The sequence below is a fragment of the Brevibacillus aydinogluensis genome, from assembly GCF_961514395.1.
Classification (GTDB): Bacteria; Bacillota; Bacilli; order Brevibacillales; family Brevibacillaceae; genus Brevibacillus; species Brevibacillus aydinogluensis.
In genome coordinates, this window is sequence record NZ_OY569118.1 from 1,871,391 (window position 1) to 1,929,061 (window position 57,671).

51 protein-coding genes and 1 pseudogene (2 of these 52 cut by a window edge) are annotated in these 57,671 nt (G+C 56.8%); 48 read left to right on the plus strand and 4 right to left on the minus strand.

Annotation, left to right across the window (positions count from 1 at the left end; all coding sequences use genetic code 11):
- The 28 genes and pseudogenes from Q7F15_RS09160 to Q7F15_RS09300 form a co-directional block, all read left to right on the plus strand.
- Window positions 1-394 carry the end of a ClpP family protease gene (locus tag Q7F15_RS09160; protein ID WP_171564696.1) on the plus strand. Its footprint begins 404 nt before the window's first position, so only the last 394 of its 798 coding nucleotides appear in the window; its start codon lies beyond the left edge, outside the window; the stop codon is at window positions 392-394.
- Window positions 391-621 (plus strand): YlzJ-like family protein, encoded by a 231-nt coding sequence (locus tag Q7F15_RS09165; RefSeq protein ID WP_171564697.1) that lies wholly within the window; start codon window positions 391-393, stop codon window positions 619-621. The genes Q7F15_RS09160 and Q7F15_RS09165 overlap by 4 nt, the downstream gene beginning before the upstream one ends.
- Before the next feature lie 81 nt (window positions 622-702).
- Window positions 703-3,108, plus strand: coding sequence for an FtsK/SpoIIIE family DNA translocase (locus Q7F15_RS09170; protein WP_305792672.1), 2,406 nt, complete (start codon window positions 703-705; stop codon window positions 3,106-3,108).
- A gap of 230 nt (window positions 3,109-3,338) precedes the next feature.
- Complete coding sequence (locus Q7F15_RS09175) at window positions 3,339-4,064, plus strand: GntR family transcriptional regulator (RefSeq protein ID WP_171564699.1); 726 nt, start codon at window positions 3,339-3,341, stop codon at window positions 4,062-4,064.
- A gap of 60 nt (window positions 4,065-4,124) precedes the next feature.
- Window positions 4,125-5,171, plus strand: coding sequence for a BMP family lipoprotein (locus Q7F15_RS09180; protein WP_171564700.1), 1,047 nt, complete (start codon window positions 4,125-4,127; stop codon window positions 5,169-5,171).
- A gap of 119 nt (window positions 5,172-5,290) precedes the next feature.
- Window positions 5,291-6,805, plus strand: coding sequence for an ABC transporter ATP-binding protein (locus Q7F15_RS09185; protein WP_304415529.1), 1,515 nt, complete (start codon window positions 5,291-5,293; stop codon window positions 6,803-6,805).
- A complete protein-coding gene (locus Q7F15_RS09190; RefSeq protein WP_171564701.1) occupies window positions 6,798-7,868 on the plus strand; it encodes an ABC transporter permease in 1,071 nt (356 codons plus the stop codon). Before Q7F15_RS09185 ends, Q7F15_RS09190 begins: the two co-directional genes overlap by 8 nt.
- Window positions 7,868-8,827: an ABC transporter permease gene (locus tag Q7F15_RS09195; protein WP_171564702.1), complete on the plus strand. Its 960-nt coding sequence runs from the start codon at window positions 7,868-7,870 to the stop codon at window positions 8,825-8,827. The genes Q7F15_RS09190 and Q7F15_RS09195 overlap by 1 nt, the downstream gene beginning before the upstream one ends.
- A gap of 242 nt (window positions 8,828-9,069) precedes the next feature.
- Entirely contained in the window at window positions 9,070-9,225 is a 156-nt protein-coding gene (locus Q7F15_RS09200) for a hypothetical protein (RefSeq protein WP_171564703.1), read from the plus strand.
- Between the two features lie 189 nt (window positions 9,226-9,414).
- A pseudogene (gene yfmF / locus Q7F15_RS09210) lies at window positions 9,415-10,709 on the plus strand (EF-P 5-aminopentanol modification-associated protein YfmF).
- 1 nt (window position 10,710) lies between these two features.
- On the plus strand, window positions 10,711-12,003 hold the full coding sequence (yfmH, locus tag Q7F15_RS09215) for an EF-P 5-aminopentanol modification-associated protein YfmH (RefSeq protein ID WP_212132445.1): 1,293 nt from the start codon (window positions 10,711-10,713) through the stop codon (window positions 12,001-12,003).
- 9 nt (window positions 12,004-12,012) lie between these two features.
- A complete protein-coding gene (gene ymfI / locus Q7F15_RS09220; RefSeq protein ID WP_171564706.1) occupies window positions 12,013-12,747 on the plus strand; it encodes an elongation factor P 5-aminopentanone reductase in 735 nt (244 codons plus the stop codon).
- Window positions 12,748-12,838: 91 nt separating this feature from the next.
- Window positions 12,839-13,102, plus strand: a complete 264-nt coding sequence (locus Q7F15_RS09225; protein ID WP_171564707.1) for a DUF3243 domain-containing protein — start codon at window positions 12,839-12,841, stop codon at window positions 13,100-13,102.
- A 122-nt stretch (window positions 13,103-13,224) separates the two neighbouring features.
- The gene (locus Q7F15_RS09230) at window positions 13,225-14,004 is read left to right on the plus strand and encodes a YmfK family protein (RefSeq protein ID WP_171564708.1); all 780 of its coding nucleotides are present in this window, start codon (window positions 13,225-13,227) and stop codon (window positions 14,002-14,004) included.
- Window positions 14,005-14,016: 12 nt separating this feature from the next.
- Window positions 14,017-14,922, plus strand: a complete 906-nt coding sequence (locus Q7F15_RS09235) for a helix-turn-helix domain-containing protein (RefSeq protein WP_212132444.1) — start codon at window positions 14,017-14,019, stop codon at window positions 14,920-14,922.
- Between the two features lie 379 nt (window positions 14,923-15,301).
- Window positions 15,302-16,648, plus strand: a complete 1,347-nt coding sequence (gene rimO, locus Q7F15_RS09240) for a 30S ribosomal protein S12 methylthiotransferase RimO (RefSeq protein WP_171564710.1) — start codon at window positions 15,302-15,304, stop codon at window positions 16,646-16,648.
- The gene (gene pgsA / locus Q7F15_RS09245; protein ID WP_171564711.1) at window positions 16,649-17,224 is read left to right on the plus strand and encodes a CDP-diacylglycerol--glycerol-3-phosphate 3-phosphatidyltransferase; all 576 of its coding nucleotides are present in this window, start codon (window positions 16,649-16,651) and stop codon (window positions 17,222-17,224) included.
- A gap of 137 nt (window positions 17,225-17,361) precedes the next feature.
- The gene (locus Q7F15_RS09250; RefSeq protein ID WP_212132443.1) at window positions 17,362-18,603 is read left to right on the plus strand and encodes a competence/damage-inducible protein A; all 1,242 of its coding nucleotides are present in this window, start codon (window positions 17,362-17,364) and stop codon (window positions 18,601-18,603) included.
- A 6-nt stretch (window positions 18,604-18,609) separates the two neighbouring features.
- Window positions 18,610-20,196, plus strand: coding sequence for a DEAD/DEAH box helicase (locus tag Q7F15_RS09255; protein WP_304415453.1), 1,587 nt, complete (start codon window positions 18,610-18,612; stop codon window positions 20,194-20,196).
- 164 nt (window positions 20,197-20,360) lie between these two features.
- Complete coding sequence (gene recA, locus Q7F15_RS09260) at window positions 20,361-21,419, plus strand: recombinase RecA (protein WP_171564713.1); 1,059 nt, start codon at window positions 20,361-20,363, stop codon at window positions 21,417-21,419.
- Window positions 21,420-21,521: 102 nt separating this feature from the next.
- Window positions 21,522-22,163 carry a regulatory protein RecX gene (locus Q7F15_RS09265; protein WP_304415454.1) on the plus strand — a complete coding sequence of 214 codons (642 nt, stop codon included), beginning with the start codon at window positions 21,522-21,524 and terminating at the stop codon, window positions 22,161-22,163.
- A 288-nt stretch (window positions 22,164-22,451) separates the two neighbouring features.
- Window positions 22,452-23,990: a ribonuclease Y gene (rny, locus tag Q7F15_RS09270; protein WP_171564752.1), complete on the plus strand. Its 1,539-nt coding sequence runs from the start codon at window positions 22,452-22,454 to the stop codon at window positions 23,988-23,990.
- A gap of 587 nt (window positions 23,991-24,577) precedes the next feature.
- Window positions 24,578-25,837, plus strand: coding sequence for a group II intron reverse transcriptase/maturase (gene ltrA / locus Q7F15_RS09275; RefSeq protein ID WP_212133750.1), 1,260 nt, complete (start codon window positions 24,578-24,580; stop codon window positions 25,835-25,837).
- Window positions 25,838-26,047: 210 nt separating this feature from the next.
- Window positions 26,048-26,842 carry a TIGR00282 family metallophosphoesterase gene (locus Q7F15_RS09280; protein WP_171564715.1) on the plus strand — a complete coding sequence of 265 codons (795 nt, stop codon included), beginning with the start codon at window positions 26,048-26,050 and terminating at the stop codon, window positions 26,840-26,842.
- Window positions 26,843-26,959: 117 nt separating this feature from the next.
- Window positions 26,960-27,220: a stage V sporulation protein SpoVS gene (gene spoVS, locus Q7F15_RS09285; protein ID WP_003385776.1), complete on the plus strand. Its 261-nt coding sequence runs from the start codon at window positions 26,960-26,962 to the stop codon at window positions 27,218-27,220.
- A 153-nt stretch (window positions 27,221-27,373) separates the two neighbouring features.
- Window positions 27,374-28,315, plus strand: a complete 942-nt coding sequence (locus Q7F15_RS09290) for a dipeptidase (protein ID WP_304415455.1) — start codon at window positions 27,374-27,376, stop codon at window positions 28,313-28,315.
- Between the two features lie 194 nt (window positions 28,316-28,509).
- The gene (locus tag Q7F15_RS09295) at window positions 28,510-30,288 is read left to right on the plus strand and encodes a 2-oxoacid:acceptor oxidoreductase subunit alpha (protein ID WP_171564717.1); all 1,779 of its coding nucleotides are present in this window, start codon (window positions 28,510-28,512) and stop codon (window positions 30,286-30,288) included.
- Window positions 30,260-31,126, plus strand: coding sequence for a 2-oxoacid:ferredoxin oxidoreductase subunit beta (locus Q7F15_RS09300; RefSeq protein WP_171564718.1), 867 nt, complete (start codon window positions 30,260-30,262; stop codon window positions 31,124-31,126). The genes Q7F15_RS09295 and Q7F15_RS09300 overlap by 29 nt, the downstream gene beginning before the upstream one ends.
- Before the next feature lie 85 nt (window positions 31,127-31,211).
- On the opposite strand, the gene Q7F15_RS09305 is transcribed toward Q7F15_RS09300, so the two are convergent.
- On the minus strand, window positions 31,212-32,249 hold the full coding sequence (locus Q7F15_RS09305; RefSeq protein WP_212132542.1) for a YkvI family membrane protein: 1,038 nt from the start codon (window positions 32,247-32,249) through the stop codon (window positions 31,212-31,214).
- A gap of 52 nt (window positions 32,250-32,301) precedes the next feature.
- Here Q7F15_RS09305 and Q7F15_RS09310 point away from each other — a divergent pair, with 52 nt between their 5' ends.
- From Q7F15_RS09310 to ltrA (Q7F15_RS09325), 4 genes are all read left to right on the plus strand, one after another.
- The gene (locus Q7F15_RS09310) at window positions 32,302-33,051 is read left to right on the plus strand and encodes an MBL fold metallo-hydrolase (RefSeq protein ID WP_212132541.1); all 750 of its coding nucleotides are present in this window, start codon (window positions 32,302-32,304) and stop codon (window positions 33,049-33,051) included.
- 25 nt (window positions 33,052-33,076) lie between these two features.
- Complete coding sequence (gene mnmM / locus Q7F15_RS09315) at window positions 33,077-33,640, plus strand: tRNA 5-(aminomethyl)-2-thiouridylate-methyltransferase MnmM (protein ID WP_304415530.1); 564 nt, start codon at window positions 33,077-33,079, stop codon at window positions 33,638-33,640.
- 205 nt (window positions 33,641-33,845) lie between these two features.
- Window positions 33,846-34,925 carry a YheC/YheD family endospore coat-associated protein gene (locus Q7F15_RS09320; protein WP_304415456.1) on the plus strand — a complete coding sequence of 360 codons (1,080 nt, stop codon included), beginning with the start codon at window positions 33,846-33,848 and terminating at the stop codon, window positions 34,923-34,925.
- Window positions 34,926-35,528: 603 nt separating this feature from the next.
- The gene (ltrA, locus tag Q7F15_RS09325; protein ID WP_212133750.1) at window positions 35,529-36,788 is read left to right on the plus strand and encodes a group II intron reverse transcriptase/maturase; all 1,260 of its coding nucleotides are present in this window, start codon (window positions 35,529-35,531) and stop codon (window positions 36,786-36,788) included.
- Window positions 36,789-36,890: 102 nt separating this feature from the next.
- On the opposite strand, the gene cbpB is transcribed toward ltrA (Q7F15_RS09325), so the two are convergent.
- Window positions 36,891-37,361, minus strand: coding sequence for a cyclic-di-AMP-binding protein CbpB (gene cbpB, locus Q7F15_RS09330; protein WP_171564722.1), 471 nt, complete (start codon window positions 37,359-37,361; stop codon window positions 36,891-36,893).
- Between the two features lie 286 nt (window positions 37,362-37,647).
- On the opposite strand from cbpB, the gene Q7F15_RS09335 reads away from it, so the two are divergent.
- On the plus strand, window positions 37,648-38,334 hold the full coding sequence (locus Q7F15_RS09335; RefSeq protein WP_304415457.1) for a hypothetical protein: 687 nt from the start codon (window positions 37,648-37,650) through the stop codon (window positions 38,332-38,334).
- A gap of 62 nt (window positions 38,335-38,396) precedes the next feature.
- On the opposite strand, the gene Q7F15_RS09340 is transcribed toward Q7F15_RS09335, so the two are convergent.
- Window positions 38,397-39,239 (minus strand): lipoate--protein ligase family protein, encoded by an 843-nt coding sequence (locus tag Q7F15_RS09340; protein WP_212132538.1) that lies wholly within the window; start codon window positions 39,237-39,239, stop codon window positions 38,397-38,399.
- A gap of 144 nt (window positions 39,240-39,383) precedes the next feature.
- Window positions 39,384-40,607 (minus strand): S-layer homology domain-containing protein, encoded by a 1,224-nt coding sequence (locus Q7F15_RS09345; RefSeq protein WP_304415458.1) that lies wholly within the window; start codon window positions 40,605-40,607, stop codon window positions 39,384-39,386.
- A gap of 232 nt (window positions 40,608-40,839) precedes the next feature.
- Here Q7F15_RS09345 and miaB point away from each other — a divergent pair, with 232 nt between their 5' ends.
- The 15 genes from miaB to glnA all read left to right on the plus strand — a co-directional run.
- Window positions 40,840-42,351: a tRNA (N6-isopentenyl adenosine(37)-C2)-methylthiotransferase MiaB gene (gene miaB, locus Q7F15_RS09350; protein ID WP_304415459.1), complete on the plus strand. Its 1,512-nt coding sequence runs from the start codon at window positions 40,840-40,842 to the stop codon at window positions 42,349-42,351.
- Between the two features lie 7 nt (window positions 42,352-42,358).
- Entirely contained in the window at window positions 42,359-42,796 is a 438-nt protein-coding gene (locus Q7F15_RS09355) for a YlbF/YmcA family competence regulator (RefSeq protein WP_171564727.1), read from the plus strand.
- A gap of 123 nt (window positions 42,797-42,919) precedes the next feature.
- Complete coding sequence (gene cotE / locus Q7F15_RS09360; protein WP_171564728.1) at window positions 42,920-43,480, plus strand: outer spore coat protein CotE; 561 nt, start codon at window positions 42,920-42,922, stop codon at window positions 43,478-43,480.
- A gap of 122 nt (window positions 43,481-43,602) precedes the next feature.
- A complete protein-coding gene (locus Q7F15_RS09365) occupies window positions 43,603-44,895 on the plus strand; it encodes a putative amidoligase domain-containing protein (protein WP_304415460.1) in 1,293 nt (430 codons plus the stop codon).
- 116 nt (window positions 44,896-45,011) lie between these two features.
- Window positions 45,012-47,591, plus strand: coding sequence for a DNA mismatch repair protein MutS (mutS, locus tag Q7F15_RS09370; protein ID WP_171564729.1), 2,580 nt, complete (start codon window positions 45,012-45,014; stop codon window positions 47,589-47,591).
- A 24-nt stretch (window positions 47,592-47,615) separates the two neighbouring features.
- On the plus strand, window positions 47,616-49,745 hold the full coding sequence (mutL, locus tag Q7F15_RS09375) for a DNA mismatch repair endonuclease MutL (protein ID WP_304415461.1): 2,130 nt from the start codon (window positions 47,616-47,618) through the stop codon (window positions 49,743-49,745).
- On the plus strand, window positions 49,746-50,531 hold the full coding sequence (locus Q7F15_RS09380; protein WP_171564731.1) for a class I SAM-dependent methyltransferase: 786 nt from the start codon (window positions 49,746-49,748) through the stop codon (window positions 50,529-50,531).
- Window positions 50,528-51,487 carry a tRNA (adenosine(37)-N6)-dimethylallyltransferase MiaA gene (gene miaA, locus Q7F15_RS09385; protein WP_171564732.1) on the plus strand — a complete coding sequence of 320 codons (960 nt, stop codon included), beginning with the start codon at window positions 50,528-50,530 and terminating at the stop codon, window positions 51,485-51,487. The genes Q7F15_RS09380 and miaA overlap by 4 nt, the downstream gene beginning before the upstream one ends.
- 29 nt (window positions 51,488-51,516) lie before the next feature.
- A complete protein-coding gene (hfq, locus tag Q7F15_RS09390) occupies window positions 51,517-51,759 on the plus strand; it encodes an RNA chaperone Hfq (RefSeq protein WP_171564733.1) in 243 nt (80 codons plus the stop codon).
- Window positions 51,760-51,912: 153 nt separating this feature from the next.
- On the plus strand, window positions 51,913-52,701 hold the full coding sequence (locus Q7F15_RS09395) for a DUF4184 family protein (RefSeq protein WP_304415462.1): 789 nt from the start codon (window positions 51,913-51,915) through the stop codon (window positions 52,699-52,701).
- A 69-nt stretch (window positions 52,702-52,770) separates the two neighbouring features.
- Complete coding sequence (locus tag Q7F15_RS09400) at window positions 52,771-53,727, plus strand: AAA family ATPase (RefSeq protein ID WP_304415463.1); 957 nt, start codon at window positions 52,771-52,773, stop codon at window positions 53,725-53,727.
- 47 nt (window positions 53,728-53,774) lie between these two features.
- Window positions 53,775-55,067 (plus strand): GTPase HflX, encoded by a 1,293-nt coding sequence (hflX, locus tag Q7F15_RS09405; RefSeq protein WP_304415464.1) that lies wholly within the window; start codon window positions 53,775-53,777, stop codon window positions 55,065-55,067.
- 8 nt (window positions 55,068-55,075) lie between these two features.
- Window positions 55,076-56,353, plus strand: a complete 1,278-nt coding sequence (locus Q7F15_RS09410) for a methionine gamma-lyase family protein (RefSeq protein ID WP_304415465.1) — start codon at window positions 55,076-55,078, stop codon at window positions 56,351-56,353.
- A 188-nt stretch (window positions 56,354-56,541) separates the two neighbouring features.
- The gene (locus Q7F15_RS09415) at window positions 56,542-56,952 is read left to right on the plus strand and encodes a MerR family transcriptional regulator (protein ID WP_230076989.1); all 411 of its coding nucleotides are present in this window, start codon (window positions 56,542-56,544) and stop codon (window positions 56,950-56,952) included.
- Window positions 56,953-56,987: 35 nt separating this feature from the next.
- A protein-coding gene (gene glnA, locus Q7F15_RS09420; protein WP_304415466.1) for a type I glutamate--ammonia ligase crosses the window boundary here: on the plus strand, window positions 56,988-57,671 show its 5' portion. 651 nt of this gene lie beyond the right edge of the window; only the first 684 of its 1,335 coding nucleotides appear in the window; the start codon lies at window positions 56,988-56,990; its stop codon lies beyond the right edge, outside the window.

A 57,671-nucleotide genomic window follows, 5' to 3' on the forward strand; every position in this document is an offset into this window, starting at 1 on the left:
CGTCACCCTGGTGCTGGGCGGCGGACACAGCATCGGCGTGCCGATTGCGGTTGCGGGCGATTACTCGTTTATCGCCGAAACGGCCACGATGACGATTCACCCCATCCGCCTGACCGGATTGGTAATCGGCGTGCCGCAGACGTTTGAATACCTGGATAAGATGCAGGACCGGGTGGTCAGTTTTATCGCCCGCCACTCCAAGATTACCGAAGAGAAGTTTCGCGAGCTGATGCTGCGCACCGGCGAACTGACGCGCGACATCGGAACCAACGTGATCGGGGCCGATGCCGTCAAGTACGGGCTGATCGACGAAGTGGGCGGATTGGGCCCAGCGCTGAAAAAACTGAATGAGCTGATTGAAAAGGTGCGCAACGGAGAGAAGGTGCTGCAGTGATATTTTACTCGGTCGTTCCGATGGAAATGGTGTTTGCCAACATGGAGCAGGTGGAAAAGCGTCAACTGCGCGAACTGCCGCTGGGCGAGGCCACCATGGTGGTGGAACCGACAGGACCCTACGAGGGACGGATCGTGCGGCTGATCAGCCCCAATCCCCAGGATTACCTCAATCCGCGGCTGGCGCCTGGTGAGACGGTTCGCTTTCTCCCCGATTGGCGCGCATAAGAAGTCCTGTATTTCTATGAATTTCCTGTGTTATACTAGACATGAACGAACAGCAGCCGAACAGCAGACGGCTGCCTTTTTATGCATGACAAAGGAGGCGTGCCATTGAGTAGAAAAGAGAGAAGACAGTCACAAGCGGCATGGGCCTCGGTCGTTAAAGTGGAACTGTTGGGCCTGGTGGTGATTGTGCTCAGCCTGATCGGCTTGTTGGAGAGCGGCACGCTGGGGAAACATGTGCTTGCCTTTTTGTTTCGGTTTGTGGCAGGCTCGTGGGACTTTGTCATCCCGCTGCTAATGATCGGAATGGCCATCCACATGATGTTTACCCGCAAACCGCCGCGGCTCACCTACCGGGTGCTGGGCATTTTGTTTATCTTCCTGGCGATTTTGACGTGGGACCATCTGATGCTGTACAAGCAGGTCACGGCAGACGGCAAATTCGCGGAACAAAGCATCGTCCGCGTCACGTGGGACCGGCTGTGGCTGGACCACAGCCAGAAGGTGTCCACTACCGGTGTTGGCGGCGGCATGGTTGGAGCGCTCTTCTTCGGCCTGTGCAACAGCCTGGTGGGATTGGCCGGAACCGGCCTGATCATCGCCCTGCTGTTTCTGGCCGGCACCATGTTTTTGTTTAACCTTTCGTACGTGGACATCGTAATTTTCATGCGCAACAAAACGTTGCAGCTATACGAAAAATTGAAGGACTCGGTGAAAGATTCCGTACAGCTGTTGCAGGAAGAAAGCGAGAAGCGCAGGCAGGAGAAGGAAAAGCGGAAGGCCCGCGCAGAGCAAAGCGCCAATGAGGAAGGGACCGCTGACCGGCAGGACGGAGCAGCCTCCCCTGCATCGGAGGCTGCCGAGTCACCTGGGACGGCGGGAGCGTCAGTGGACGAGGAGGAAGCACTGCCTGTCGCCCCGTTGATTCGGGACTTTACCGAGCGGGTGGCAAGCGAACACGAACAGGAATCCCCCGAATCTGCGGCCGCGCCCGTCCGACCGCCGGCAGAGAGGGAGATTACCTTTTCGCTGGAAGGCGACGAAGAGATTTTTGGCACACTGGAGAACACAGAAGAGCAGTCGGCTGTCCCCTATGTGCTTCCCAGCTTGCAGATGCTGGCCCGGCCCAAAGGTTATACGCCGGGCAAGGATGTGGACCATACATCCAACGCGGCCAAGCTGGTGCAGACGCTGAAAAGCTTCGGCGTCAGCGCGATCGTGTCGGAAGTGCACCGGGGGCCGGCCGTCACCCGCTATGAAGTGCAGCCCGCGACCGGCGTGAAAGTCAGTCGGATCGTCAGCTTGACAGATGATTTGGCGCTGGCGCTGGCGGCCAAGGATATTCGCATCGAGGCGCCGATTCCAGGAAAGTCGGCGATCGGCATCGAGGTGCCCAATGCCGAAGTGGCGGTCGTGTCGCTTCGCGAAGTACTGGAATCGCCGCAATACCAGGAGGCGCCCGGAAAGCTGACGGTGGCGCTCGGCCGGGACATCTCGGGCGAGCCGATCGTGGCCGACCTGGCCAAAATGCCTCACCTGCTGGTGGCTGGCGCGACCGGCAGCGGCAAATCAGTTTGCATCAACGGATTGATCATGAGCATCCTGTTCCGGGCGAAGCCGGATGAAGTGAAGCTGATGATGGTCGATCCGAAAATGGTCGAGCTGAATGTGTACAACGGGATTCCCCATCTGCTCGCGCCGGTGGTGACCGACCCCCGCCGAGCGTCCGTTGCATTGAAAAAAGTGGTCGCGGAGATGGAGCGGCGCTACAACCTGTTTGCCAAAACGGGGAGCCGCAACATCGAGATGTACAACCAGCAGGTGGAAGGAAGCCCGTTGCCGTACATCGTGGTCATCGTCGACGAGTTGGCTGACCTGATGATGGTGGCGCCAGGTGAAGTGGAAGACGCCATCTGCCGCCTGGCCCAGATGGCTCGCGCAGCCGGCATTCACCTGATTATCGCCACGCAGCGTCCGTCTGTGGACGTGATCACCGGCGTGATCAAGGCGAACATCCCGTCGCGGATTGCCTTTGGTGTTTCGTCCATGGCCGACTCCCGCACCATTCTGGACATGGGCGGGGCGGAAAAACTGCTCGGCCGCGGGGACATGCTCTACCTGCCGATGGGGGCTTCCAAGCCGATTCGCGTGCAGGGGGCGTTCGTCTCCGACAAGGAAGTGGAGGACGTCGTCCGCTTTGTCAAGGAACAGCAGGAAGTCCGTTATCAGGAAGAGATGATTCCGGACGAAGTGGCGGACGAGCAGCAGGCCGTCGTCGACGACGAATTGTACGATCAGGCGGTGCAGATTGTCGCCGAGGCGCAGACCGCATCCGCCTCCCTGCTGCAGCGCAGGCTCCGCATCGGGTACACGCGGGCAGCCCGGCTGATCGACATGATGGAAGCACAAGGGGTTGTCGGCCCGTATGAGGGCAGCAAACCCCGCGAAGTGCGCATACCGCGTCCGGCACAGGAGAGCAACATCTCCTGAGCCGGGCGTTTTTTATCGGCCGAATGGGGCAGTCTATGAGCGACTGCTCATCAGACGACTGAAAACGCAAAAAATGGTATAACGACTTCTGAAAATTTGGCTTGCATGATATCTGCCCCTACGGTACAATTTTTACGGGATTCTAGGAAATTGTTGTTATCGTTGCATGTGAATCAGAGGTCTGACGTCCTACCTGTTGGATGGCTGAAGGGAAACAGGAGTGAGTATGGATGAGCATCAAGGGGAATTTCCGGTCGCTGAGCCTCTTGGTCATGGACAAGATCAAGAGTGATATTGATTCCGGCGTGTTTAAACCTGGCGAACGTCTCCCTTCCGAAGCCGAGCTGTCAAAACAGTTGGGTGTGAGTCGGGCGACGTTGCGGGAAGCGCTTCGCCTTCTCGAAGAAGAGAAAATTGTCATCCGTCGTCACGGGGTCGGTACGTTTATTAATTCCCGCCCTGTTTTTACAGGCGGAATTGGGGAACTCTTTAGTGTGACGGATGCAATTGAGCGGCAGGGGTACAAAGCGGGAACAATCCTGATTGGCACCGCGTTCGGTGAGCCTTGCGAGGACGAGCGCAAACACCTGTCCCTCAATCCAGGTGAAGGCGTGCTCATGGTAGAGCGCATTCGCACGGCGGACGGCGACCCGGTCGTCTACTGCTTTGACCGCATTCCAGCTCGCCTGGTCCCTGAAGGGTACACGGCAGAGGGCGAGTCCATCTTCAACTGGCTGGAGAGCAAGACGGGACTGCGCATTGCATACGCAGTGGCTCATATCGAACCGCTGGGCTACTCTGAAAAGGTTTCCAATCTGCTGCAGTGCGACAAAAACGCGACGCTGCTCCTGCTGAAACAGATTCACTACGACGAGAGTGAACGGCCCGTGCTATACTCCCACAATTACTTCCGGGCGGACAAGATTCACTTTCACGTCGTACGCAGACGGTTGTAACAAGCGGGGGAAACCTCGCACAACAATTTCATTCCATCTCATATTAGGGGGTATTTCGGCATGAAAAAGGTACTTTCCGTCTTCTCCGTGGCAGCCCTCAGCCTGTCGCTTGTACTGGCTGGCTGCGGCGGAAAAACAGAAGGACAGCAAGGAGCGGCCGACCAAGGGGGAACGGCTGCGCCGAACGCGAGAATCGGCATGGTGACCGACGTGGGCGGTGTGAACGACAACTCCTTCAACCAAAGCGCGTGGGAAGGTCTGCAAAAACTGCAAAAAGACCTCAACCTCCCGCAAGAAAACGTCAGCTACCTCCAGTCCACCAGTGACGCCGACTACATCCCGAACCTGACCCAGTTCGTCAAGGACCAATGGAATCTGACCTGGGGCATCGGCTTCCTGATGGGCGACCACGTGAAAAAAGTGGCGTCCGAAAACCCGGATGCCAAACTGGCGATCATCGACGCCGAAGTGGATGCGCCAAACGTGGAATCCGTTCTGTTCAAAGAGCATGAAGGGTCCTTCCTGGTTGGCGTAGTCGCTGCGAAAATGAGCAAAACGAAAAAAGTCGGCTTTGTCGGCGGTATGGAAATCCCGGTTATCAAACGCTTTGAAGCTGGCTTCGAAGCAGGTGTGAAAGCTGTTGATCCGAGCATTCAAGTCGTGAAGGTATACACCGCTGCGTTCGACAAACCGGACCAAGGCAAATCCACCGCGTCGCAAATGTACGACCAGGGCGTTGACATCATCTTCCACGCGTCCGGCGCCACCGGCGACGGCGTATTCAACGAAGCCAAGGCCCGCAAGGCAAAAGGTCAACAGGTTTGGGTAATCGGTGTAGACAAGGACCAGTCCCTGACCTTCGGCGACGACATCACCCTCACTTCCATGGTGAAGCGCGTGGACGAAGCCGTGTACCGCGTCTCCAAAGACGTCATCGACGGCAACTTCAAAGGCGGCATCGTATGGCTCGGTCTGAAAGAAAACGGTGTAGGACTGGCCGACACCTCCAGCAAGAACGTGCCGGAAGACGTGCTGAAAGAGGTTGAAGAGTACAAGCAAAAAATTGTAAACGGCGAGATCAAGGTTCCTGAAACACCTCAACAGTAACCCACAGCAGGCTGCATGCGGACAAGGCTAGTTCGAGCAACTAGCCTTGTTCTTTACCTTCACTAAGACCCACAAAAACGGGGGGAACATGGTTGAACTCGGTACAGACAGTTGTTGAAATGCGCGGGATTACCAAGCGTTTTCCCGGCATCGTGGCGAACGACAACATCAACCTGGTCGTGAAAAAAGGCGAAATCCACGCCCTCCTGGGGGAGAACGGCGCGGGGAAGTCTACATTAATGAACATCTTGTTTGGTTTGTATCAACCGGATGAGGGGGAAATCCTCATCAATGGGAAACCGGTAAACATCACGAGTCCCAACGTCGCGAACGATCTGGGCATCGGCATGGTGCACCAACATTTCATGCTTGTCGAAACATTTACGGTCACGGAAAACATCGTGTTAGGAAACGAACCGAAAAACGGGTTGAAGATAGATATTCGTCGCGCGGAAAAGGAAGTGGAAGAACTTTCCCGCAAATACGGGCTGAAAGTGGATCCTACTGCCAAAATTGCCGATATTTCCGTAGGCATGCAGCAGCGGGTAGAGATTTTGAAAACGCTTTACCGAGGCGCGGACATCCTCATTTTTGACGAGCCGACCGCCGTCCTGACACCGCAGGAGATTCAGGAACTGATCGAGATCATGCACAATCTGGTAAAAGAGGGCAAGACGATCATCCTGATCACGCACAAGCTGAAAGAGATCATGGCTGTCTGCGACGCGGTCACGATCATACGCCGGGGCAAGGTGATCGATTCGGTCGCCGTCAAGGATACCAACCCGGACGAATTGGCTGCAAAAATGGTGGGGCGCGAAGTTACGTTCAAAGTGGACAAAAAGCCGCCGCAGCCAAAAGAGGTCATCCTCTCGGTCGAAAATGTCACCGCCATGGGCAACCGCGGTGTCAACGCGCTGAACGGCATCTCGTTTGAAGTGCGTGCAGGGGAAATCCTCGGCATCGCCGGTGTGGACGGCAACGGTCAAAGCGAACTGATTGAAGTGCTGACAGGATTGCGCAAGGCTTCCGGCGGACGGGTCCTCTTGAAGGGACAGGAGATTACCAACCGGCTGCCGCGTGAAATCTCGGAAGCAGGGTTGTCCCACATTCCGGAGGATCGCCACAAGCGCGGGCTTGTGCTCGACTTTACCATGAGCGAAAACATGGTGCTGGAGACGTACTTCCACCCGCGGTTCAACAAAAACGGCTTCCTGGACTACGCAGCAATTGACAAGCATGCATCCAAACTGATCGAGGAGTTCGACGTCCGCACGCCGAGCATCCACACCAAGGCCAGAGCGCTTTCCGGCGGTAACCAGCAGAAGGCGATCATCGCCCGTGAAGTGGACAAGGACCCGGATCTGTTGATTGCGGCACAGCCGACGCGCGGGTTGGACGTAGGGGCGATCGAGTTTATTCACAAACGGCTCGTGGAGCAGCGCGACAAGGGCAAAGCCGTGCTGTTGATCTCGCTCGAGCTGGACGAGGTCATCAACGTCTCTGACCGGATTGCGGTCATCTACGAGGGACAGATCGTCGGCATTGTTGACGCCAAGTCGACTACCGAACAAGAACTGGGCCTGATGATGTCCGGCGGAAAACGGATGCAAGGAGGAGGAAGCGATGAATAGAGTGATTGCTGTTTTTACCAAGGAATCGTTCCTCGTCCCGGCAGCAGCTATCATTCTTGGATTATTGACTGGAGCCGTCGCCATGCTCGCGGGAGGATTCAACCCGATCAAGGCGTACGTGTCCCTTGTGGATAAGGTATTCGGCAATGCGTACAACTTCGGTGAGACGATTCGCCAGATCACCCCGCTGATTTTTACGGGCTTGTCCGTGGCGTTTGCGTTTCGCACCGGGCTGTTTAACATCGGGGCGGAGGGGCAGTTCATCATCGGGATGATCGCCTCTACGGCTGTAGGCGTTTCCCTGGATCTCCCGGCGTACATTCACGCGCCGCTCGCGGTGCTGGCCGGGGCGCTGGCAGGGGGGTTGTGGGGAGCGATCGCCGGCTATCTGAAAGCTGCCCGGGGTGTAAACGAGGTCATTACGACCATCATGCTGAACTGGATTGCCCTCTACTTTGCCAACTACATCCTGACCACTTTTTATGTGCCAGAGGGACAGCAGCGTTCCGAGCTGATCAAGGATTCTGCCTCCATTACGATCGGCTGGCTGTCGCAGATGTTTGACAGTGCCCGGCTGCACTGGGGGACGCTGTTGGCCTTGCTTGCCGCCGTCTTTTTCTACGTCGTCCTGTGGAAGACCAAGACCGGGTTCGAACTGCGCGCAGTCGGTCTGAACCCGCACGCTTCCGAGTACGCCGGCATGAATGTCAACCGCAACGTGGTCAACGCCATGTTTATCGGGGGGATGTTCGCCGGTATCGGCGGCGCGTGCGAAATTCTGGGCGTGCATCACTACCAGTCTGTCATGGCAGGCATGCCGGGGTACGGCTTTGACGGTATTGCCGTTGCGCTGATCGGCGGCAACAGCCCGTTGGGTGTCGTGCTGGCTGCGATTCTGTTCGGCATCCTGACGTTCGGCGCGGCCGGCATGAAGTTTGGCGCCGGTGTTCCGGTCGAACTGATTCGCGTCGTGATCGCCTCCGTCATCTTCTTCGTGGCTGCTCACGGCATCGTAAAAGTATTCCTGAAGCCCATACTGAAGAAAAAGGAGGGTGGAAACTGATGGATTGGGGCATGATTCTCAGCAACCTGATTCACGATACCATCGTGTTTTCCACTGCCTTGATTTTTGCCGCGCTGGGCGGCATGTACTCGGAGCGTTCCGGTGTCGTCAACATCGCACTGGAAGGGATGATGATCATCGGGGCGTTTACCGGTGCCGTGATCACCTTCTTTGCGCAGGACGCGTTTGGCAGCGGCGCGCCGTGGATAGGTTTTGCCGCTGCGATTGTGGCCGGTGCGATTTTTGCCCTGCCGCACGCGGTCGCCTCAATCACGTTCAAGGCCGACCAGGTGGTCAGCGGCGTTGCGTTGAACTTCCTGGCCGCCGGGTTGTCCGTCTACCTGACCAAGATCATCTTCAACGGTGCGGGTCAGACTACGACGCTCGCCCATGTGTTCAGCAAATGGCAGATTCCGCTCTTGGCCGACATCCCGTATGTGGGACACGCACTGTTCGAAGGGTACCCGACCAGCTTTATCGCCTTCGCACTGGTGGCACTTTCCTGGTACGTGCTGTTTAAAACGCCGTTCGGTCTGCGGCTGCGGGCGGTCGGTGAGCATCCGCGCGCCGCTGACACTGTGGGCATCAATGTCAAGCGCATGCGCTACACGGCGGTCATGATCAGCGGCGCCCTGGCAGCGATGGGCGGTGCGACGATCGCCCTGACCACGACCAGCAACTTCTCCCACAACACGGTGTCCGGCCAAGGATTTATCGCGCTGGCAGCGTTGATTTTCGGGAAATGGCATCCAGCTGGTGCGATGGGCGCGGCGCTGTTCTTCGGGGTTGCGCAGGCGATCAAATCGCTGGTGCAGATTTTCGGACTGACGCAATACGTACCGACCGGATTCATCTACATGTTCCCGTACATTTTGACCATCCTGGTCCTGGCAGGCGTCGTCGGCCGTTCGAACGCACCTGCTGCACTGGGCAAGCCGTACGAGACTGGCTCCCGCTAAGCATACACAAGCATGCGTCTGGAATCTGGGACTCTTCCTGCACGAGTCGTGTTCTCGTCGAACGATGCAGGAGGAGAAGAGCGATCCGCAGCTCGCTGCAAATGGTGGTCGTTCAAATTGCCCGGACTTCCGGGCGCTTTTTTTATGAAAACAAACCACCAGCAGGTGCGTTGCGCGTAATCCGGCGGGAAATCGGGGCACACTAGACGAGTACAGCACTTTTTCATAAAGGAGGACGTCTAATGTGGACCTGCCCCTACTGCGGCGGCACGCACGGTCTGCCGTTTCATGACAGCCAACTGGATGGGATCCTATGCATGGAACCAGACTGCGGCCGGTTTGTCGACAGAAATTGGGACCCTGACGACCTCAGCGAGTGGGATGACACCGATTTGTAACGACACAAGAAAAAATCCATTCGGTAGTGGTAGGTATCGTCCGGGGTGCATACAGTAACAGCAGAGATCATTTCCACGATGAAAAGGCGGCGACGGTACGGTCCCGCCTTTTCTCGTCTGTTTTGCTGAACGGCCTGCCAATTGGTTACAATAGAAACGATCAAGCCGACCGAGAAGGGAGATTGGAATATGAGCGAGCAGCGGAATGAGATAGCGTTTCACACCTCCTCAGTCAACGGTATTCGCGTACATATCCTGCCGACTGCCAAATTCAAGACGACGACCATCGTGACGATGATTGAACAGGAACTCTCCGAAGCGCACGTGACCAAGACGGCGCTGCTGGCCATGCTAATGAAGCGGGCAACCGCCCGTTTTCCTGAGACCAAGCAGCTTCGTGAACATCTGGACTTTCTTTACGGGGCCACGTTCGACGTGGACGTGGTGAAAAAGGGGAGCGACAAATCCTCCAAATCTACATGGAAGTGCCCAACGAGAAGTACCTGTCAACTGAAACGTCCCTTTTGGACCAGGCGATTCACTTCGTCGGCGACGTGCTGACCCGTCCCTATCTGGAAGGGGAAGCGTTTGCCGAAAAGTACGTCGCTCAGGAAAAAGAGTCACTGCGCAAGCGGATCGAGAGCCTGATTGACGACAAGATGAAGTACGCCAACCAGCGGGTGACGGCGGAGATGTGCAAAGGGGAGCCGTTCGCCCTGCTTGTTCAGGGGCGTACCGAGGACCTGCCGTCCATTACGGGGGCGGAGCTGTACCGCTATTTCCGTGAGATCACGTCGTGCAATCCGATCGACATCTTCGTGGTCGGGGATGTGCAGCAGGCGGAGGTGGAGCGGGCAATCGGCACTCATGTGACGCTGAAGCGGGCCGATGTGAAAGCGTTCCCGCCGACTGACGTCACCAAGCAAGTAACCCAGGAGCGGGAAGTGATCGAGCGGCTCGATGTCACCCAGGCGAAGCTGAACATCGGCTGCCGGACGCAGATTTCCTTTAAGGACGACGATTACCCGGCGCTTTTGGTCTACAACGGCGTGCTGGGCGGCTTTCCCCATTCCAAACTGTTTGTCAATGTCCGCGAAAAGGCGAGCCTGGCTTACTACGCCGTCTCCCGGCTGGAGAGCCACAAAGGCATCCTGATGATGATGTCCGGCATCGACGTAAACAATTACCGGCGGGCGGTCGACATCATCAAGGAACAGTTGGAGTTGATGCGACAGGGAAGCATCACCGCCGGAGAACTGGAGCAGACGAAAGCGACGCTGACCAACCAGTTCCGTGAACTGCTGGACAGCGCCCGGATGATGATCGACTTTGCCTACAATGGCGTGCTCAGCGGGCGGAAACGGCAGTTGACGGAACTGCTGAACGAGATCAACAGCGTGACAGTGGACGATATCAAGCGCGTGGCAGAACGCGTCGCTATTGATACCATCTATCTGTTGCGGGACAAAAAGGGGGACGTGTAACATGCAGACCACCGTGTTTGAACAGGTGAACGAGACCGTCTATCACGAGACACTGCCGAACGGCCTGCAGGTATACCTGGTGCCCAAGCAGGGATTCAGCAAGACATACGCCGTCTTTACCACGCGGTACGGCTCAATCGACAGCCATTTTCGCACCCGCAACGGGGAGGAAGTGCACGTGCCGGACGGGATCGCTCATTTTCTGGAACATAAAATGTTTGAGAAGCAGGACTGGGATGTCATGCACGAGTTCAGCAAGAACGGCGCCTCCTGCAACGCGTTCACCAGCTTCAACCGCACGGCGTACCTGTTTTCCTGCACTGACAAGCTGGAGGCCAACCTTAACCTGCTGCTGGATTACGTGCAGGAGCCGTACTTTTCCGATGCCAGCGTGGAAAAGGAAAAAGGCATCATCGGGCAGGAAATCACCATGTACGACGACAACCCGGACTGGAAAGTGTACATGAATCTGCTGAAAGCCATGTACCAGCGGTATCCGATCAACATCGAGATCGCCGGCACGATTGACTCCATCTCCAAGATCACCAAGGAGATGCTGTACCAGTGCTACGAAACGTTTTACCACCCGGCCAACATGCTGCTGTTGGTGGTGGGATCGTTTGCGCCAGAAGCAGTGATGGAGTTGATCCGGAACAATCAGGCCGCCAAGCAGTTCCCGCCGGCGCCGAAGATTGAACGCATCTTTCCCGAAGAGCCGGCGGAGGTGGCCAAACAGCGCATCGAACATCATCTGCCCGTGGGGATTCCCAAATGCATGATCGGCTTTAAGGAAAAACAATGCGGGTTGTCTCAAGAGGCCTTGTTAAAACGGGAGCTAGCCACTAAACTGTTGTTGGACATCGCATTTGGCACCAGTTCCGCGCTCTACCAGAAATGGTACGACAGCGGGCTGATCACGGAGAATTTCGACGTCGACTACAGCGGTGAACAGGACTACGGCTACTCCATTATCGGCGCCGATACCCCAGATCCCGACCGCCTGGCCGAGGAAGTCAAGCTGGGGATCGAGACGTTGAAGCAGTCGGGCATCGCGGAGGACGATTTTGAACGCGCCAAGCGGAAAAAAATCGGCCAGTTTTTGCGCTCGCTGAATTCCGTGGAGTTTATCGCCAACCAGTTCACCAGCTACAAATTCAACGGCAACGATCTTTTCTCCGTGGTGCCGATGCTGGAGTCGATCACCCGCGAAGACGTGGAAGAACGCATGAGGGAGCACTTCCTGCCGGAACAAATGTCTGTCTCGATCGTTCGTTCCGCTTCGCCGCAGGAGTAGTGAACACAGATGAATCAACAGACGCCGTGGGCGTTGGTGACAGGGGCGTCCGGCGAGATCGGCCGCGCCATCAGCCTGGCGTTGGCCGCGTCGGGCGTCCCGCTGTACCTTCATTACCATCAATCCTACGACAAACTGGAGCCGGTGCTGAGCGAATGCCGGGCGCTAGGCGTCCCTGCGTATGCCCTGCAGGCCGACTTGCGCGATGTGAAGCAAATCACCGCCATGTTTCAGGCCATGCCCGTCGCTCCGCTGCTGCTCGTCAACAACGCGTCAGCGGATCACGTCGGCCTTTTTACCGATGTGTCGCCGGAAACGTTTGACGAACTGGTGGCGCTCAACGTCCGCTCCGCCTATTTTGTGACACAGGCGGCGTTGGGCGCGATGCTCTTGGAGCGGTACGGCCGGATCGTCAACATCTCCTCCGTCTGGGGCCTGACGGGCGGCTCCTGCGAAGTGCTTTACTCGCTCACCAAAGGGGCTGTCAACGCCTTTACCAAAGCGCTGGCCAAAGAGCTTGCCCCCAACGGGATCACCGTAAACGCAGTGGCACCGGGAGCGATCCAAGGCGGCATGATGGAGCGGTTTTCTCCCGAAGAACGGGAGATGATCGCGGCCGAGATCCCTGCCGGCCGACTTGGCACGCCGGCGGAGGTGGCTGCGGTCGTTCGCTTTTTGCTGACGGCAGAGGCGAGCTACCTGACCGGTCAGATCATCAGCCCCAACGGTGGCTGGTACGCCTGAGCCGGCATGCATAATTCCCTCTTGATGAAGGCATTCTACCAATATACGGGCACAAACCTAGTCCGTAACGACAGTAAGGAGGGAATAGTACATGTCGGTTCTCGACAATTTCCGCGACTGGAAGCAATTTCTCGGCGAGCGAGTAGAGCAGGCCAAACAGGCAGGCATGGAATCTGACACGATTGAAAATGTGGCGTACCAGATTGGCCATTACCTGGCTGATCAGGTGGATCCGAAAAACGATCAGGAACGCCTGCTGAAACAGCTGTGGGACGCCGGCGACGAACAGCAGCAGCGCGCGCTCGCTTCCATGATGGTCAAGCTGGTGGAGAACGACGCCAATCAAAACAGGTAACTTGCTTGAAAATCCCCTTTTTACGGGGATTTTTCTTTTCTGTCTGAATACTGATTGTCGATTGTATGGAACGTGATATACTACATACGAAGAGAAAATTGGCTGTCGGAGAGGGATAGGGAATGGAAGCGAAAAAAGAATGGTACATGGAATACGAAATCTCCAAAAACCGGCCCGGTCTGCTGGGGGATGTCGCCTCCATCCTGGGTATGCTCAACATCAACATCGTGACGATCAACGGTGTCGACAATATGCGACGCGGCATGCTGCTATTGACGGATGATGACGAAAAAATAGAGGTGCTGCGCAACGTTGTGCAAAAAATGGACAAAATAACCATAACGAGGCTGCGTCCGCCGACGATGCTGGACAGACTGGCTGTTCGCCACGGTCGTTACATCGAGCGCGATAGCGAGGATAAAAAAACTTTCCGCTTTGTGCGCGACGAGCTGGGGCTGCTGGTCGACTTCATGGCGGAGATTTTGAAGCGGGAGGGCCACCAGCTGATCGGCATTCGCGGCATGCCGCGCGTCGGCAAAACCGAGTCGATGATCGCGGCCAGCGTCTCGGCCAACAAGCGCTGGACGTTCATCTCTTCGACGCTGCTGCGGCAGACCGTGCGCAGTTCCCTTGCCGTTGATGAGATGTCGACTGATCATGTATATTTAATAGATGGAATTGTGTCGACGCTGCGCTCTACGGAGAAACATCACGCACTGCTGAGGGAAATCATGAACTTCCCGGCGGCCAAGATCATTGAACACCCCGATATTTTTGTCCGCGAGTCGGAGTATGAACTGTCAGATTTTCACTACATCATCGAGCTGCGTCAGCATCCGGACGAAGAGATTACATACGAGTTGATCAACAACCGCGGCTTCGACCATTTCGACATGAATTAAGGAGGGTAAGCTGTGTCTGAGCTAGGTCAAGTACTACAAAGGGCCCGCGAAGAAAAAGGGATCACGCTCGACGACATTCAACGGATCACCAAGATCCAACGGCGATATTTGGAAGCCATAGAAAGGGGCCATTTTCACGTACTCCCTGGCCACTTTTACGCACGGGCTTTCGTCAAGAGCTACGCGGAAGCCGTCGGTCTTGATCCGAACCACATCATGAGTCACTTCCAGGCAGACCTGCCTGCCCAACCTCCGCAGGAACAAGTGGAACGGCTGCGCCGTCGCCGGGTGGTGGCCGCCAACAACCCGCTGCAGGCCGGAAGATGGTTGACCAAGACGCTGCTGGTGCTGTTTATTGCGCTGATCATCGGGGTGATCTACATCGCTGTCGTCAACAGCGGAATGAACATCCAGCCGGCGCTGCCGGGGGGGAACCTGTCGCCGGGCGCGGAAATCGTGAAACCGGGCCAGGGCGGAAACGCGACGCCAACTCCTTCACCGCAGAGTCAAACGCCTATCCCTCCGTCCACCGATACGGAACCAGACCCCGGCTCGACCGCGGTCAACCCGGAAGTTCCGAGCAGCGAGCAGCAGGCGACGATCACATTCGAGTCGCAGCAGGGGGCCCTGTACAATTACACGCTGAGCGGCGGCGACAAGATCACGGTCAAACTGAAAGTTGTCGACGACAAATGCTGGTACGGGGTGTCCGAGGCGAAGGGCAAGAAGTACGTCAAAGAGGGCACGTTGAAGAAAGACGAGGAAGTCGTCGTCGAACTGGGCAAGACGGCATACATCCGTCTGGGCAAGCCGATGGCTGTAGAGTTGACGGTCAACGGCGCGCATGTAGACACATCCAACATGAAATACATGCCGTCCAACGTCGTCGTTACGATGGCACAATCCCCTACGCAATAGGCAAGCGTCATGCTTGCCAAAGCGTGTAGACAAAGTCCGAGGCGCATGGAGATCGGGCCCGCTCGCTCGCTTGACGCCCAGCACAGAAGCGGATGAAGTCCGCTCCAAAACGAGACGCGGGCAGGGGACAAACATCTGGGTGTTTCGATGAAGTGAGACTTGTGTCCCCTGTGTATCCCCGCGTCTTTCGTTTTTCCGCTGAGCAGGTCGTCAAAGGAGCTCGCTTGGCCCATCCCGCCATGCGATGCACATTGTCTTCAGCCTGAGGCAAGCATCTCGCTTGCCTTTCGTACTTTCTTCACTTTTGACACTCTGTTGGGGCTTATATTATACTGAATAGGTGTAATCTGGGCAGGTGTGACCAATTGGAGGAAAACAAATGACAGAGAAGGTAGGCTCACGTGAAAAAGTAGCGATCGTTACGCTGGGCTGTGAAAAGAATCTTGTCGATTCGGACATGATGGCCCATCTGATAGATGAAAAAGGGTACGAATTGGTTGATAACCCCGAAGAAGCAACGGTCGTCATCGTCAATACCTGCGGATTCATCGACGCCGCCAAGGAAGAATCGGTCAACAAGATTCTTGACATGGCGGAGCTGAAGGAATCCGGCAAGTTGAAATCGCTTGTCGTGGCAGGCTGTCTCACGCAACGGTACAAAGAGGAAATTCTACAGGAGATCCCGGAAGTGGACGGCATTGTCGGAACAGGCGATTTTATGTCGATTACGGACATTATTGCTGAATCGCTCGCGGGCAAGCGGCCCGTCTATGTCGGCAATCCCGTTTTCACGTACGAGGAAGTGGTCAAACGGAAAGTGAAGGCGGGCACTTATTCCTCCTACATCAAGATTGCGGAAGGCTGCGACAACGCCTGTACGTTCTGCAGCATTCCGCTGATGCGCGGAGGATTTCGCAGCCGGACCATCGAATCGATCGTGGAGGAGGCAAAGCATCTCGCCGAACAGGGGATTGTGGAGATCAGCCTGATCGCGCAGGATTCCACCAACTACGGCACGGACATTTACGACGGCAAGCACATGCTGCCCGAATTGCTGAACCGATTGGCCGAAGTGGATGGGATTCAGTGGATCAGACTGCACTATGCGTACCCCGGCTTCTTTACCGACGAGCTGATCGAGGTGTTTGCAACCAACCCCAAAGTGTGCAAATACATCGATATGCCGCTGCAGCACTCCGAGGATCATATCCTGAAAAAGATGCGCCGCCCCGGCCGCCAGCGGGATGTTCGCGAACTGGTGGCGAAGATTCGCGCCCGCGTACCGGACGTCGCCCTGCGCACGTCCCTGATCGTCGGCTTCCCCGGTGAGACGGAAGAGGACTTCCAGCGGCTGTGTGAATTTGTGAAGGAAGTGAAGTTTGACCGGCTGGGCGTCTTCACCTATTCAAATGAAGACGATACGCCGGCAAGCCGACTGCCGGACCACGTCGATGAGGAGACCAAGGAAAAACGGGCCAACATCCTGATGGAGATTCAGCGGGAAGTGGCTGCCGAGCAAAACGGCCGCTTTGTCGGAAAGGTACTGGATGTGCTCATTGAGCGGTACGAAGGGCACAATGACATTTACGTCGGCCGCACCCAGTACGATGCTCCAGAGATTGACGGCGAGGTGTTCGTCACGGGATACAAGGGCGAACTGGGCAAAATCGTAAAGGTGAAGATTACGCACTCCTACGAATACGACTTGGCCGGGGAGGTAGTCTAGGTGAATCTCGCCAACCGCATCACCCTCGCCAGGATCTTCCTGGTGCCGGTAGTCATGTTTTTTCTGCTGGTGCGATACAACATCGGGACGTTTACCATCGGCACCGTGTCGATGACGTACAACGAACTGATTGCGGCATTGGTGTTCATCCTGGCAGCCAGTACGGACGGACTGGACGGCTATATCGCCCGCAAGCGCAAAATCGTGACCAACTTGGGGAAATTCCTTGATCCGTTGGCTGACAAGCTGCTGATTTCCGCTGCGTTGATTTCGCTGGTGGAAATGCATCGGTTGGAAGCGTGGATTGCCATCGTCATCATCAGCCGTGAGTTTGCCGTGACCGGTCTAAGACTGGTCGCAGCGGCGGAAGGACAGGTAATTGCCGCCAGCGCATTGGGCAAACTAAAAACATGGGTGCAGATCGTGGCCATTACGGCGGTGATGGTAAACAATTTTCCGTTTGAGATTTTCGGCATTCCCTTTGATGAAGCAGCGATATGGGCAATGGTGGTGATTACCCTGTACTCCGGGTATGACTACTTTGTCAAAAATCGCAATGTCATCCAATACTCGTGAAAAACGGGTATTGGTCTTCTTTTCTTCCGCGTCAGACAGGAAACGTCCGAGGCGGCCTGACGATGCGTAAGGAAAGGCTTCGCCGGATGGGCTTTGCCGGCAGCGTTACTTTATTCCAAAGAGAGTGGATGAGGGGCATGAGAGCGGAGATAATCGCGGTTGGAACGGAACTGTTGCTTGGGCAGATCGCCAATACGAACGCCCAGTATCTCTCCCAAAAGCTCGCCGAGATTGGTATCGGCGTCTATTTCCACACAGTGGTGGGGGATAACGCCGAACGGCTGGCTAGCGTGATTCGTCAGGCCGCGGCCCGGTCCGAGCTGATCGTGTTCACCGGCGGACTGGGACCGACCCAGGATGACTTGACCAAGGAGACGGTGGCGGAGCACCTGGGCGTCGGGTTGACCATTGATCAGACGGCGATGGCGCGGATCGAGGCGTTTTTCCGCCAGCGTGGCATTACGATGACGGAAAACAACCGCAAGCAGGCACTGGTGCTGGCGGGCAGCCACGTCTTCCCGAACGATCACGGCATGGCACCGGGCATGGCAGCGCAGCGCGACGGACGCACGTTTGTACTGCTGCCGGGGCCGCCCAGTGAACTGTATCCGATGGTAGAGAAATACGTGATGCCGTATCTGATCGGCTTAAAGCCGGAACAGCAAGTGTTTCATTCGCGCGTGCTGCGCTTCTACGGCATCGGCGAATCGGCGCTGGAAGAACGGTTGATCGACCTGATTGAACAGCAGGACAACCCGACCATAGCCCCGTATGCCAAAGAGTTTGAAGTGACGCTGCGGATTACGGCCAGGGCGGCGAACGTAGACGATGCGGAGCGGCTGATTCAACCTGTAGAGCGGGAAATACGTGAGCGGTTGGGCGAGTACATCTACGCGACAGGAGAAACGTCACTGCACGAGGTGCTGGTGGACGAACTGAATCGCAGGGGGGCGACGATCGCCTGTGCGGAAAGTTGTACCGGGGGAACGGTCGCATCCCTCATTACGTCCGTACCCGGCAGCTCTGCCGTCATGCGCGGAGGCGTGGTGTGCTATACCAACGAGGCGAAGCGGCAGATGCTCAACGTGCCGGAAGAAGTCCTGGCAGAGGCAGGGGCCATCAGCGAGCAGACGGCCCGGTTGCTCGCCGAAAATATCAGGGCGACGCTCGGCGCGGACGTCGGCATCTCCGTGACGGGGGTGGCCGGCCCAGACCCTGCGGAAGGCAAACCGGTGGGACTGGTCTACGTTGGCGTTGCCGTGGAAGGACTGCCCACGCTGGTCAAGGAGCTTCGCCTGGCCGGGCGGCGCCAGGCCATCGTCGGCCGGGCAGCGAAATTTGCGTTGTTTTACGCGTTGCAACGACTAAAAGAAAGGTGACAACACATGACGATTTTTTCTGATTTTCCTTTACATAAATCCATTCTGCAAGCCATTTACGACATGGGCTTTGAAGAGCCCAGCCCGATCCAGGCTGCCTGCATCCCGAAAGTACTGGAGGGCGGCGACCTGATCGGTCAGGCGCAAACAGGTACGGGTAAAACCGCCGCGTTCGGGATTCCGCTGATTGAAAAAGTGACGCCGGGCAACCGCGTGCAGGCGATTGTGCTCACGCCCACCCGCGAACTGGCCATCCAAGTGGCAGGCGAGCTTTTGCGCATCTCCAAATACAAAAAGGTGCGGACACTGCCGATCTACGGCGGACAGTCCATCGGCCACCAAATCCGTGCGCTCCGCCAGGGTGTCCAGGTCGTGGTGGGGACCCCCGGCCGCGTGCTTGACCACCTGCGCCGCAAAACGCTGAAGCTGGATCACGTACACACACTGGTCCTGGACGAAGCGGATGAAATGCTGGACATGGGATTCATCGACGACATTGAAACCATTATCAACCACCTCCCGGAAGACCGTCAGACCCTGCTGTTCTCCGCGACCATGCCGCCGGAAATCAAACGCCTGGCGACCCGCTACATGAAACAGCCGCAGACGATCGCCGTCAGCCGCGAAGAAGTGACCGCTCCACTGATCGAGCAGGTGTACTACAAGGTATTTGAACGGAACAAGGTGGAAACCCTCTGCCGCATTCTGGACAGCGAAGACGTCGAGCTGGGAATCATCTTCTGCCGCACTAAGCGGGGCGTGGACGAGCTGACCGAAGTGCTGCAGGCGCGCGGCTACCTGGCCGACGGTCTGCACGGCGACCTGTCCCAGGCTCAGCGCGACAAGGTGATGAATGCGTTCCGCGAGGGTTCCATCGAACTGTTGATCGCGACCGACGTGGCGGCGCGCGGCATTGACGTCGGCAACGTCTCCCACGTCATCAACTACGACATTCCGCAGGATTCGGAAAGCTACGTGCACCGGATCGGCCGTACGGGCCGCGCCGGCCGCAAAGGCATTGCCATGACGCTGGTGACGCCGCGCGAGATGCGCCAGATGATGTTCATCCAGAAACAGACCAAAGCCCAACTGATCTGCCGCAACGTGCCGTCCCTGGAGGAAGTGGCGGAACGCAAGCAGGAACAGCTGCGGGAACAACTGGTCAACCTGCTGGAGAGCGATGGAGTGGCCGACATGTACCTGAAGGTGGCCAACTCGCTCATCGCTCAGTACCCGGCTGAAAAAATCGCCGCTGCAGCGCTGCACCTCGCGTTCCATACCGAGATCGGCGAGACGGACGATACCGACGCCTACAACTTCGGGGAGACGGGTGCCGCCAAGGGAATGGTGCGTTTCTTCCTCAACGTGGGCCGCAATGTCAACGTACGCCCGCAGGATTTGGTGCGGGAGATTTCCGAGTCCGTCGGAATCCCCGGAAAGGCGGTTGGCCGCATCGACATCTTCGAGAACTTCACCTTCGTGGAAGTTCCCGAAGACGTGGCCCCGTTCGTCTACGAATCGCTGCGTCAAACGCGCATCAACGGCAGACGGATCAATCTGGAGCCGGCAAAACCGCGCGCCAAGCGTTCCTGATACCGACAGCACGCAGACACAGGCCGTCACGTTCCGTTTTCGGGACGGACGGCCTCTTTTTGCGATGCGAATATTTGTTCGCAAAAAATACTTGGCAAACGCTTCTGTCTCGATGTATGATGAAGACAAGCAAATCAGTTACGAGTTGAAAGGGAGTGTACCATTTGTCAGATCGTCGCGCTGCTTTGGAAAACGCATTGCGTCAAATAGAAAAACAGTTCGGGAAAGGGTCCATCATGAAGCTGGGGGACATGGCCAACGTTCAGGTTTCCACGGTCTCCAGCGGTGCGCTTGCCCTCGACATCGCCCTGGGTGTGGGCGGATTCCCGCGTGGACGGATCATCGAAATTTACGGACCGGAATCCTCCGGTAAAACGACGGTTGCCCTTCACGCCATCGCCGAAGTGCAGCGCCAGGGCGGACAAGCTGCGTTTATCGACGCAGAGCACGCACTGGACCCGGTCTACGCGGCAAAATTGGGAGTAAACATTGACGAACTGCTGCTCTCCCAGCCTGACACAGGGGAGCAGGCGCTGGAAATCGCCGAGGCGCTGGTGCGTTCCGGTGCCGTTGACATCATCGTCGTAGACTCGGTAGCCGCGCTCGTGCCAAAAGCAGAGATTGAAGGCGAAATGGGAGACTCCCACGTGGGGCTGCAGGCCCGCCTCATGTCGCAGGCGCTGCGCAAGCTGTCCGGTGCCATCAACAAATCGAAAACCATCGCCATCTTCATCAACCAGCTCCGGGAGAAAGTGGGCGTCATGTTCGGCAATCCGGAGACGACTCCGGGTGGGCGCGCGCTCAAGTTCTACGCGAGCATTCGCTTGGACGTGCGCAAGGCGGAAGCGATCAAGGTGGGCAACGACGTGGTCGGCAGCAAGACCAAGATCAAGGTCGTGAAAAACAAGGTGGCGCCGCCGTTCAAAACTGCCGAAGTGGACATCATGTACGGTGAAGGCATCTCCAAAGAGGGCAGCATTCTCGACATCGGCGCGGAGATTGATGTGGTTCAAAAGAGCGGAGCATGGTACTCCTTCAACGATGAGCGTCTGGGTCAAGGACGGGAGAACGCCAAGCTCTTCCTCAAGGAAAATCCGGAAGTGGCGGCGCAAATCGAAGCCAAAGTACGTGAGTATTACAGCCTCAATCCTAGCTCCATTCCGAGCATGGAGCCGATCAACGATCCGGAGCAGGATGAGGAACCGGTATTTGATTTCGACTAATCGCATGACAGCCTGTCGGCCTGACAGGCTGTTTCATGTTCAAACCGCCCGGTGTGAGGAGCTGCGAGCCGGGCGTGTTTGCCGTAAAGGGGGAGAGGCGCGATGAAAAGCGGCCGGATTACCGCCGTTCACCGCGACGCGAAAAACCAGCATCGCTATCACATTCAGATCGGCGATGACATTGTCTTTTCCGTTCATGAAGACATCCTCGTCAAGTATCAACTGTTAAAGGGAACAGAGCTGGACGAGGCGTTTTGCCGGGAAGTGCTTGAGGCGGAAGAAAAGCACAAGGCCTACCTGTTGGCACTCCGCTATCTGGGCATCCGCCCGCGGACGAAAAAACAAGTCGCTTCCTATCTCCAGGAAAAAGGGTATGAAGGGGACGTGGCGGATGAAATCTGCCGCCGCATGGAAGAGCAGGGCTATCTGGACGATGAGCGGTTTGCCCGGCAGTGGGTCGACGAGCGGATGCGGCTCAAGCCGCGCAGCTCGTACATGATGCGGATGGAACTGCAGCAGCGGGGGATTGACAGCGACACGGCGGAGGCGGCCGTGCGCGCCGTTTCCTACGAGGATGAGCTGGAAGCGGCCCGCAGGCTGGTGGAAAAAAAGCGGCGGCACCGGCAAGGGCCGCCGGAACCGGACGAAGAGCGAAAGCTGCTGGCCATGCTGGCGCGCAAGGGGTTCGCCGGCTCAATCGTGCAGAGGATTCGCCGCGAATTGCGCGAGGACGTGGAGTCGTAGGCAGGAGCGGCACACTTGCAGTTCTTGACATTTCTTGTTCACAAATAATAAAATAGATGTGTATTTACTTGGTGCATCATACTATTTCGCTGATTTGATCGCTCGTTGCCAGTGTCACAACTGAACACCCGTACATACCAGTGCGGATTCAGCGGACCGAGTAAAATCGGTCTTGTTTTTTAACTAATACCAGAGCGAAACAACAGCGACACGCCATGAAAACGAATGTGTGGAAAGCGGGGAGATGTCTTACCACAAGGAGGTGAAACAAAAGAGCCTATGGCCATTATGGATCCGATTGTACTGATCGTGCTATTCGCCGTGCTGATTGTCGGTTATGGTGCCGGCTACTTCACGCGCAAATCCATTGCGGAGGCGAAGATCTCCAGCGCCGAGGAAGCGGCGCGGCAGATCGTCGAAGAAGCCAAACGGGACGCTGAAGCCGTCAAAAAGGAAAAGGTGCTGGAAGCCAAGGACGAGGTATTCAAACTGCGCTCCGAGGCCGAAAACGAGCTGCGCGAACGCCGCAACGAAATACAGCGCCAGGAACGCCGCATCCTTCAGAAGGAAGAGGCGTTGGACCGCAAGATGGAACAGCTGGAGCGCAAGGAGAGCGAACTGTCCGAGCGGGACAGAACCATCGCGGAACTGCAAAGCAAGGTAGAGCACTTATATAAAGAACAAGTGGCCGAGCTGGAACGCATCTCCGGACTGACTCAGGAAGAAGCCAAGAACATTATCCTGACCGATGTGGAGAACACCGTTCGCCATGAAATGGCGGTCATGATCAAGGAGATTGAGACACAAGCCAAGGAAGAGGCGGACAAGCGGGCACGCGAGATCATCACCACCGCCATCCAGCGGTGTGCGGCAGACCATGTAGCGGAGACCACCGTTTCCGTGGTAACGCTGCCGAACGATGAGATGAAGGGCCGCATTATCGGACGCGAAGGCCGCAACATCCGCGCGCTGGAAACGCTGACCGGCATTGACTTGATTATCGATGACACGCCGGAAGCGGTCATTCTGTCCGGCTTCGATCCGATTCGTCGGGAGATCGCCAAAACTGCTCTGGACAAGCTTGTTGCCGACGGACGCATCCACCCTGCCCGCATCGAGGAGATGGTGGAAAAAGCGCGTCGGGAAGTGGATGAGCGCATCCGCGAATACGGCGAGCAGGCGACATTTGAAACCGGTGTTCATGGCCTGCATCCGGATTTGATCAAGATTCTCGGCCGTCTGCGCTACCGGACCAGCTACGGGCAAAACGTGCTGAAGCACTCGATGGAAGTGGCCCACCTGGCCGGACTGATGGCAGCCGAACTGCGCGAAGATGTCAAACTGGCAAAACGGGCCGGTCTGCTTCACGACATCGGCAAGGCCATCGACCATGAAGTGGAAGGTTCCCACGTGGAGATCGGCGTGGAACTGGCGAAGAAATACAACGAGCATCCCGTTGTCATCAACAGCATCGCGTCCCATCACGGGGATACCGAGCCGACATCCGTCATTGCGATGCTGGTGGGAGCGGCTGACGCACTTTCCGCCGCCCGGCCGGGAGCTCGCCGCGAAACGCTGGAGACGTACATCAAGCGGCTGGAAAAGCTGGAGGAGATCTCCGAGTCGTTCGACGGCGTGGAAAAATCGTACGCAATTCAGGCCGGCCGCGAAATCCGCGTAATGGTGCAGCCTGAGAAGATTGACGATGCGGAAGCGGCGCGCCTGGCACGCGACATTACCAAACGAATCGAAAATGAACTTGACTACCCGGGTCACATCAAGGTGACCGTCATCCGCGAAACACGGGCAGTCGAGTATGCAAAGTAAAGTGGCTTTGGGCCACTTTACTTTTTTGGTGCGCCCGGCATGGGCGGTAGCTATAGGGTGAAAGTCCCGAACGGGGGTTGGCTGTACCAACCGTTAGCTTAAGGCAAGGGTGTCCGCCGTGAGGCGGAATCTGAAGGAAGCCGGCGGCAAAGTCCTGACCTGAGGTACACGAACCCAATTTGAGGCTGTTGTACTCGGGCGAGCCTGCCGAACAAGGTGAAGCCCCATACAGCCAAGGAGTGCAGCAGTAAATTGGGCAGGTACATGGGACGAAAGTTACCGTCCTTACCCGGGGAGGTCTGCATGATACGCCTACTACCGTTGGCAACCGTCTCCGCGAGGGGGCGCTGAACATGCAGAAGTCAGCAGAGGCCATAGTACTCCGATAGAGGACGCTCGAAGGAGGAAGGGCCGAACATCAAGTCAACACATGTTCTAATCCCTTTCGATACGGTGCGTCGAAGCAGAATTCCGAAATGGAACTTCCTCTGAATAGTAGGGGTGAAGCCCCGAGGGTACAGAGAAGGGCTGAGCATCGTACGGCAAGCTTAGCAACATGTGTGCGAAGAGAGGAGTATCGTCAGGGCATGCTGGAGAAAGTGCTGTCACGGGACAACCTCATGGCCGCTCTCAAACGAGTGGAGGCCAACAGAGGTGCTGCGGGAATCGACGGTGTTTCAACCGAACAACTGCGCGACTACCTTCGTCAGCACTGGGCGACCATCCGGTCGCAAATCGAGAAGGGAACCTACAAGCCGTCTCCTGTCCGCAGGGTCGAAATCCCGAAACCTGACGGGGGAATACGATTGCTAGGCATCCCTACCGTGGTAGATCGCTTCATCCAGCAGGCCATCCTGCAGGTATTGACTCCCATATTCGACCCAGAGTTCTCCGACTCCAGCTTCGGGTTCCGTCCAGGCCGCCGTGCTCACAGTGCTGTGCGGAAAGCACAACAGTACATCAACGAAGGATTCCGGTATGTGGTCGACATCGACTTGGAGAAGTTCTTCGACCGGGTCAACCATGATATCCTAATGAGCCGGGTTGCCCGCAAGGTGAAGGACAAGCGCCTTCTTAAACTAATTCGCGCTTATCTGCAATCCGGAGTCATGGTCAACGGAGTGTGTGTCACGACGGAAGAGGGCACGCCGCAAGGTGGCCCCTTAAGTCCGCTGTTGGCCAACATTCTGCTAGACGACCTGGACAAGGAGTTGGAGAAAAGGGGACACCGTTTCTGCCGCTATGCGGACGACTGCAACATCTACGTCCGCTCCAAACGTGCGGGTGAACGTGTAAAGGCAAGTGTGGAGCGATACTTGACCAGGGTTCTCAAACTCAAGGTAAATCAACAGAAAAGTGCGGTGGACCGCCCGTGCAACCGGAAGTTCCTCGGCTTTAGCTTTATTCCGGGAAAGGAAGCGCGGATACGTCTGCATCCCAAATCGATCACCCGGTTAAAAGGACGAATTCGCCAATTAACCAACCCACATCGAAGCATGACCATGCAGGAGAGGATTCAAAAACTCAACCAATACCTCATGGGATGGATCGGGTATTTTGCGCTGGCCGAGGCGAAAACCCATCTTCTGCGAATAGAGGAATGGATTCGCCGAAGGCTCCGGCTCTGTCTATGGACGCAGTGGAAACGAGTTCGTACGAGGTACCGCGAACTTCGTTCGCTTGGATTTTCTCACAACAGAGCACTGGAAATCGCAAACACCCGAAAGGGGGCGTGGCGGACAACAAAATCCCCGCACATGCACAAAGCCCTTGGTATTGCCTACTGGCAACAACAAGGGCTGATGAGTTTGATACAGCGATATTTCACACTTCGTCAAGCTTGGTGAACCGCCGTATACCGGTCGGTACGTACGGTGGTGTGAGAGGACGGGGGTTAACCACCCCCTCCTACTCGATTGCGAAAGAAACGCGGGCGGCCTGCAACCGCTTTTGAACCGGACCGGTTATGGACCAGGCTCAACGCGGTGGGGTGTTAGCTTACGCGCATTTTTCTTCCGTCATTCGGTCGTGTATACTAATGGAGAGGTGAAAAGCCAATGAAACTGCTGTTTATCGGTGACATCATGGGTGCGCCCGGACGGGACATCGTGAAGGCGTATCTGCCGCTGCTGAAGCGAAAATACCAACCTACCTTTCTGGTTGCCAACGGGGAGAATGCCGCCCACGGCAGGGGCATTACCGAGAAGATTGCCAAGGAACTGTTTGAAGGCGGAGTTCAGGCGATCACCCTCGGCAACCATACCTGGGATAACAAAGACATCTTTGAATTCATTGACAGTGAACCTCGTCTGATCCGCCCCGCCAACTTTCCCGCAGGCGCTCCGGGACAAGGGATTACATACATCAAGCAGCCCGAAGGCGAACTGGCTGTGATCAACCTGCAGGGCCGATCCTTTTTGCCGCCGCTGGAGTGTCCGTTCCAGACGGCCGACAAGCTGGTGGAGCAGGCACGCAAGCGGACCAAATACATATTTGTCGACTTCCACGCTGAAGCCACTTCCGAGAAGCAGGCGCTCGCCTGGTATCTGGACGGCCGCGTCAGCGCGGTGGTAGGGACACACACGCATGTGCAGACCGCCGATGAGCGCGTTCTCCCCCAAGGCACGGGCTTTTTGTGCGACGTAGGCATGTGCGGTCCGATGAATGGCATCCTCGGCATGGAGCGGGAAGCGGTCATCCGCAAGTTTCTTACCCAACTGCCCGTACGATTTGAAGTGGCAGGGGAACCGGCCCAGTTGAATGCCGTGCTGATCACGTTGGACAAGGCGACCGGCCACGCGAAAAAACTGGAGCGAATCAGAATTGACGACGACCACCCGTTTATGGAATAATAAGAACGAGATTTGAATTTTTTGAATCTTTGCTGCGCGTAAGCAGGAATTTTTCGGGGTTATGCGAATATCATTCTAATAATGACAGGTATCCTATCAGACGGGAGGTTCAAAAGGATGGAAGTATTAAAAGTTTCAGCAAAGTCTAACCCCAACTCCGTTGCTGGTGCCCTTGCCGGTGTTCTGCGCGAACGCGGCGCCGCCGAGATCCAAGCTATTGGCGCTGGGGCGCTTAACCAAGCTGTGAAGGCTGTAGCTATCGCACGAGGATTCGTAGCGCCGAGTGGAGTTGACCTGATTTGCATTCCAGCCTTTACCGACATCGTGATTGATGGAGAAGAGCGCACAGCGATCAAGCTGATCGTAGAACCCAGATAAATCGATGTGAATACGATTTAACCGGCCTGTTTGTTCGTTGAATGAACAGGTTTTTTTCGTTTGTGGAGGGACAATAATCGAGAGTGCCTGTCGATGCCCCCTCGTCGAGGTTCCTTCACTTCCAGAACACAGAACAGAAACGGGGAGAAACAAATGGTTCCAATATTTGATGCGCATTGCGACGTGTTGTCCAAGCTGTGGGAGCTGCCGGAGCTCGACTTTTACCGCGCAGACGAACGGCTGCACGTAAGTTATCCCGAAATGGTGAAAGGAAACGTAGGCATCCAGGTAATGGCCTGCTACGTTCCCAAATACGTTCCCTACGGCCGCCGTTTTCAGGCCGTGCTGGAGATGCTGGATGTGTTTTACGAACGCGTGGCCAGCGGCAAGATCCGCGCGATTCGCAGTCGCGCCGATCTGGATGCGTGCGTATTAAAGGAAGAAAAAGGGGCTATTCTGTTTGTAGAAGGGGCGCATGCCTTGGAAGAAAGCTTCGTGCAGCTGAGGACCTGGCACCGCCTGGGGGTGCGGGGGATGACGCTGACGTGGAACTACAGCAACGCGGTTGCCTCGGGCTGTCATGAGCCGCATCCGGGCGGGTTGACCTCGTTTGGACGGACGGTCGTCGAAGAGATGAACCGGCTCGGCATGATCATCGACGTGTCGCACGTAGCCGAGCCAGGGTTCTGGGACACGCTGGAACTGTCCAAGATGCCGGTGATCGCTTCCCATTCCAATGTCAAACGGCTGTGCGACCATCCGCGCAACCTGACCGACGATCAGATCAAGGCGCTGATAGCCAATGGCGGTGTGATGGGACTGACGTTCGTCGACTTTTTCGTCACAGCGGAAAAGCGGACCGTTTGGATTGACGACCTGCTGCGCCATCTGGATCACGTCTGTGCCTTGGGCGGTGTCGATCATGTCGGGTTTGGCTCCGACTTTGACGGCATTACCGAGACGTTTGGCGATCTGACCCGGGCAGGAGACTACCACAATCTGGTGGAGGCGCTCCTGAAGCGCTACAAAGAGGCGGACGTGCAGAAATTTGTGCGTGAAAACTGGTTGCGTGTTTTCCGAAACGTGCTACAATAATATTGCAGATTATTAATGTACCAAGTTCATCGTTTAATTCAGATCAATACTAATTTGAGTAAAAGCACTTGCATTTTTGCATAGCTCGGACTACAATTGGTACAGTCTATGCACAATTTTGTCACATCTTATCGGAACCTGTCGGGTAAGGTGGGGCAGCTTTTTCTCACAGTCACTGAAGGGGTGGAATCTGAATGATTAGTCAACTTTCCTGGAAAGTTGGAGGACAGCAAGGGGAGGGTATCGAGAGTACCGGTGAAATCTTCTCCATGGCGATGAACCGGATGGGATACCATCTGTACAGCTATCGTCACTTCTCTTCCCGGATCAAAGGTGGACACACCAACAACAAAATTCGTGTGAGCACCAAACCGATGCGCGCCATTTCCGACGATTTGGACATCCTCGTCGCGTTCGACCAGGAGACAATCGACTTCAACGCGCACGAGCTGCGCGAAGGCGGCATCATCATCGCGGACTCGAAATTTAACCCGAAACTGCCGGAAGGTTTGAAAGCGGTTCGCTTTTTCACGGTGCCGCTGACGGAAATTGCCGACGAGTTGGGAACGTCCCTGATGAAGAACATGGTGTCCATTGGTGCGTCTGCTGCCATCCTCGGCATTCCAGTGGAAAGCTTCCGCAATATTGTTGAAGACATGTTCCTCCGCAAAGGCGAAAAAGTGGTGGAAAAGAACATGGAAGCCATTCGCCGCGGATTTGAATACGTCAATGAACTGACGGGTGGACAACTCCCTGAATTCCAACTGGAGAAGGCTGACGGTCAAAAGCAGCTCTTCATGATCGGCAACGATGCGATCGCACTTGGCGCACTGGCAGCGGGTTGTCGTTTCATGCCGGCTTACCCCATCACCCCGGCTTCCGAGATTATGGAATATCTGATCAAAAAACTGCCGAAGTTTGGCGGTACGGTTATCCAGACCGAAGACGAAATCGCAGCCATCACCATGGCAATCGGCGCCAACTACGGCGGCGTGCGCGCCATGACTGCATCTGCCGGCCCGGGTCTGTCCCTGATGATGGAAGCAATTGGCCTTGCCGGTATCACCGAAACACCGGTGGTCATCGTCAACACCCAACGTGGCGGCCCGTCTACCGGTATGCCGACCAAACAAGAGCAATCCGACGTCAACGCCATGATCTACGGTACGCATGGCGATATTCCGAAAGTGGTGATCGCTCCGAGCACGGTGGAAGAGTGCTTCTATGACACGGCTGAGGCGTTCAACATCGCGGAAGAATTCCAACTGCCGGTTATCGTCTTGACCGACCTGACGCTGTCGCTGGGCAAACAGACGGTTACGCCGTTTGACTACAGCAAAGTGGAAATCCGCCGCGGCAAGCTCCTGGCTGGACAAGAACTTCCGCCGAAAGAGCAAAACGACTTGTTCAAGCGCTACGAAGTGACCGAAGACGGCGTTTCTCCGCGTGTGGTGCCGGGTCAAAAATACGGCCTGCACCATGTGACAGGGGTTGAGCACGATCAAACCGGTCGTCCGTCCGAGAACGCTGCAAACCGCGTGCAGCAAATGGATAAACGGATGCGCAAACTGCAAGGCGTGCTGAAAGCCTTCAAGAACCCGATCACCTTCGACGCTCCGCATGAAGAAGCTGACGTGCTGATCGTGGGCATCAACTCCACCATTGGCACGATCCAGGAAGCAAAAGGTCGTCTGGAACAAGAGGGCGTAAAAGTGAACCACGCACAAATCCGCCTGATCCATCCGTTCCCGGCCGAACAACTGAAACCGTACGTGGAAAAAGCAAAACAAGTAATCGTCGTGGAACACAACGCGCAAGCGCAAGTGGCCAACCTGATCAAACTGAACGTTGGACACGAAGAAAAAATCAAATCCGTGCTGAAATACGACGGGAACCCGTTCTTGCCGAAGGAAATCTATACCGAAGTTAAGGGGCTGATTAAACATGGCGACTATGAAAGAGTTTCGCAATAACGTAAAGCCGAACTGGTGCCCAGGCTGTGGTGACTTCTCCGTGCAGGCGGCCATCCAACGCGCCGCTGCCAACGTGGGCCTGGAACCGGAACAGCTGGCGGTCGTTTCGGGTATTGGATGCTCCGGTCGTATTTCCGGCTACATTAACTGCTACGGATTCCACGGCGTTCACGGCCGTGCCCTGCCGATCGCGCAAGGGCTGAAAATGGCAAACCGCGAACTGACGGTTATTGCTGCCGGCGGTGACGGTGACGGTTTCGCCATCGGGATGGGCCATACGGTTCACGCCATTCGCCGCAACATGGACATTACCTATATCGTGATGGACAACCAAATCTACGGTCTGACCAAAGGGCAAACCTCTCCGCGTTCTGCGACCGGTTTTGTGACCAAGTCCACTCCGAGCGGTTCCATCGAGTCGGCAATCTCGCCGGTTGAGCTGGCGCTGTCCGCAGGCGCAACGTTTGTTGCCCAATCCTTCTCCAGCGACCTGAAAGGCCTGACCGAACTGATCGAAATGGGGATCAAGCACAAAGGCTTCTCCCTGATCAACGTGTTCAGCCCGTGCGTGACCTACAACAAGGTGAACACGTACGACTGGTTCAAGGAAAACATCGTACCGGTGGATACCATCGAAGGCTACGATCCGCATGACCGCATCAAGGCCATGTCCTACTCCATGCAGTACAAAGGCCTGATCACCGGTCTGATCTACCAAAACACCGAACAAAAATCTTACGAGCAATTGGTTCCGGGCTTCAAGGAAGAAGGACTGGTCAAACAAGACCTCCGCATCTCCGACGAAGATTTCGCCAAACTGGTTGCAGAATTTGCCTAAGCAGCACAAACGTAAGCGAAAGAACCTCTCCCGCGCGGAGAGGTTTTTTTGTCGGGGTTTTTGTCCATACGCGGCCCGGCAGGGTTCAGACAGAGCGGTTCCAGACTTGGCGGACAAAGAGCATGAACAAAAACAGCAGGACAAGCTGGCCAAACAACGGGTACAAAAAGCGCAGCAGCGGCCCGAAGCCGATGAAGCTGACAGCGTAGCAGACGAGCAGGATGACAAAGACCACGACCGGTCTGCGCAGGCCGGTCGTCTTGTTTACCTGTTCCGACAAGCCAAAGACGTTGGCAGACAGCGTCGAAAAGATCTCGGTGTACACCAGCAGGGAAAAGAAAAACGGAATTCCTTTACCCACGCTCTGCAGGAGGGCGATCATTGGCATCTCCGCTTCGCCGATTCCCGGCATTCCTGCTGACAGGGAGGCGTACGAGAGCAGCAAGAGGATGCCGATGCCTGTTCCTCCCAAAATGCCTCCCCAAATCAGCGGCCGTTCGCTCTCGCTCTCCCTGCCGATCGGCACCAACACTGCTTGTGTCAGCGCAACGTTTAAGGCAACATAGTAGAGAGGAGAGCTGAGCCAGACCCACGGACGGATGCTCACCACCTGCGGACCAATGTCGTTCCACGGCTGCGTGTACAGAAACACGAGCAGGGTGAACCCGATCAACAGGGGAACGAAGAGACTGTTGACCGAGTGAATGCCAAACAACCCTTTCCGCGCCACGAAAAAGGTCATCACCATGCTGATCCAGATGCCCACCTGCGGCGACAGGCGGAACGATTCCCAGAAGATCGCTCCGGTGGCGGCCAGCATGACGGACGTGGTGCCGAGCAGGACGGTAAGCAGGAGTGTATTGAACACGGTGCCAATGGCCCGTCCGAACAAGTACGTGCTCACATCCTGATAAGAATTGGCCTGAATCCGGTAGGCAATCAGCATGATGCGCACACCTGCCCACACAAACAGCAGCGAGGCGAGCAGGATGCCGATGAAACCCTGCGTGCCGTACCGGACAAAAAATTCGACGATCTCTTTTCCTGAGGCAAAACCGGCGCCTACCACTGTACCAATATACGTAAAGGCGATTTGCAGAGCGGCTTTCCATGATTGCTGCATGTCAAACCTCCTGTCCCACTTAATTCATCCTATGAAAGGAAGCGATGTGAATATGCTGGTAACCGTGTTAGGCTTTCAGTCGCCTTATCCGGGGCCAGGCGGTGCCACCCCCGGGTATCTGGTGCAAACTGATCACACCACCCTGCTGCTCGACTGCGGCAGCGGCGTGCTGGCCAAGTTGGGAGAGTTGCTCCCGATCTACGAGCTGGATGCGCTTCTGCTGTCTCATTTTCATCACGATCATGTGGCAGATGTCGGGGTTTTGCAGTACGGATTGATGGTTCATCTACGGGAGGGCGATCGCTCGCCCGATCAGCCGCTGCCGATCTACGCGCCGGGACAGCCGGCAGAAAAAGCAGCAGGGCTTACTTACCGGGAAGCAACCCGCCTGGTTCCCGTAGACGAAAAGTCGCAAGTGACCGTGGGGGACGTGCAGATCAGCTTTCTTCGCACGGACCACGGGGATGGTGACCCCTGCTATGCCATGCGGTTGGAAGCCGGGGGAAAAACGCTGGTATACGGGGCAGACAGCGGACCGAATACGATGTGGGACCCGTTTGCCCGGCAGGCCGATCTGTTTATCTGCGAGGGAACGTTCTTGGAGCGCTACAAGCCGGCAGAGCCCCATGGTCATCTCACCGTGCGGCAGGCAGCGCAGGTGGCGGAATCGCTGGCCTGCCGATCCTTGTTGATTACCCATCTGTGGCCTGCTTACACGGAGGAGGAAGTGCGGGCGGAAGCGGATGTATACCGGACGGGTACGTGCCACATCGCCCGGTTTGGCCTGCAAATCCGGCTGTAATGCATGAGGAGAGGAGAGAATGACGTTGTTCCCCAACGTATTGGAAGTAGCACGAAAATTGATTCGCGAACGCGTCGGAGAAAATGAGACAGTTATCGACGCGACGATGGGAAACGGCAACGACACCCTGTTTCTCGCCCAACTGGTCGGCGAAAAGGGGAGAGTCATCGCCTACGACATTCAGCCGCTGGCCATGGAAAAGACCCGGCAGCGGCTGGAGCGGGAAGGGGTGCTGCAGCGGGTGCAGCTGCAACTGGCCAGCCACGAAGAGATGGCCAACCTGGATGTATCGGCTGCAGCAATCATGTTTAACCTCGGATACCTGCCCGGCGGTGACAAGGCAATCACGACGCAGGCGGCGAGCACGGTCCGGGCGATTGAAGCAGGGCTAAAAATCCTGCGGCCAGGCGGGATCATGACGGTGATGATATACTGGGGCCACCCTGCCGGCCAGGTGGAAAAAGAGGCAGTGGAGGCGTACTGCCAGACACTCAGCCAGCTGGATTACCTGGTATTGAAGTACCAGTACATCAACCAGCAGAATCAGGCGCCGTTTTTGCTGGCGATTGAGCGGCGGCCCGTTATCTAGCGATCGCGTCATTGCGTTTCCCGGGCAAGCGCAGGATACGACAGCGGTGGCGGCATGGGCAAAATCGTGTCGCCTGGCTGTCGGTTGGGCGCGCTCCCGGCAGATCCATTCCCCCGTAATGCACCACGGTGAGCAAAAATAGGCACGCGCTAGCCATGTGTCACTCATATCAATAGGGTGAGGAATGGCAGCAAGGGGGATGACCGTGGACCGAGTAGGCATCATGTTGGATTGGACTGTCTTGCAGAGAGGCATCAGAGGCGACAAGTCTTACGAACGTCTTCCCTATTACGCGGAGATTTGCAAGGAACTGGGGATGGAGCCGGTCTTTTTTCATCCGCGCCATGTGCGGCCAGACGGACAGAGGGTGCTGGGCCATTTTTGGAATGGAAGCCGATTAATTCCCCGCCTGGTGAACGTGCCGAAGGTGATCCACAACCGCGTGCTGTCCAGAAACGGGCGGATACGGGCCACGATCCGCCGGCTGAGCAGGACGCGCACCGTGTTTAACGGGCTGGTGGTGAGGGACAAATGGAGGGTACACCAGATGCTGTGGAAAAATCCCGCCATCCGTACCTACCTGCCGCATACGGTGTTGTTCACACCAGAGAGGCTTCGCATGTTTTTGGACCGGTATCAGACAGTGTACGTCAAACCGGCGATTGGTTCGGTGGGGATTGGCGTTGCCCGCATTGAACGGCACAACAACGCCTACAGGTTTATCGCGTTCAGACGGAACAGAACCTTGTCCCGCAAGAGGCTGATGGCCGAAGCGGCCAGGTGGGTGGGCAAAAGGCGGTTTATTATTCAGCAGGGAGTGCCGCTTGCCCGTTACCAGGGCAAGACATTTGACATCCGCGTGTCGGTGCAGAAAAACGGAAATCAGGAGTGGACGGTTAGCGGCCTGGTCGCCAAGGTGGCCAATCGGGCAAACAAATTGAGCAACCTGGCTCGCGGCGGACGTGCCGTTCCCTTATCACGTGCCCTGGAGCCGCTGTTTACCGCCGAGCAGCAGAAAGAGGTGGTTGAGCGGATCAAACGGGCGGCTGTCGAGATTGCCAGGCAGTATCAGCGCCACTTTCCGTCGCTTGCCGATCTGGGACTGGACATGGGCATCGACAGGCAGGGCCACCCGTATCTGATTGAGATAAATGTGCGGGACCAGCGGTATTCGTTTTACAAAGCGGGAGAACTGGCCATGTTTAAAAAAACCTATCGTCATCCGATGGAATACGCGCGTTCCCTGCTTGCCGGGAATGGAAGGGGCAGGCAGACACGTCCGTAGAGCAAGCAGACCTGGGCCAAACTGGACTAGGTCTGCTTTTTTCAGTGCGCCCGGCATGGGCGGTAGCTATAGGGTGAAAGTCCCGAACGGGGGTTGGCTGTACCAACCGTTAGCTTAAGGCAAGGGTGTCCGCCGTGAGGCGGAATCTGAAGGAAGCCGGCGGCAAAGTCCTGACCTGAGGTACACGAACCCAATTTGAGGCTGTTGTACTCGGGCGAGCCTGCCGAACAAGGTGAAGCCCCATACAGCCAAGGAGTGCAGCAGTAAATTGGGCAGGTACATGGGACGAAAGTTACCGTCCTTACCCGGGGAGGTCTGCATGATACGCCTACTACCGTTGGCAACCGTCTCCGCGAGGGGGCGCTGAACATGCAGAAGTCAGCAGAGGCCATAGTACTCCGATAGAGGACGCTCGAAGGAGGAAGGGCCGAACATCAAGTCAACACATGTTCTAATCCCTTTCGATACGGTGCGTCGAAGCAGAATTCCGAAATGGAACTTCCTCTGAATAGTAGGGGTGAAGCCCCGAGGGTACAGAGAAGGGCTGAGCATCGTACGGCAAGCTTAGCAACATGTGTGCGAAGAGAGGAGTATCGTCAGGGCATGCTGGAGAAAGTGCTGTCACGGGACAACCTCATGGCCGCTCTCAAACGAGTGGAGGCCAACAGAGGTGCTGCGGGAATCGACGGTGTTTCAACCGAACAACTGCGCGACTACCTTCGTCAGCACTGGGCGACCATCCGGTCGCAAATCGAGAAGGGAACCTACAAGCCGTCTCCTGTCCGCAGGGTCGAAATCCCGAAACCTGACGGGGGAATACGATTGCTAGGCATCCCTACCGTGGTAGATCGCTTCATCCAGCAGGCCATCCTGCAGGTATTGACTCCCATATTCGACCCAGAGTTCTCCGACTCCAGCTTCGGGTTCCGTCCAGGCCGCCGTGCTCACAGTGCTGTGCGGAAAGCACAACAGTACATCAACGAAGGATTCCGGTATGTGGTCGACATCGACTTGGAGAAGTTCTTCGACCGGGTCAACCATGATATCCTAATGAGCCGGGTTGCCCGCAAGGTGAAGGACAAGCGCCTTCTTAAACTAATTCGCGCTTATCTGCAATCCGGAGTCATGGTCAACGGAGTGTGTGTCACGACGGAAGAGGGCACGCCGCAAGGTGGCCCCTTAAGTCCGCTGTTGGCCAACATTCTGCTAGACGACCTGGACAAGGAGTTGGAGAAAAGGGGACACCGTTTCTGCCGCTATGCGGACGACTGCAACATCTACGTCCGCTCCAAACGTGCGGGTGAACGTGTAAAGGCAAGTGTGGAGCGATACTTGACCAGGGTTCTCAAACTCAAGGTAAATCAACAGAAAAGTGCGGTGGACCGCCCGTGCAACCGGAAGTTCCTCGGCTTTAGCTTTATTCCGGGAAAGGAAGCGCGGATACGTCTGCATCCCAAATCGATCACCCGGTTAAAAGGACGAATTCGCCAATTAACCAACCCACATCGAAGCATGACCATGCAGGAGAGGATTCAAAAACTCAACCAATACCTCATGGGATGGATCGGGTATTTTGCGCTGGCCGAGGCGAAAACCCATCTTCTGCGAATAGAGGAATGGATTCGCCGAAGGCTCCGGCTCTGTCTATGGACGCAGTGGAAACGAGTTCGTACGAGGTACCGCGAACTTCGTTCGCTTGGATTTTCTCACAACAGAGCACTGGAAATCGCAAACACCCGAAAGGGGGCGTGGCGGACAACAAAATCCCCGCACATGCACAAAGCCCTTGGTATTGCCTACTGGCAACAACAAGGGCTGATGAGTTTGATACAGCGATATTTCACACTTCGTCAAGCTTGGTGAACCGCCGTATACCGGTCGGTACGTACGGTGGTGTGAGAGGACGGGGGTTAACCACCCCCTCCTACTCGATTGGCGAGCGGAGTAAATTGTCGCTTACTGTATTCATGAATGATCGGTGAATTGTTTTTCCGCAGCAGGGGAGGGGAGGTTGCGGAAGTGGCGGTAGAGGACCGCGAGAATCGACCTGCGGGTCAGGATGCCCTGAAAAATCCCGGTGTCATCCTCGATGCAGATAAACGGATGATTAATCGACATCTCCAAGGCTTTGAGAAACTCATCTGACTCTTTCATCCGGGGGACTTTGGTGTTCATCACGTCATCGACGGTGTAGTCGGACAGCTTTTCATATTCAAACCGTTCAAGTCCCAATATCTTGTTGACGATCATTGTGGTGCTGATCTGGCCGTGCAGCCGGTAGGAGTGGTCCAGTACGGGTATGGCAGAATATCCGGTTTTGGTAAGCACGAGCAGCGCGTGTTCCAGTGAATTGCCCAACTGCACGTGGGCCACCTTGGTCGAAGCGATGACCAATTCGTTGAGTTTGGTGTGCAGCAATTGCTCAACCTGCTTCAAACAATCCACCACCTTTTTTCGTCTCTGACGGCACGGCAGTACCGTACCCTTGTGGTTCACTTCTATGATACCGTATGGCGTAAGCGTACGGTAGTCCTGCCTGAAAAAAAGCCCGGCAGTATGTCGTACAATCGTTCAAGGCGGGGAACAAGCGGACCTTGTTCGCAGGACCTTGTGCCGTACGCGGGACGTTGGTCGGATGGACGTGTAACCGAATGGCTGGTTCCATCGTATTACAAATGGACGCCTATTGTCTTTTTGTATGTATGCAAGGAGTTGGATAGTCATGCGTAAACCCATCTGGGGAGCGGTCGCCTTGATGATGCTGGTATCGGCCGGAATAGGGCTGTTGGCCGGCCGTTTGCTGATCAAGCCAGCCGGCCACTCGGAGCAGGCATTGGGCACGTCGGCTGTGCCTGCGTGGATGGTGGAAGACATGCGCGAACGGCTGGACACCTCACTGCGCTCCCGCGTAATGCCGGATCGGATACATGTCATGACGCTGCCGCCGGTTACACAGAACCAGTCGACTTCGCAGCCCGTCGATCTGGCCGGTTCACTCACGCTGGACGGTGAAAAAGGCTTGTTCGTCGTGTACGCAAGCGAAGATGGAGACTATCAGCCCGCCTACAGCAAGAATGAACCTCTCTTCAGTCTCCAGCAAGCCGGCGGCGGATACCTGGTGGTGACGACGGTAAAACCGGCCAGCCACGGTCAGGAGCGCACGCTGTACGTGCTGCGAAAAACGTCTTCCGGCTATCAGGAAGTGTGGAGCGGTGTGGCCGCCTACCGGCATAAACAGGGAGAGACGACAGAACTGCTGGACGGTACCGTTCAGATTGACCCCAGGCGCCATACGATGATCTATTTTCAGCTGGAACGTACACTTGATCAAACCGGCTTCTCTTTGATGGAAAAAAGCTCCTACGAACTCTTGCGCTACAATGAGCGGTCTAACCGTTTCGAAAAGTGACGCAAATCAAAAGCGCCTCTCTTTACGAGGCGCTTTTCACCTGTGCAAGGTATGATAGGGGATCAGCCCGGCAAATGCCAGTCGGGCCTGATCAGTTCATCCGCCGTAAACGCGAACAACCCCAACCGCTCGGCGAGATGGTGCCGGGATTCTTCCACCAGTGTCTTGGGCACGGCAAACGGTGCGGGGCTGATCGGCCACTCCCTGCGGATGGCGGTCAGCAGCCGTTCCTTGACGTCCGAGACGGTAACGGGGCGGCCGGTCAATCCGGCGATGCTGCCCACTGTGTTCCCGTCGATGAAGGGAATGGGACGGTGATTGTCCATGTCAGCGAGGCCGGCTTTCGCGTAGAAGCGTTCCATCCACGCACCGCGCGGCTGTTCCTCGACGTTGATGCACAATTGCAGGATCGACCCGAAGCGGGTGCGCCGTTGGGCCATGCCGCCGATTTTTTTGCCGCCAATCGAGAAGTCGTATTCGCCCGCGCAGTAGGAACCAGTCACTTCGCCAAACTGCATGTCGCCGTACTCGCGCAATCCCACATGCAGCATCCGGGCGACGAATTGGAAAAAAGCGTCGATCGCAATCGACGTGTCGGGCAGCAGACAGGCGAGGTTGAGCACGCCCGCGTCCAGCGGCACACAGGCTCCGCCGGACGAGCGCAGCACGCAGCCGAAGCCGTCTTGACCAAATTGGCGCAGCGCCTGTTCCAGCCGCGGCAGCTTGGCGTCGCGGCGGCCCAGGTAGAGCGCCTTGTCGTACACCCACAGGTGGATGACTGGTTGGGCGTCGTCCCGGTTCATGTAAGCAGCCAGCGCTTCGTCGCGAATCAGCGGCTCCAGCGGGTTGTCACGATAGACACCGGAATCCATCCAGCGGAACGGCTGAGTAACAGTAAAGGTCATAGGAAACTCCTTCCCCGGTCAAGAATCGCTACCATTATACAACTGTACCTTGTTCATTTCTAGTGATCTGCACCGCAGCAAGTTTGCCGGGAAAGAAAAAACCGCTTCCGCTCAGGGGTCCCTGGAAACGGAAGCGGTGCGGCGTCACGGCTGTGCTGTAAAGGAGAAGTTATCCAGATAGGTGATGCTGCGCGGCGCGTCTTTGGTTGCGTTACGCTGCAGATAGAGTCCCAGCTTGGTACCCTCTGGTTTCACTTTTTGCTGTCTGAAGAGGAACTGGTCGTTCATGTAGATGGAGACGCTGTCGCCGTCGACGACCACTTTCAGCCGGTTGCTCGTTTTCAGCTTGTAGGAACCGGACGCGATCACGTCAATGTCGGCGTCCTTGGCGTCTTCCACGCGGGCGAGCGTGACGCGGTCTTTGTTGACGAAGACGACATGGGCTGCGCCGTTCTTGCCGTTGAAGTACACGCCACCCAGCCCATCGGAGCCGCTCACGTTGACATCGACGGTCAATTCGTAACGTTTCGTGTTTTTGTCTTCATCCCAGATGAGCGGCAGGAAATAGTGATGCAGATTTTTCTCGGTGGAAATGGCAGTCACCTGCTTGTTGACGACGCCCCAGGTACCGACGGCATGATCGGTGTCCCAGTTTTTCAGTTCGGTATCGCTGAAGTTGTCGCTTACACTGCGCGGCAGCTCCGGTTTATCCGGGTTGGGGAAAACCACTTTGGTCTCGTCATCGTTTCGGTCCAGAAGCGCACGGTACAGGAGCGAGGCTGCTTCGGCGCGGGTGATCGGATCAAGCGGACGGAACTCGTTGTTGTACCCTTTCATCAGATTGGTCTGGATCGCGATGGCGATGTACGGACGGAGGTTGGGCGAAATTCGCTCATGGTCGCGGAAACGTTTCAACACGTCCTGGTCCGCCTTGTGCGTGCGGTCGTAGCCGAGCAGGCGAACCAGCGCCACGGCGATGTCTTCCCGGACGGCGTACTGATCCGGCTTGTAGTAGTAGCGGGTGCCCGACTTGTAGCCTGTCAGGTATGGCTTGGCATGCTCCACGTAAAGGAACGCCCAATGCGACTTCGGCACATCCACAAACGTTTGACTTACCTTGTTCTTGCGAATGTCCACGCCGGCCGCGGCAATCATGATCTTGGCAAATTCAGCGCGTGTGACCTGATTGTTGGGCCGGAATTTGCCGTCCTCGTACCCCTTGATAATCCCTTTGGCCGCCATCTCGGTGATTTCCTTGTAGGCCCAATGGCTGCGGGGCACATCGGAGAACGAGGGCGCCGCCTGAACGAACGGCACGAGAGTCAGAATCATCAAAATCGCCAGAAAAACAGATAGGACTCGCTTCATGGGAACCTCCTGTTCGGGGTATATCGTTTTGCTGCTATTCAGACGGCGGACGGGTCGGCAATGTTGCACGTGGACCAGCCCGATTCAGAAAAATGTGAAAAAAGTCGCAGGAAAATGGTTTTCCAGAAAGATTCACTGGAAGTTCCTGATTTATTCGTTAAAATAAAATGTTCTATGCTATAATGTGTTGATGGTAAACCGTAAAACCAATGCTTACTGAGGTGATAGACAGATGACAATGAAAACTGAGGCGACTACGGACTTAAAATCCGGCAAGTCCCCGAAAACAACAGCAGACTACGCCAAGTACTTCCAGCCCCCTTCCTTGAAAGACGCGAAAAAACGCGGCAAGGAAGAGGTTAAGGTGCATTACGACTTCGCCATTCCGGAAGACATGAAGGATATCGGGAAAGGCAAGCGCTACTACGTACGCACCTACGGCTGTCAAATGAATGAGCACGACTCCGAGACAATCGCCGGGATTCTTCAGCAAATGGGCTACAGCCCGGCCGAAGAAGCAGAAGATGCGGACGTAGTGCTGTTCAACACCTGTGCGATCCGGGAAAACGCCGAAGACAAGGTGTTTGGCGAACTGGGCAACATGAAGCGGGTGAAAAACAACAACCCCAACCTGATCCTCGGCGTCTGCGGCTGCATGTCGCAGGAGGAAAGCGTGGTCAACAAGATCCTGAAAAGCTTCCCGCATGTTGACCTCATCTTTGGTACGCACAACATTCACCGCCTGCCGGTGCTGCTGCGCGACGCCATGTTCAGCAAGGAAATGGTGATCGAGGTGTGGTCCAAAGAGGGCGACATCATCGAAAACATGCCGAAGATCCGCGAAGGCAACATCAAGGGTTGGGTCAACATCATGTACGGCTGTGACAAGTTCTGTACGTACTGCATCGTGCCGTACACGCGCGGCAAGGAGCGCAGCCGCCGTCCGGAAGACGTGATCGCAGAAGTGCGCGAACTTGCCCGCCAAGGCTTCAAGGAAGTCACCCTGCTCGGTCAAAACGTCAATGCGTATGGAAAGGATTTCCAAGACATCCGGTTTGGCTTCGGCGACCTTTTGGACGAGATCCGCAAGATCGACATTCCGCGCATCCGCTTTACCACCAGCCACCCGCGCGACTTTGACGACCGTCTGATCGAAGTCCTGGCCAAAGGGGGCAATCTGGTGGAACACATCCACCTGCCTGTCCAGTCCGGTTCCAGCGAAGTGCTGAAGCGGATGGCCCGCAAATACACGCGCGAACACTACCTGGAATTGGTGCGTAAAATTAAAGCGGCGATTCCCAACGTGGTGTTTTCCACGGACATTATCGTCGGCTTCCCCGGCGAGACTGATGAGCAATTCGAAGAAACGCTCTCCCTCGTGGAAGAGGTCCGTTACGACTCCGCCTATACCTTCATTTATTCGCCTCGCGAAGGTACGCCGGCTGCCGTCATGGAAGACAACGTGCCGATGGAGGTAAAAAAGGAGCGTCTCTACCGCCTGAACGAGCTGATGGCGAAGATCAGCCTGGAGCAGAACCAGAAGCTGCACAACCAGGTCGTCGAGGTGCTGGTGGAAGGCGAATCGAAAAACAACCCCAATGTGCTGGCTGGCCGCACCCGGTCCAACAAGCTGGTGCACTTCGTCGGCGACAAATCGCTGATTGGTCAGTTCGCTCACGTACGGATCACGGACGTGAAGACGTGGACCCTGCACGGAGAGATCGTGACAAAAGTCGAGGTGTAATGGAGCGATGGAACAAACAAGCCTGTACACACACAACGAGATTTTGGAAAAGGCCCGCGAACTGGCTGTAATGATTGCCCGCACCAAGGAAGTCGATTTCTACAAACGGGCCGAGCAGCAGATCAAACACAACGAACGCGTTCAGGAGCTGATCGCGGAATTAAAGAAGAAACAAAAACAGATGGTCATGTTTGAATCGATGAACAAACCGGAGCTGGCGAAAAAAGTGGAAGCGGAGTACAACCAGCTTCACGAGGAACTGGACGCAATTCCGATCGTTACTGAATTCAAACAGTCTCAAGTGGACGTGAACGATCTGCTGCAGATGGTCACAAACGTGATCGCCAACACGGTGTCCGAACGCATCATCCTGGACACCGGCGGCAATCCGCTCACCGGCGAAACAGGCGGCGGACCGGAAAAATCCCGCGGCTGCTGTTCGTAACAGGCGAATAAACGGCACGATCAATTCCCGACAATCCTCCCCAAAATGACAGTGGGTGTTTGCACCCTAGTCGAATGCCCTGCATACAAATGTACAGAAACGTTGTATGGAGGAGGTAAAGAAATGTCGGGTATAGACAAAGACCTGCAGTGCCGGGAACTCATCGCAAAAGCCGTCTGCGGTAAAGGTCATAAATTCTCCCAAACGACCCACACCATCATTCCGTCGCATACTCCTTCGACTGTCCTCGGATGCTGGATGATAAACACGAACTTCCAGGCGGAGCTGGCGGGGGATGCGGTTGAAGTGACTGGTACGTACGACGTCAACCTGTGGTACTCGTTTGCCAATAACACCCAAACCGACGTCACGCGGGAAACCGTCAAGTTCTCCGTACTCGTTCCGCTTACGTTCTTCGACAAACATTGCCGCGGCGACCTGGAAATTATCGCCCGGGCTGTGGAACAGCCGAAGTGCGTCAAAGCCGAACTGAGCGGCGGTGGTACTGTCACGGTGAAAGTGGAAAGTGAATTTGCCGTCGAAATTATTGGCGAAACCAAAGTGTGTGTGGTCGTTTGCAACAACTGCGATGACAAGGACTTCCACCTGCTCGGTGACTACGAAGACAGCAGCGACGAGTTTGACGACTTTGATTCGGCCACATTGCTCGACGAATTGGATTAAGAGGAGAGGCACATCTCCTCTTTTTTCTTTTTTTCGGGTGGTCAGGCGGGGCAACCGTCCCGGCACACACTTTTTTTCACTGGGCCACATAGGCTATAGCAGCAGAGCGGAGGTGATGGATGATGTTTATCCACGTACGTGAAAACGGCAGGCCATCCGGGACAGGCGGACGATACAACACCGAAGTGATGCCGACCAATATCAAGGCGGCCATTAATCGTTTGTCGAAGGGCAACCAGGCCAACAAACTGCTCAAAATGAGCGGCATCGCGACGGCAAAGGCTGGTCCGGAGCCGGGGACACGGATCTATCGCGTCCAACTGTATCAGTTTCATCTCTTGCACCTGGAAAAAAGTCTGGAGAAGGCGCACTGGCTGTCCCAGCCGTGGGGCGAGCAGCACTTCGAGCCGGTGGAGCGGCTGCCGAATGATCCGGAAGCGCAGGTGGCCGTCAAGCTGGCGGTGCGTGCCCTGTACGCCACGGGGCTGGAGTGCGGAGAAGTGCTGCTGACTGCAGCTTCGCCCCATCGTGTCAAAGTGGTGCGGGTATCGCCGTATTGGCCTGCCCAAATGTCCGATCGGTTTATGCGGGAGGCGCGGGACTGGTGGCTGAACCAGAGAAAGAGGCGCAGCGCTGACAGGCTGATGCTGGGAGCGGACCCGGAGTTTGCCCTGAGGGGAGTGGACGGCACGATGGTACTGGCCTCCGACTACATGGGCAAAGGCGGGGTGGTCGGGTGCGATTCCACCCGGTATCGGGAAGAGCTGGCTCTGCATCAGCATCCGTTGGCCGAACTGCGTCCGGAGCCGTCCGACGACCCGGATGAATTGTTTGCCCGCATCCGGCAGGCGCTCTTGCTCGCCCGCCGCAAGATCACGGACAGGACGGTGGAGTGGCTGGCGGGCGGCATGCCGTTCGACGGCTATCCCGTCGGCGGGCACATCCACTTCAGCGGCGTGGCCCTCGACTTTTCCCTGCTCCGCAAGTTGGACGCCTATCTCGCCCTGCCGTTGGTCATGGTGGAAGACCCCGGCTGCTTGAAGCGGCGCCCCCGATACGGATTCCTCGGAGACATCCGGGAGAAGACGCACGGCGGGTTTGAGTACCGCACCCTGCCCAGTTGGCTGGTCCATCCGGATGTGACGCGAGGCATCCTGCACCTCGCCCGGCTGGTGGCCGCCTGTCACGAGCAGTTGACGGCCCGCCCTCATCTGGATGTGTCGCTCATCAGGGCGTATTACCGCGGCGACAAACAGACGTTGGCACCGTACGTGAAAGCCATATGGGAAGAGCTTTCAAGCCTCGCTTGCTACCGCGACAGCCGGGACCCGCTCGATTGCTATTTTGCCTATCTGCTCGCGGGAGAAACGTGGCCGGCCGGGCAGGATCTGCGCAAGGCCTGGGAAATCGGCTGAGCAACCATATTGACCTGAATGCGAATCGCATCTGATCTGCGGGGAAGAGGTTCAACTTCCCCGGCCGGACGTGCTATAATGTACAGGCGAGATTGCAGGCTAGGAGATTTGAAAACATGGCTCAGTATACCCCAATGATTCAACAGTATCTGGCGATCAAGCGTGAGTACCCGGATACTTTCTTATTTTTTCGTTTAGGTGATTTTTACGAACTGTTTTTCGACGATGCCATCACCGCCTCGCGTGAGCTGGAGATTACGCTGACCGGCCGGGACGGCGGCGGGGACGAGCGTATCCCGATGTGCGGTGTGCCGCATCACTCGGCTGACGCCTATATTGCCGAGCTTTTGAAAAAAGGGTACAAGGTGGCTGTCTGCGAACAGGTGGAAGACCCGAAAGCGGCCAAGGGTGTCGTCCGCCGCGAAGTGACCCGCGTCATTACCCCGGGGACCATGATGGAGGGGAAATGGCTGACGGACAAGGAAAACAACTACATGGCGGCGATCGCCGAAGCGGACGGCCGAATGGGTATTGCCGCCTGTGACATGAGCACGGGCGAGATGTACGTCACCTCGCTGTTTGGCACGGCGGGAGCCGCGCTGGACGAGGCGATGCAGTACCGGCCGAAGGAACTGGTGGTGTGCGGTCTGTCGCAGGACCTGAAGCCCGACATGCCGGTCACGTACATAGAAACCGGGGCGGTGAACGCATTTGCCGTCGATCAGCAGTATCAGGATCAGGCGCGCGAGCTGGATCTGGCGATGCGCCTCGCGGTAAATGCGCTCCTGCACTACATCGGTTCCACGCAGAAGCGAAGTTTGTCCCACATGAGGCTGATCAAGCGCTATGACGCCAAGCAGTACCTGCAGATGGACAACTTTTCCCGGCGCAACCTGGAGCTGACCGAAACCATTCGCGACAAGTCCAAAAAAGGCTCGCTGCTGTGGCTGCTGGACCGTACCGAGACAGCCATGGGCGGACGTCTTCTGCGCCGCTGGATTGAGCGGCCGCTGTTGAACAAAAGCGAACTGGAAGCACGGCTGGATGCGGTGGAACATTTGAAAGGGGATATGCTGCTGCGTTCCGACGTCCGCGCCTGCCTGGATCGGGTCTACGATCTGGAACGCTTGGCGGGACGTGTCTCGTACGGCAACGCCAACGCCCGCGACCTGGTGCAGCTTCGCTTGTCGCTGGAAGCGGTGCCTGAACTGCGGCAGCTTCTGCTGAACGCCGGCTCCCGCGTGCTCACCGAACTGGCCGAAGGGATGGACGAGTGCGCCGACATCGCTGCTTTCCTGCGGTCGGCGCTGGTTGACGACCCGCCGGTTTCCGTGCGCGAAGGCGGTCTGATCCGGCCCGGCTATGACGAGTACCTGGACAAGCTGCACACGGCAAGCCGCGAAGGCAAGAACTGGATTGCCCAACTGGAACAGGCGGAGCGGGAAGCAACCGGCATCCGTTCGCTGAAGGTAGGCTTCAACAAGGTGTTCGGCTACTACATCGAGGTATCCCGTGCCAACCTGGCAAACGTGCCGGCCGGCCGCTACGAGCGCAAACAGACACTGGCCAATGCCGAACGGTTCATCACCCCGGAGCTGAAGGAAAAAGAGGCGCTCATCCTGGAAGCGGAAGAAAAGATGGTGGAGCTGGAGTACCAGCTGTTTACCGCCATCCGCAGCGAAGTGGCCACCCACATTCCCCGCCTGCAGGGGCTGGCTGAACGCATTGCCGCCGTGGACGTGCTACAGGCATTTGCCACTGTCAGCGAGGAGCGCGGCTATGTGCGGCCCGAACTCGTCACGACCGGCGAGTGCGTCATCCGCGAAGGGCGCCACCCGGTCGTGGAAGCGGTGCTGGATCGGGAAAAATACGTCGCCAACGACGTGGAGATGAACCAGTCGGACAGACAGATCCTGCTCATTACCGGCCCGAACATGGCCGGAAAGAGCACGTATATGCGCCAGATCGCGCTCATCGTCATCATGGCGCAGATCGGCTGCTTTGTTCCGGCGAAAGCGGCGAAATTGTCGCTGGTGGACCAGATTTTTACCCGGATCGGTGCAGCCGACGACCTGGTCGGCGGACACAGCACCTTCATGGTGGAAATGCTGGAGACCAAACACGCCTTGCAAAAAGCGACCGCGCAAAGCCTGATCCTGCTGGACGAGATTGGCCGCGGCACGTCCACCTATGACGGAATGGCGCTGGCGCAGGCAGTGATCGAGTACATTCGCGAAAAGATCGGAGCCAAGACGCTCTTTTCCACGCACTATCACGAGCTGACCGGCCTGGAAGAGTCGCTTCCCGGCGTGGTCAATGTGCACGCCCGCTGCGAAGAGCGTGACGGCAAGCTCTTGTTTCTGCACAAAATCGAGCCGGGACGGGCGGACAAAAGCTACGGTATCCACGTGGCCGAACTGGCGGAGATGCCCGGCCGGGTGATTGAGCGGGCGCGGGAGATTCTCGCCGGACTGGAAGCAAATGCAGCCGCGACATCGGCACAGGAGGTGCAGATGACCTTGGACGCGCTGTGGGCGGCTCCTGTGTCCGCAGCGAAGGAGGAGCCCGTGTCCCGCCTGTCGCCGGATGAAGAAACCGTGATGGCAGAGCTGCGCGAACTGGATTTGAACCAGATGACGCCGATGGAAGCCATGCTGAAGCTGTATGAGTGGAGACAGCGCCTGAAAAAAACGTAACGGGCCGATCCAAGGAGGAGATCGATGGGACACATTCAAGTGCTCGATGAGCATCTCGCCAATATGATCGCTGCCGGTGAAGTGGTGGAGAGGCCGGCTTCGGTCGTGAAAGAACTGGTGGAAAACGCGGTGGACGCCGGAGCTAGCGCGATCGAGGTGCACGTGGAAGAAGGCGGGCTGCAGCTCATCCGCGTGGTGGACAACGGCCACGGCATGGACCGGGAAGACTGCCAGCTGGCCTTTGAACGGCACGCGACCAGCAAGATTCGCACGACACGCGACCTGTTCCGGATTCGCACCCTGGGGTTTCGCGGCGAGGCCCTGCCCAGTATCGCCGCTGTCTCCCGGATGGAACTGACGAGCAGTCCCTCCAGCAGCCAGGTGGGGACGCGCCTGACGATCGAGGGTGGCCAAATTACGAACATTGCCGACGCCGCCACAGTCAAAGGGACGGATATTTGCGTGCGCGACCTGTTTTACAACACGCCGGCCCGGTTGAAGTACATGAAGTCGATCGCCACCGAAATCGGCCATATTTCCGACTACGTCAACCGGCTGGCGCTGACGTACCCGTCCATCGCCTTTACCCTGACGCACAACGGCAAAGTGCTCCTGCAGACCTCCGGTGACGGCAAGCTGCTGCACGTGATGGCGGCGATTTACGGCGTCCAGGTGGCCAAGCTGCTGCTGCCGATCAGCGGGGAGACACTGGACTTCCGCTGGACCGGCTTCGTCTCCAAGACGGAAGTGACGCGGGCCAACCGCTCCTATCTGTCCACGCTGGTCAACGGCCGGTACGTCCGCCACTTTGGCCTGAACAACGCCATCCTGCGCGGTTATCACACGCTGCTGCCGATCGGGCGCTATCCGATCGTCACGCTTCAGATCGAGATGGACCCGTCGCTCGTCGACGTCAATGTCCATCCCGCCAAGCTGGAGGTTCGGTTCAGCAAGGAAGATCAGCTGCTGGGCGCCATCGAGCGTTCCGTCCGGGAGACGCTGCGTCAGGGGCTGGAGATCGTCCGGCCGATGGCAGCCGAGCGTAAGGCAAAAGTGGTGGAACAGGTGGTGCAGCCGCAGTTTGACCTGCAGCTGCCTAAACCGGGAGCGGCGAGCAGTCAAAGCATCTCCCGTGCCGTCGATCTTGAGGCCAGTCCGCGTCTGCGGGAGTGGTTGGCACGACAGGAGGCCCTGTCACAAGCGCGCTCCCCGCGGCTGGGCGGAGATGCGCCAGCTGACGCCACGGTCGTAAAGGAATCGGGTGGGGAGTACGCGGGTCTAGCACAGGAGCGGCCTGCATCCGTTCCGCTGCAGGGAAATGCGGCAGCGGGAGAATTGACTGCAACTTCAAAAGCACTCGGCACGTCTCATAGAGAGGGCAGCGCGTCGGCCGGTACAGACGGCGGGCTGGAAACACCTGCAGCCGATAATCATTCGGCTTCCCTGGTGCCGGCAGAAACCGCACCGATGACGGCAGATGGCCTGCAGACAGAGCAGCCTGCTGTCCAGTTCCCCGCTCCCGAGGCGGAACCAGCCGCTGCACAGCCTGACGGCGATAGATCGGCCGTGCCCCTGCTTTTTCCGGTCGGACAGGTACACGGCACCTACATCGTGGCGCAGAACGATAACGGCATGTATCTGATTGACCAGCACGCCGCGCAGGAGCGGATTTTCTACGAGTATTTCATGGAAAAACTGAAGCAGGAGAGCGTCGCCAGCCAGATGCTGCTCTTTCCCCACACCGTGGAGTGCACGGCTCAGGAAGCGGTGAAGCTGGAGAAAAAGCTGCCCCTGCTGCGTTCGTTTGGCCTCGACATCGAGTCGTTTGGCGGTCGAACGTTCATTGTGCGGGGCCATCCTCACTGGTTTCCGGAGGGCAGCGAACTGGAAGTGATCGAAGAGCTGATCCAGTTTGTGCTGGAGACGGGCGAGGCGGCTGAAGCAGACATACGGGCGATGCGGGAGAAGGCGGCGATCATGATGTCCTGCAAGGCTGCCATCAAGGCCAACCGCTATCTGACCCATGCGGAGATGGAAAGCTTGCTCAATACGCTCCGCGAAACGACCAGTCCGTTTACATGTCCGCACGGCCGGCCGATCATCATCCACTTCTCCACATACGATTTGGAGAAAATGTTTAAACGGGTGATGTAGATGCTGATTACCACCGGACTGAAACCCAGCGAGGAGACGCGCCGCCACGCAGCTGAACTGGCTGCACAGTTTGGCCTGCCGGTCATCGAGCGGGGCGATTGTTCGATTGAGGAGCTGCGCCGGCGCTACAATGAGGCGGAGGTGCTGATCGTCACCGCCAAAGGGGTCCGCCTGGAAGCAGAGGGAAAGAGCCCGTTCTTTTTTCATCCGAACACGGCCGTCTTTCGTATAAAGCGGATGGAGCGCGGCGATACTGATACTATGCTTGCCGCTTGCCAAATTCAACCAGGTGACAGCGTGCTGGACGCCACACTCGGCCTGGGTGCCGACGCGATCGTCTTTTCCCATGCTGTCGGCCGAACAGGCAGGGTGGTCGGGATTGAATCCGAAAAGCACATCGCGATACTGGTCGCAGACGGATTGCGTCACTATCCGACCGACTCAGAGGCGCTGCGCGAGGCGATGGGCCGGATCGAGGTGAGACACGGCCACCATCTCGACATCCTGAAAGACCTGCCGGACCGCTCGTTTGACGTAGTTTACTTCGATCCGATGTTTGAGCGGACGGTACACGACTCCACCGGGATTGCCGGCATTCGCGAGCACGCCAACATGGCCCCGCTGGATGCGGAGGCGGTGGCGGAGGCGCTCAGAGTTGCCAAACGGCGCGTCGTACTGAAGGAAGGCAAAGCGGGACGGTTGTACGAGCGGTTCGGGTTTACCCCGTTTCGCACGCGCGGCCATCAGGTCGTGTACAGCTATAAAGAGACAGATGGAGGGGAGTGACTTTGCCACCAAAGGAAAAACTGGTCGTGATCGTCGGCCCGACCGCCGTGGGCAAGACGGAGCTGAGCCTTGAGCTGGCCGAATGCTTCGACGGCGAAATCATTTCCGGCGATTCCATGCAGGTCTACCGCGGCATGGATATCGGGACGGCCAAGGCGACGCCGGAAGAGCGGGCGCGCGTGCCGCACCACCTGATCGACATTATCGATCCGGATGAAGAGTACTCTGTGGCGCTGTTTCAAAAAGCGGCGACACGGCTGATCACCGAGATAAATGCGCGCGGAAAGCTGCCGTTTATCGTCGGCGGCACCGGCCTCTACATCGAGTCGGTCACCCACAGCTTTCAATTCGCCCAGGCGGAGCAGGACCCGGAACTGCGCAGCCGGCTGCAGCGCTTGGCCGAGACGGAGGGAGCGGAGGCCCTTCATCGACGGCTTGCCGCGATTGATCCGCTGACAGCGGAACGGCTTCACCCCAACGATGTGAAACGGGTGATTCGCGCTTTGGAAATTTATGAATTGACCGGCACCAAAATGTCTGATTTTCAACATCGGGCCCAGCATTCCCCGTACGATCTGCTGATGATCGGATTGACGATGGAGCGGCACGTGCTGTACGAGCGCATCAACCAGCGCGTGGACAAGATGCTGGAAGCCGGTCTGGTGGACGAGGTGCGCCGTCTGTTGGATCAAGGGTACGGCTCGGCGCTGACGTCGATGCAGGGGCTGGGTTACAAGGAATTGATTCCGTATTTGTACGGAGAGATCACGCTGGAGAAGGCGGTCAACGACATCAAGCAGCGGACCCGCCATTTTGCCAAGCGCCAGCTGTCCTGGTTTCGGCGCATGTCGGAGGTGCAGTGGTTTGATCTGACCGATCCCGCCGAGCGTCCGAAGATCGTCCAAACAATCAAGCAGATATTGGCAGGAAAGTTTCAGCGATTGCCGAATATATAACATACAAGTCCTTTTAGGGGGTAATGAACATGAAACAGTCGATCAACATTCAAGATACGTTCCTGAACCACTTGCGGAAGGAGAACATCGCTGTCACCATCTACCTGGTAAACGGGTTTCAACTGCGCGGCTACATCAAAGCGTTTGACAACTTTACCATCGTGATTGACAGCGAAGGTAAGCAGCAGCTTGTATACAAGCATGCCATTTCCACGTTCACGCCGCAGCGTCCCGTGTCGCTCATGTCTCAAGACAACAATCAGCAAGCATAGCGTCACACCAACGAAGCCGGGATCTTAGCCATCCGGGCTTTTTTCACTGTCAGGGACAGGTTTGCTGGTTCCGGCACGCAAAAAAACAGGTGCAGCAGACAGGATGAAACAGCCTATAAGTTTACATAAAATATCTTATGGAGAGTGGGTTCTTTGCCGTTCACGTTTGCCCACCCGGCGATCGTGCTGCCCTTCTGGCGCGTTCGCTGGCTGTCTTTTACCGCACTGGTCTTTGGCAGCATGGCGCCCGATTTTGAATACTTTTTCCGGTTGAGGCCGTACAGCGCGGTCAGTCATACCCTGGTCGGCCTGTTTGTGTTTGATCTGCCGCTCAGTTTTCTGTTGGCCTTACTTTTTCACCGCATCGTCAAGCGCCCCCTGGTCGCCTGCCTGCCCGCCCCGTTTGACCGGGGGCTGGGATACGCTGCGGCCAAGCCTTGGATGATCGGTTCGCTGCGCGATGGGCTGGTCTTTTCCTATTCGGCAGTAATCGGCAGTCTCACCCATATCGTCTGGGACGCGTTTACCCATCAGGGGGCGTTCATGGTCAGCCGCCTGCCGCTTCTACAACAGCGGGTGCCGCTTCCTTTGGCGGGCTTGGACATACCCGTCTACAAGCTGCTGCAGCACGGCAGTACGCTCATTGGCTTGTCGCTGATTGCGCTGGCACTCTGGCGGATGGTGCATCGCGGGCAGGCAATGGTGGTCGGCGGGAGACGTCTTTTGGTCCGGATAAAATGGATGTATTGGCTGGGTGTGGGCGGATGCGGCCTGTTCGCGGCTGCCGCGTGGGTATGGAGCGCTGGCGGCGCATGGACGATGGCGCGTCTGCTGGGCGGCGTCGTGCCGTTTCTCTCCGGGTGCATGACCGGACTGCTGGTCATGTCATGGTTTTTCAACCGGATTGGCCGGGCGGGTGTCCACAGGTATACGTCCCTGTAGAAAAAAATGGGCAGGTCTGCCAGCCCCATGCGTATACTTAATGTATGACCATGAGGCAGGTGATCGCTGGTGAAACCGTCGGGTAATCAACCGCCGGCTGATTCCGTGACAGACAAGGCTCCTAACCGCATCCAGGTAGTCTTTCGCCGGCCGGAAAAGGTCAAACGTCCGGAAACATTGGCCGACAAGGTACGCACTACCGCACCCGGCAATGTGGCCGCCGCCTTCGACGAGCTGGAGCGGCTGATCGGTTTGCGTGAAGCCAAAAAGCTGATGTACGAGATCCACGCGCTGCTGAGGGTAAACAAGGAGCGGGAAAAACACAACCTGAAGCTGGAGAAGCAAGTCTACCACATGGTGTTCAAAGGAAATCCGGGCACCGGCAAGACGACGGTCGCCCGCTTGTTTGGCAAACTCTTTCGCGAAATGGGCATTTTGAGCAAGGGACATCTGATCGAAGTGGAACGGGCCGATCTCGTCGGCGAATTTATCGGCCATACCGCGCAAAAGACGCGCGAGCTCATCAAAAAGGCGCTTGGCGGCATCTTGTTCATCGACGAGGCGTACTCCCTGGCGCGCGGCGGAGAAAAGGATTTTGGCAAGGAAGCAATTGATTGTTTGACAAAGGCACTGGAAGACCACGGCAATGATTTTATCTGCATTCTGGCGGGCTACACCGATGAGATGGATGCATTTCTGGAGCTGAATCCCGGATTGCCTTCCCGCTTTCCCATTCAACTGCGGTTTGCCGACTACACGGTAGACGAACTGATCAGCATTGCCGAGTTGATGGTGGAGGGAAAGGAATACAAGCTGTCACCCTCCGCCAGGGAAAAGTTGCGACACCATCTGATGCGCAAGCGCAACGATGTGTTTGAAGTCAATTTCAGCAACGCCCGCTATGTTCGGAACGCCATTGAACAGGCCATCCGCAGACAGGCAGTGCGGCTATTGGACGTGGCGGAACCGACGCGCAACGAGGTGATGACGCTGCTGCCGGAGGATTTTGTCTGGCCCGCTTCCTGACAACCGGATGAATTGTGGTATGATAGGGTGGGAAAGGACGTGAATACGTGGACGATGTGATCAAACGTGTTGAAACAGCCATTCTGGTCGGCTGTTTTTTGGATAACCGCGATGCGGAGCGGGCACGTCTCTCAATGGAGGAACTGCACGAGCTGGCGAGGACGGCCGGTGTCGACGTGCTTGACGTGGTCACCCAAAACCGCGAACGCATCGATCCCGCCTGGTATCTGGGCAGCGGCAAGATACAGGAGATCGCCCACCGCGCGCAGGAACTGGACGTGGATCTGGTCATCTTCAACGACGAACTGTCGCCCAGTCAGACCCGAAACCTGGACACGGTGTTCGACTGCAAGGTAATCGACCGCACCCAGCTGATCCTGGACATTTTTGCCGGACGGGCGCAGTCCCGGGAGGGCAAGATCCAGGTGGAACTGGCCCAGTACAATTACCTGCTGCCGCGCCTGGCGGGACAGGGCAAGCAGCTCTCCCGCCTGGGGGGCGGGATCGGCACGCGCGGGCCCGGGGAGACCAAGCTGGAGAGCGATCGGCGCCACATCAGACGGCGAATCAGCGAACTGAAGCAGCAGCTGGCCGACATCGTGCGCACCCGTCAGCTTCACCGGGAGCGGCGCAAGAAAAACAGCGTTTACCAAATTGCGCTGGTCGGCTACACCAACGCCGGCAAATCCACGCTGTTAAACCGGCTGACCTCCGCGAACACCCTGCAGGAAGACAAACTGTTTGCCACCCTCGACCCGACGACGCGGCAGCTTTCCCTGCCAAGCGGCATGGAGGTGCTGCTCACGGATACCGTCGGGTTTATCCAGGATTTGCCGACAACGCTGGTGGCTGCTTTCCGCTCTACGCTGGAAGGCGTTCAGGAAGCTGATCTGATCCTGCATGTGGTGGACAGCCACCATCCCGATCTGGAAATCCACATGGAAGTGGTGGAGCGCATCCTGCGTGAGCTTGGGGCGAACGAAATCCCGCAGCTCGTGGTGTTCAACAAGGCCGATTTGATCCGCGAGGGCACGTACTTGCCGCCGGTGGACGATTCCATTCTCATCTCCGCGCTGCGAGATGAAGACTTGCAGCGGCTGTTGAAGCGCATCGAAACGTACGTCTACGCTTCCTTTGACCGGATCAAGCTGAAAGTGCCGGTAGAGCGCGGAGACATCGTGTCGCTGCTGCACCGCGAAGGTATCGAGATGGAGCAGACGTTTGACGAAGCGAATGCCGCGTATCTGATTACCGTACGCATCAACCGGGACCATCCCATTTACGGGAAGCTTGTCCCGTTCCTCCTGGACAAGCCAGAGATTGCAGAAGAGAGTTGGTAGGAACGACAATGTTTTCATTATTCACCCATGGAGAACGGCTGCGCCCGATCGTGCAGGAAGTCGAAGCGATGATTGCCGGGCGGCATCAGGAGATTGCCGCCCTGGTCGACTACAACCAGTTGAAGGTGCTCCGTTCGTTTCAGAAGCATGAAGTAAACGAGTTTCACTTTGCGCCGTCGACGGGATACGGCTACGATGACACGGGGCGTGCGACGCTGGAAGCGATTTATGCGGACGTGTTTGGCGGGGAGGCGGCCTTGGTCCGGCCACACATCATCTCCGGCACGCACGCGATCGCCATCTGCCTGTTCGGCCTGCTCCGTCCCGGCGACGAACTGCTGTACATCACCGGCAAACCGTATGACACGCTGGAAGAAGTAGTAGGTGTGCGCGGCGAGGGACAAGGCTCGCTGAAGGACTATGGCATCGGGTACCGCTATGTGCCGCTGACGCCGGAGGGGGAAATTGACTTTGCCGCTGTGGCCGAGGCGATCACCCCGAATACAAAGGTGATCGGCATCCAGCGTTCCCGCGGATACGCTGATCGTCCGTCGTTTACCATCGCCAAGCTGGAAGAGATGATTCGCTTTGTCAAAGGGCGGAATCCGGAACTGATCGTCTTTGTGGACAACTGCTACGGAGAGTTTACCGAGGAGCGGGAGCCGCTGCAGGTGGGCGCGGACATCATGGCAGGTTCGCTGATCAAAAACCCGGGCGGCGGTCTGGTCAAGACCGGCGGATACATCGTCGGCAGACAGGACCTGGTGAAGCTCGCTTCCTACCGGATGGCCGCTCCCGGCATCGGCGCGGAGGGAGGAGCGTCGCTGTACTCCCTGTTGGAAATGTACCAGGGCTTTTTCCTCGCTCCTCATGTGGTTGGCGAAGCGCTCAAAGGGGCGATTTTTTCATCCGCACTCTTGGAGCGGCTGGGCTTTCGGACCAATCCGCTGTGGCACGAGCCGCGCACCGACCTGATCCAATCGGTCGAATTTGGTTCGGCGGAGCGATTGATCGCGTTTTGTCAGGGCATCCAGAAGGCGGCACCGGTCGATTCCCACGTCACCCCTTATCCGAGTGACATGCCCGGATACGCCGATCCGGTCATCATGGCGGCCGGCACGTTCATCCAGGGGGCGAGCATTGAGTTTTCCGCAGACGGCCCGATTCGTCCGCCGTACCTGGGCTTCGTGCAGGGCGGTTTGACCTACTCCCATGTCAAGGTGGGCATCCTGACCGCGCTGGACCTCCTGTTAGAAAAAGGGCTGCTGGAACTGCCGAATACGTAGGCGTCGCAGACCGGCGTGAACGAGTCAATTGCCTGCAAACGGGGAGCGTTGCAAGAGACGCTTCCCGTTTTTTCGCGTTGATTTGCCGAAAGATGCATCATTTTGTGTAATCTTTTCTAACATCCATTGACAGGATTCTTAAAAACGCATACAATACAATCAAGGATTGAGAAGAGGAGGGACACGTCATGAGTGATGACATTCGTCGAAACATGGCTCTCTTTCCAATCGGGATCGTCATGAAGTTGACCGATCTGACCGCCCGGCAAATCCGTTATTACGAGCAAAACGGACTGATTCAGCCGGCACGTACGGAAGGGAAGCAGCGACTCTTCTCCTTTAACGACGTCGATCGCTTGCTGGAAATCAAGGCGCTGATCGAAAAAGGACTCAACATCGCCGGCATCAAGCAGGTGCTGCAGATGCAGCAGTCCGCCGCGGAAAAGACGGAGATCACTGCCACTTCCGAGGCCAAGCGGAAGGAAATGTCCGAAAAGGAACTGCATCAGCTTTTGAAGCAGCAAATCTTGTTTAACAACGCGACTCGTCACGGCGAGAATGCGTTGATACGTGGAGAGCTTTCGCGCTTCTTCCACTAAATACAAGACAACAAACGCGATAGGAGGAGAGAAACGTGAGCAAGTACACCAAGGAAGACATTATGCGTCTGGCCCAAGAGGAGGATGTCAGGTATATCCGCCTGCAGTTTACCGACCTGATGGGGGTCATCAAAAACGTGGAGATTCCGCTCTCCCAACTGCCCAAGGCACTGGACAACAAAATGATGTTTGACGGTTCGTCCATCGAGGGCTTTGTGCGTATCGAGGAATCCGACATGTACCTGGTGCCGGATCTGGATACCTGGGTGGTTTTCCCGTGGGGGACCGAGCACGGCAAAGTGGCCCGTTTGATCTGTGACGTCTACATGCCAGACGGCACCCCGTTTGAAGGGGACCCGCGCTATATCCTGAAACGTGCGCTGAAGGAAGCAGAAGAGATGGGCTTCACTGCTTTCAATGTCGGTTCGGAACCGGAGTTTTTCCTCTTCAAGATTAACGAGAAAGGGGAACCGACACTCGATCTGAACGACCAGGGCGGTTATTTTGACTTCGCGCCGCTCGACCTTGGTGAAAACTGCCGCCGCGACATTGTGCTTACCCTGGAAAAAATGGGCTTCGAAATTGAAGCATCCCACCACGAAGTAGCACCGGGTCAGCACGAAATTGACTTTAAATACGCCGACGCGCTGCAGGCGGCTGACCAAATCGTCACCTTCAAACTGGTGGTGAAAACCATTGCCCGTCAACACGGCCTGCAT

What these genes read in the sequence shown, in the direction of transcription:
- Q7F15_RS09170 (WP_305792672.1), top strand. Translation starts at nt 703, where the DNA reads ATGCATGACAAAGGAGGCGTGCCATTGAGTAGAAAAGAGAGAAGACAG.
- Q7F15_RS09175 (WP_171564699.1), top strand. Translation starts at nt 3,339, where the DNA reads ATGAGCATCAAGGGGAATTTCCGGTCGCTGAGCCTCTTGGTCATGGAC.
- Q7F15_RS09180 (WP_171564700.1), top strand. Translation starts at nt 4,125, where the DNA reads ATGAAAAAGGTACTTTCCGTCTTCTCCGTGGCAGCCCTCAGCCTGTCG.
- Q7F15_RS09185 (WP_304415529.1), top strand. Translation starts at nt 5,291, where the DNA reads ATGCGCGGGATTACCAAGCGTTTTCCCGGCATCGTGGCGAACGACAAC.
- Q7F15_RS09190 (WP_171564701.1), top strand. Translation starts at nt 6,798, where the DNA reads ATGAATAGAGTGATTGCTGTTTTTACCAAGGAATCGTTCCTCGTCCCG.
- Q7F15_RS09195 (WP_171564702.1), top strand. Translation starts at nt 7,868, where the DNA reads ATGGATTGGGGCATGATTCTCAGCAACCTGATTCACGATACCATCGTG.
- Q7F15_RS09200 (WP_171564703.1), top strand. Translation starts at nt 9,070, where the DNA reads ATGTGGACCTGCCCCTACTGCGGCGGCACGCACGGTCTGCCGTTTCAT.
- yfmH (WP_212132445.1), top strand. Translation starts at nt 10,711, where the DNA reads ATGCAGACCACCGTGTTTGAACAGGTGAACGAGACCGTCTATCACGAG.
- ymfI (WP_171564706.1), top strand. Translation starts at nt 12,013, where the DNA reads ATGAATCAACAGACGCCGTGGGCGTTGGTGACAGGGGCGTCCGGCGAG.
- Q7F15_RS09225 (WP_171564707.1), top strand. Translation starts at nt 12,839, where the DNA reads ATGTCGGTTCTCGACAATTTCCGCGACTGGAAGCAATTTCTCGGCGAG.
- Q7F15_RS09230 (WP_171564708.1), top strand. Translation starts at nt 13,225, where the DNA reads ATGGAAGCGAAAAAAGAATGGTACATGGAATACGAAATCTCCAAAAAC.
- rimO (WP_171564710.1), top strand. Translation starts at nt 15,302, where the DNA reads ATGACAGAGAAGGTAGGCTCACGTGAAAAAGTAGCGATCGTTACGCTG.
- Q7F15_RS09250 (WP_212132443.1), top strand. Translation starts at nt 17,362, where the DNA reads ATGAGAGCGGAGATAATCGCGGTTGGAACGGAACTGTTGCTTGGGCAG.
- Q7F15_RS09255 (WP_304415453.1), top strand. Translation starts at nt 18,610, where the DNA reads ATGACGATTTTTTCTGATTTTCCTTTACATAAATCCATTCTGCAAGCC.
- Q7F15_RS09265 (WP_304415454.1), top strand. Translation starts at nt 21,522, where the DNA reads ATGAAAAGCGGCCGGATTACCGCCGTTCACCGCGACGCGAAAAACCAG.
- rny (WP_171564752.1), top strand. Translation starts at nt 22,452, where the DNA reads ATGGATCCGATTGTACTGATCGTGCTATTCGCCGTGCTGATTGTCGGT.
- ltrA (WP_212133750.1), top strand. Translation starts at nt 24,578, where the DNA reads ATGCTGGAGAAAGTGCTGTCACGGGACAACCTCATGGCCGCTCTCAAA.
- Q7F15_RS09280 (WP_171564715.1), top strand. Translation starts at nt 26,048, where the DNA reads ATGAAACTGCTGTTTATCGGTGACATCATGGGTGCGCCCGGACGGGAC.
- spoVS (WP_003385776.1), top strand. Translation starts at nt 26,960, where the DNA reads ATGGAAGTATTAAAAGTTTCAGCAAAGTCTAACCCCAACTCCGTTGCT.
- Q7F15_RS09290 (WP_304415455.1), top strand. Translation starts at nt 27,374, where the DNA reads ATGGTTCCAATATTTGATGCGCATTGCGACGTGTTGTCCAAGCTGTGG.
- Q7F15_RS09295 (WP_171564717.1), top strand. Translation starts at nt 28,510, where the DNA reads ATGATTAGTCAACTTTCCTGGAAAGTTGGAGGACAGCAAGGGGAGGGT.
- Q7F15_RS09300 (WP_171564718.1), top strand. Translation starts at nt 30,260, where the DNA reads ATGGCGACTATGAAAGAGTTTCGCAATAACGTAAAGCCGAACTGGTGC.
- Q7F15_RS09305 (WP_212132542.1), bottom strand. Translation starts at nt 32,249, where the DNA reads ATGCAGCAATCATGGAAAGCCGCTCTGCAAATCGCCTTTACGTATATT.
- Q7F15_RS09310 (WP_212132541.1), top strand. Translation starts at nt 32,302, where the DNA reads ATGCTGGTAACCGTGTTAGGCTTTCAGTCGCCTTATCCGGGGCCAGGC.
- ltrA (WP_212133750.1), top strand. Translation starts at nt 35,529, where the DNA reads ATGCTGGAGAAAGTGCTGTCACGGGACAACCTCATGGCCGCTCTCAAA.
- Q7F15_RS09335 (WP_304415457.1), top strand. Translation starts at nt 37,648, where the DNA reads ATGCGTAAACCCATCTGGGGAGCGGTCGCCTTGATGATGCTGGTATCG.
- Q7F15_RS09340 (WP_212132538.1), bottom strand. Translation starts at nt 39,239, where the DNA reads ATGACCTTTACTGTTACTCAGCCGTTCCGCTGGATGGATTCCGGTGTC.
- Q7F15_RS09345 (WP_304415458.1), bottom strand. Translation starts at nt 40,607, where the DNA reads ATGAAGCGAGTCCTATCTGTTTTTCTGGCGATTTTGATGATTCTGACT.
- miaB (WP_304415459.1), top strand. Translation starts at nt 40,840, where the DNA reads ATGACAATGAAAACTGAGGCGACTACGGACTTAAAATCCGGCAAGTCC.
- Q7F15_RS09355 (WP_171564727.1), top strand. Translation starts at nt 42,359, where the DNA reads ATGGAACAAACAAGCCTGTACACACACAACGAGATTTTGGAAAAGGCC.
- cotE (WP_171564728.1), top strand. Translation starts at nt 42,920, where the DNA reads ATGTCGGGTATAGACAAAGACCTGCAGTGCCGGGAACTCATCGCAAAA.
- Q7F15_RS09365 (WP_304415460.1), top strand. Translation starts at nt 43,603, where the DNA reads ATGTTTATCCACGTACGTGAAAACGGCAGGCCATCCGGGACAGGCGGA.
- mutS (WP_171564729.1), top strand. Translation starts at nt 45,012, where the DNA reads ATGGCTCAGTATACCCCAATGATTCAACAGTATCTGGCGATCAAGCGT.
- mutL (WP_304415461.1), top strand. Translation starts at nt 47,616, where the DNA reads ATGGGACACATTCAAGTGCTCGATGAGCATCTCGCCAATATGATCGCT.
- Q7F15_RS09380 (WP_171564731.1), top strand. Translation starts at nt 49,746, where the DNA reads ATGCTGATTACCACCGGACTGAAACCCAGCGAGGAGACGCGCCGCCAC.
- hfq (WP_171564733.1), top strand. Translation starts at nt 51,517, where the DNA reads ATGAAACAGTCGATCAACATTCAAGATACGTTCCTGAACCACTTGCGG.
- Q7F15_RS09410 (WP_304415465.1), top strand. Translation starts at nt 55,076, where the DNA reads ATGTTTTCATTATTCACCCATGGAGAACGGCTGCGCCCGATCGTGCAG.
- Q7F15_RS09415 (WP_230076989.1), top strand. Translation starts at nt 56,542, where the DNA reads ATGAGTGATGACATTCGTCGAAACATGGCTCTCTTTCCAATCGGGATC.